Annotated in this window: 54 protein-coding genes, 4 pseudogenes and 2 riboswitches (2 of these 60 running past the window's edge); of the genes and pseudogenes, 12 read left to right on the forward strand and 46 right to left on the reverse strand. The window is 37.3% G+C overall.

Annotation, left to right across the window (positions count from 1 at the left end; translation table 11 throughout):
* From GY23_RS13050 to GY23_RS13070, 5 genes are all read right to left on the reverse strand, one after another.
* Positions 1 to 115, reverse strand: partial view of an ABC transporter ATP-binding protein gene (locus GY23_RS13050; protein ID WP_075619655.1) — the beginning only. Its footprint begins 839 nt before the window's first position; the window shows 115 of its 954 coding nt (coding positions 1-115); its start codon is at positions 113 to 115; its stop codon lies off the left edge, out of view.
* Positions 108 to 1130 (reverse strand): ABC transporter ATP-binding protein, encoded by a 1023-nt coding sequence (locus tag GY23_RS13055; protein WP_075619656.1) that lies wholly within the window; start codon positions 1128 to 1130, stop codon positions 108 to 110. Before GY23_RS13055 ends, GY23_RS13050 begins: the two co-directional genes overlap by 8 nt.
* A 14-nt stretch (positions 1131 to 1144) precedes the next feature.
* On the reverse strand, positions 1145 to 2092 hold the full coding sequence (locus tag GY23_RS13060; RefSeq protein WP_075619657.1) for an ABC transporter permease: 948 nt from the start codon (positions 2090 to 2092) through the stop codon (positions 1145 to 1147).
* A 1-nt stretch (position 2093) separates the two neighbouring features.
* A complete protein-coding gene (locus GY23_RS13065) occupies positions 2094 to 3020 on the reverse strand; it encodes an ABC transporter permease (RefSeq protein ID WP_075619658.1) in 927 nt (308 codons plus the stop codon).
* Between the two features lie 143 nt (positions 3021 to 3163).
* Positions 3164 to 3271, reverse strand: a riboswitch (SAM riboswitch).
* Between the two features lie 96 nt (positions 3272 to 3367).
* Positions 3368 to 3474, reverse strand: a riboswitch (SAM riboswitch).
* A 283-nt stretch (positions 3475 to 3757) separates the two neighbouring features.
* Positions 3758 to 4165: an organic hydroperoxide resistance protein gene (locus GY23_RS13070; RefSeq protein WP_075619659.1), complete on the reverse strand. Its 408-nt coding sequence runs from the start codon at positions 4163 to 4165 to the stop codon at positions 3758 to 3760.
* A 31-nt stretch (positions 4166 to 4196) separates the two neighbouring features.
* Here GY23_RS13070 and GY23_RS18320 point away from each other — a divergent pair, with 31 nt between their 5' ends.
* A complete protein-coding gene (locus tag GY23_RS18320) occupies positions 4197 to 4400 on the forward strand; it encodes a hypothetical protein (protein WP_161487611.1) in 204 nt (67 codons plus the stop codon).
* A gap of 147 nt (positions 4401 to 4547) precedes the next feature.
* Here GY23_RS18320 and GY23_RS13075 read toward each other — a convergent pair whose 3' ends face one another.
* Positions 4548 to 4997: an ion transporter gene (locus GY23_RS13075; protein ID WP_075619660.1), complete on the reverse strand. Its 450-nt coding sequence runs from the start codon at positions 4995 to 4997 to the stop codon at positions 4548 to 4550.
* 537 nt (positions 4998 to 5534) lie between these two features.
* Between GY23_RS13075 and GY23_RS13080 the strand changes: the two genes are divergently transcribed.
* The gene (locus GY23_RS13080) at positions 5535 to 6074 is read left to right on the forward strand and encodes an ECF transporter S component (protein WP_075619661.1); all 540 of its coding nucleotides are present in this window, start codon (positions 5535 to 5537) and stop codon (positions 6072 to 6074) included.
* Between the two features lie 323 nt (positions 6075 to 6397).
* On the opposite strand, the gene GY23_RS13085 is transcribed toward GY23_RS13080, so the two are convergent.
* The gene (locus tag GY23_RS13085) at positions 6398 to 7888 is read right to left on the reverse strand and encodes a malate:quinone oxidoreductase (protein ID WP_075619662.1); all 1491 of its coding nucleotides are present in this window, start codon (positions 7886 to 7888) and stop codon (positions 6398 to 6400) included.
* A 369-nt stretch (positions 7889 to 8257) separates the two neighbouring features.
* Here GY23_RS13085 and GY23_RS13090 point away from each other — a divergent pair, with 369 nt between their 5' ends.
* Positions 8258 to 9160 carry a DUF899 family protein gene (locus GY23_RS13090; RefSeq protein ID WP_075619663.1) on the forward strand — a complete coding sequence of 301 codons (903 nt, stop codon included), beginning with the start codon at positions 8258 to 8260 and terminating at the stop codon, positions 9158 to 9160.
* A 193-nt stretch (positions 9161 to 9353) separates the two neighbouring features.
* Here the strand turns inward: GY23_RS13090 and GY23_RS13095 are convergent, their stop codons facing one another.
* A complete protein-coding gene (locus tag GY23_RS13095) occupies positions 9354 to 11180 on the reverse strand; it encodes a hypothetical protein (RefSeq protein ID WP_075619664.1) in 1827 nt (608 codons plus the stop codon).
* A gap of 337 nt (positions 11181 to 11517) precedes the next feature.
* Here GY23_RS13095 and GY23_RS13100 point away from each other — a divergent pair, with 337 nt between their 5' ends.
* Entirely contained in the window at positions 11518 to 11934 is a 417-nt protein-coding gene (locus GY23_RS13100; RefSeq protein ID WP_075619665.1) for a hypothetical protein, read from the forward strand.
* Positions 11935 to 12246: 312 nt separating this feature from the next.
* Here GY23_RS13100 and GY23_RS13105 read toward each other — a convergent pair whose 3' ends face one another.
* On the reverse strand, positions 12247 to 12984 hold the full coding sequence (locus GY23_RS13105; protein WP_075619666.1) for an SDR family NAD(P)-dependent oxidoreductase: 738 nt from the start codon (positions 12982 to 12984) through the stop codon (positions 12247 to 12249).
* A 199-nt stretch (positions 12985 to 13183) separates the two neighbouring features.
* Between GY23_RS13105 and GY23_RS13110 the strand changes: the two genes are divergently transcribed.
* Complete coding sequence (locus tag GY23_RS13110) at positions 13184 to 13786, forward strand: TetR/AcrR family transcriptional regulator (RefSeq protein WP_075619667.1); 603 nt, start codon at positions 13184 to 13186, stop codon at positions 13784 to 13786.
* A 283-nt stretch (positions 13787 to 14069) separates the two neighbouring features.
* On the opposite strand, the pseudogene GY23_RS17845 reads toward GY23_RS13110, so the two are convergent.
* The 6 genes and pseudogenes from GY23_RS17845 to GY23_RS13140 form a co-directional block, all read right to left on the reverse strand.
* Positions 14070 to 14478, reverse strand: a pseudogene (locus tag GY23_RS17845) (DUF4317 family protein); the annotation flags it as partial.
* Positions 14479 to 14674: 196 nt separating this feature from the next.
* Positions 14675 to 15115, reverse strand: a complete 441-nt coding sequence (locus GY23_RS13120) for a cell wall hydrolase (protein ID WP_075619668.1) — start codon at positions 15113 to 15115, stop codon at positions 14675 to 14677.
* 253 nt (positions 15116 to 15368) lie between these two features.
* On the reverse strand, positions 15369 to 16424 hold the full coding sequence (locus GY23_RS13125; protein WP_075619669.1) for a M42 family metallopeptidase: 1056 nt from the start codon (positions 16422 to 16424) through the stop codon (positions 15369 to 15371).
* Positions 16425 to 17149: 725 nt separating this feature from the next.
* Positions 17150 to 17929 (reverse strand): nitroreductase family protein, encoded by a 780-nt coding sequence (locus tag GY23_RS13130; protein ID WP_075619670.1) that lies wholly within the window; start codon positions 17927 to 17929, stop codon positions 17150 to 17152.
* A 558-nt stretch (positions 17930 to 18487) separates the two neighbouring features.
* On the reverse strand, positions 18488 to 18814 hold the full coding sequence (locus GY23_RS13135; RefSeq protein WP_075619671.1) for a hypothetical protein: 327 nt from the start codon (positions 18812 to 18814) through the stop codon (positions 18488 to 18490).
* A gap of 93 nt (positions 18815 to 18907) precedes the next feature.
* Positions 18908 to 19575, reverse strand: a pseudogene (locus tag GY23_RS13140) (DUF4317 family protein).
* Positions 19576 to 19852: 277 nt separating this feature from the next.
* Between GY23_RS13140 and GY23_RS13145 the strand changes: the two are divergent.
* The 3 genes from GY23_RS13145 to GY23_RS13155 are packed head-to-tail and all read left to right on the forward strand — an operon-like array spanning position 19853 to position 23547.
* The gene (locus tag GY23_RS13145; protein ID WP_139311123.1) at positions 19853 to 21322 is read left to right on the forward strand and encodes a spore germination protein; all 1470 of its coding nucleotides are present in this window, start codon (positions 19853 to 19855) and stop codon (positions 21320 to 21322) included.
* A gap of 4 nt (positions 21323 to 21326) precedes the next feature.
* The gene (locus GY23_RS13150) at positions 21327 to 22457 is read left to right on the forward strand and encodes a GerAB/ArcD/ProY family transporter (protein WP_075619672.1); all 1131 of its coding nucleotides are present in this window, start codon (positions 21327 to 21329) and stop codon (positions 22455 to 22457) included.
* Positions 22444 to 23547 (forward strand): Ger(x)C family spore germination protein, encoded by a 1104-nt coding sequence (locus tag GY23_RS13155; RefSeq protein ID WP_075619673.1) that lies wholly within the window; start codon positions 22444 to 22446, stop codon positions 23545 to 23547. Before GY23_RS13150 ends, GY23_RS13155 begins: the two co-directional genes overlap by 14 nt.
* A 769-nt stretch (positions 23548 to 24316) precedes the next feature.
* Here the strand turns inward: GY23_RS13155 and GY23_RS13160 are convergent.
* The 5 genes and pseudogenes from GY23_RS13160 to GY23_RS13180 all read right to left on the reverse strand — a co-directional run.
* Positions 24317 to 25339, reverse strand: a complete 1023-nt coding sequence (locus GY23_RS13160; protein ID WP_075619674.1) for an LLM class flavin-dependent oxidoreductase — start codon at positions 25337 to 25339, stop codon at positions 24317 to 24319.
* A 125-nt stretch (positions 25340 to 25464) separates the two neighbouring features.
* Positions 25465 to 26478, reverse strand: coding sequence for an LLM class flavin-dependent oxidoreductase (locus GY23_RS13165; RefSeq protein WP_075619675.1), 1014 nt, complete (start codon positions 26476 to 26478; stop codon positions 25465 to 25467).
* A 28-nt stretch (positions 26479 to 26506) separates the two neighbouring features.
* On the reverse strand, positions 26507 to 27469 hold the full coding sequence (locus GY23_RS13170; RefSeq protein WP_075619676.1) for a TIGR03571 family LLM class oxidoreductase: 963 nt from the start codon (positions 27467 to 27469) through the stop codon (positions 26507 to 26509).
* Positions 27470 to 27491: 22 nt separating this feature from the next.
* Positions 27492 to 27812: an ArsR/SmtB family transcription factor gene (locus GY23_RS13175; protein ID WP_075619731.1), complete on the reverse strand. Its 321-nt coding sequence runs from the start codon at positions 27810 to 27812 to the stop codon at positions 27492 to 27494.
* A gap of 276 nt (positions 27813 to 28088) precedes the next feature.
* A pseudogene (locus GY23_RS13180) lies at positions 28089 to 28838 on the reverse strand (carbon starvation CstA family protein); the annotation flags it as partial.
* Between the two features lie 510 nt (positions 28839 to 29348).
* Here GY23_RS13180 and GY23_RS13185 point away from each other — a divergent pair.
* On the forward strand, positions 29349 to 29912 hold the full coding sequence (locus GY23_RS13185) for a nitroreductase family protein (RefSeq protein WP_075619677.1): 564 nt from the start codon (positions 29349 to 29351) through the stop codon (positions 29910 to 29912).
* 77 nt (positions 29913 to 29989) lie between these two features.
* On the opposite strand, the gene rlmH is transcribed toward GY23_RS13185, so the two are convergent.
* The 9 genes from rlmH to GY23_RS13230 form a co-directional block, all read right to left on the reverse strand.
* Positions 29990 to 30469 (reverse strand): 23S rRNA (pseudouridine(1915)-N(3))-methyltransferase RlmH, encoded by a 480-nt coding sequence (gene rlmH, locus GY23_RS13190; protein WP_075619678.1) that lies wholly within the window; start codon positions 30467 to 30469, stop codon positions 29990 to 29992.
* A 90-nt stretch (positions 30470 to 30559) separates the two neighbouring features.
* Positions 30560 to 30724 (reverse strand): CxxH/CxxC protein, encoded by a 165-nt coding sequence (locus tag GY23_RS13195; protein ID WP_075619679.1) that lies wholly within the window; start codon positions 30722 to 30724, stop codon positions 30560 to 30562.
* Positions 30725 to 30922: 198 nt separating this feature from the next.
* Positions 30923 to 32137 carry a S1C family serine protease gene (locus GY23_RS13200; protein ID WP_075619680.1) on the reverse strand — a complete coding sequence of 405 codons (1215 nt, stop codon included), beginning with the start codon at positions 32135 to 32137 and terminating at the stop codon, positions 30923 to 30925.
* A 257-nt stretch (positions 32138 to 32394) separates the two neighbouring features.
* Positions 32395 to 33183, reverse strand: coding sequence for an MBL fold metallo-hydrolase (locus GY23_RS13205; RefSeq protein ID WP_075619681.1), 789 nt, complete (start codon positions 33181 to 33183; stop codon positions 32395 to 32397).
* A gap of 12 nt (positions 33184 to 33195) precedes the next feature.
* The gene (locus tag GY23_RS13210; protein ID WP_075619682.1) at positions 33196 to 34011 is read right to left on the reverse strand and encodes a two-component system regulatory protein YycI; all 816 of its coding nucleotides are present in this window, start codon (positions 34009 to 34011) and stop codon (positions 33196 to 33198) included.
* The gene (locus GY23_RS13215) at positions 33998 to 35329 is read right to left on the reverse strand and encodes a YycH family regulatory protein (RefSeq protein ID WP_075619683.1); all 1332 of its coding nucleotides are present in this window, start codon (positions 35327 to 35329) and stop codon (positions 33998 to 34000) included. Before GY23_RS13215 ends, GY23_RS13210 begins: the two co-directional genes overlap by 14 nt.
* A complete protein-coding gene (walK, locus tag GY23_RS13220) occupies positions 35320 to 37143 on the reverse strand; it encodes a cell wall metabolism sensor histidine kinase WalK (protein WP_075619684.1) in 1824 nt (607 codons plus the stop codon). Before walK ends, GY23_RS13215 begins: the two co-directional genes overlap by 10 nt.
* A 5-nt stretch (positions 37144 to 37148) precedes the next feature.
* On the reverse strand, positions 37149 to 37856 hold the full coding sequence (gene yycF, locus GY23_RS13225; RefSeq protein ID WP_075619685.1) for a response regulator YycF: 708 nt from the start codon (positions 37854 to 37856) through the stop codon (positions 37149 to 37151).
* A 258-nt stretch (positions 37857 to 38114) separates the two neighbouring features.
* Positions 38115 to 39590 carry a M23 family metallopeptidase gene (locus tag GY23_RS13230; RefSeq protein WP_084544140.1) on the reverse strand — a complete coding sequence of 492 codons (1476 nt, stop codon included), beginning with the start codon at positions 39588 to 39590 and terminating at the stop codon, positions 38115 to 38117.
* Between the two features lie 447 nt (positions 39591 to 40037).
* Between GY23_RS13230 and GY23_RS13235 the strand changes: the two genes are divergently transcribed.
* A complete protein-coding gene (locus GY23_RS13235) occupies positions 40038 to 40850 on the forward strand; it encodes a YitT family protein (protein ID WP_211270680.1) in 813 nt (270 codons plus the stop codon).
* 243 nt (positions 40851 to 41093) lie between these two features.
* Here GY23_RS13235 and GY23_RS13240 read toward each other — a convergent pair whose 3' ends face one another.
* The 8 genes from GY23_RS13240 to rpsF all read right to left on the reverse strand — a co-directional run bounded on the left by GY23_RS13240 (position 41094) and on the right by rpsF (position 48852).
* Positions 41094 to 42383, reverse strand: coding sequence for an adenylosuccinate synthase (locus GY23_RS13240; protein WP_075619687.1), 1290 nt, complete (start codon positions 42381 to 42383; stop codon positions 41094 to 41096).
* 292 nt (positions 42384 to 42675) lie between these two features.
* Positions 42676 to 44025 carry a replicative DNA helicase gene (dnaB, locus tag GY23_RS13245; RefSeq protein ID WP_075619688.1) on the reverse strand — a complete coding sequence of 450 codons (1350 nt, stop codon included), beginning with the start codon at positions 44023 to 44025 and terminating at the stop codon, positions 42676 to 42678.
* Positions 44026 to 44037: 12 nt separating this feature from the next.
* A complete protein-coding gene (rplI, locus tag GY23_RS13250) occupies positions 44038 to 44487 on the reverse strand; it encodes a 50S ribosomal protein L9 (protein ID WP_075619689.1) in 450 nt (149 codons plus the stop codon).
* Positions 44484 to 46460, reverse strand: a complete 1977-nt coding sequence (locus GY23_RS13255) for a DHH family phosphoesterase (protein WP_075619690.1) — start codon at positions 46458 to 46460, stop codon at positions 44484 to 44486. The genes rplI and GY23_RS13255 overlap by 4 nt, the downstream gene beginning before the upstream one ends.
* Positions 46461 to 46472: 12 nt before the next feature.
* Positions 46473 to 47414: a YybS family protein gene (locus GY23_RS13260; protein WP_075619691.1), complete on the reverse strand. Its 942-nt coding sequence runs from the start codon at positions 47412 to 47414 to the stop codon at positions 46473 to 46475.
* A 257-nt stretch (positions 47415 to 47671) separates the two neighbouring features.
* The gene (gene rpsR, locus GY23_RS13265; protein ID WP_016428921.1) at positions 47672 to 47908 is read right to left on the reverse strand and encodes a 30S ribosomal protein S18; all 237 of its coding nucleotides are present in this window, start codon (positions 47906 to 47908) and stop codon (positions 47672 to 47674) included.
* Positions 47909 to 47988: 80 nt separating this feature from the next.
* Positions 47989 to 48504 (reverse strand): single-stranded DNA-binding protein, encoded by a 516-nt coding sequence (gene ssb, locus GY23_RS13270; protein ID WP_075619692.1) that lies wholly within the window; start codon positions 48502 to 48504, stop codon positions 47989 to 47991.
* A gap of 57 nt (positions 48505 to 48561) precedes the next feature.
* Positions 48562 to 48852 carry a 30S ribosomal protein S6 gene (gene rpsF / locus GY23_RS13275; RefSeq protein ID WP_075619693.1) on the reverse strand — a complete coding sequence of 97 codons (291 nt, stop codon included), beginning with the start codon at positions 48850 to 48852 and terminating at the stop codon, positions 48562 to 48564.
* 171 nt (positions 48853 to 49023) lie between these two features.
* Between rpsF and GY23_RS13280 the strand changes: the two genes are divergently transcribed.
* Positions 49024 to 49569, forward strand: coding sequence for a DUF3267 domain-containing protein (locus tag GY23_RS13280; RefSeq protein WP_075619694.1), 546 nt, complete (start codon positions 49024 to 49026; stop codon positions 49567 to 49569).
* A gap of 378 nt (positions 49570 to 49947) precedes the next feature.
* Here the strand turns inward: GY23_RS13280 and ychF are convergent, their stop codons facing one another.
* The 3 genes from ychF to GY23_RS13295 form a co-directional block, all read right to left on the reverse strand.
* Entirely contained in the window at positions 49948 to 51048 is a 1101-nt protein-coding gene (ychF, locus tag GY23_RS13285) for a redox-regulated ATPase YchF (protein WP_075619695.1), read from the reverse strand.
* 139 nt (positions 51049 to 51187) lie between these two features.
* Positions 51188 to 51397 carry a DUF951 domain-containing protein gene (locus GY23_RS13290; protein WP_075619696.1) on the reverse strand — a complete coding sequence of 70 codons (210 nt, stop codon included), beginning with the start codon at positions 51395 to 51397 and terminating at the stop codon, positions 51188 to 51190.
* Entirely contained in the window at positions 51394 to 52311 is a 918-nt protein-coding gene (locus GY23_RS13295) for a mechanosensitive ion channel family protein (protein WP_075619697.1), read from the reverse strand. Before GY23_RS13295 ends, GY23_RS13290 begins: the two co-directional genes overlap by 4 nt.
* A gap of 74 nt (positions 52312 to 52385) precedes the next feature.
* On the opposite strand from GY23_RS13295, the gene yyaC reads away from it, so the two are divergent.
* The gene (yyaC, locus tag GY23_RS13300; RefSeq protein ID WP_075619698.1) at positions 52386 to 52991 is read left to right on the forward strand and encodes a spore protease YyaC; all 606 of its coding nucleotides are present in this window, start codon (positions 52386 to 52388) and stop codon (positions 52989 to 52991) included.
* On the opposite strand, the gene GY23_RS13305 is transcribed toward yyaC, so the two are convergent.
* From GY23_RS13305 to mnmG, 6 genes and pseudogenes are all read right to left on the reverse strand, one after another.
* Positions 52917 to 53648 (reverse strand): DUF554 domain-containing protein, encoded by a 732-nt coding sequence (locus GY23_RS13305; protein WP_075619699.1) that lies wholly within the window; start codon positions 53646 to 53648, stop codon positions 52917 to 52919. The genes yyaC and GY23_RS13305 overlap by 75 nt on opposite strands.
* Before the next feature lie 67 nt (positions 53649 to 53715).
* The gene (locus tag GY23_RS13310) at positions 53716 to 54555 is read right to left on the reverse strand and encodes a ParB/RepB/Spo0J family partition protein (RefSeq protein WP_075619700.1); all 840 of its coding nucleotides are present in this window, start codon (positions 54553 to 54555) and stop codon (positions 53716 to 53718) included.
* A complete protein-coding gene (locus GY23_RS13315) occupies positions 54548 to 55309 on the reverse strand; it encodes a ParA family protein (RefSeq protein ID WP_075619701.1) in 762 nt (253 codons plus the stop codon). The genes GY23_RS13310 and GY23_RS13315 overlap by 8 nt, the downstream gene beginning before the upstream one ends.
* 195 nt (positions 55310 to 55504) lie before the next feature.
* Positions 55505 to 56364 (reverse strand): annotated as a pseudogene (noc, locus tag GY23_RS13320) (nucleoid occlusion protein).
* Positions 56365 to 56457: 93 nt separating this feature from the next.
* Positions 56458 to 57171, reverse strand: a complete 714-nt coding sequence (gene rsmG / locus GY23_RS13325; RefSeq protein WP_075619702.1) for a 16S rRNA (guanine(527)-N(7))-methyltransferase RsmG — start codon at positions 57169 to 57171, stop codon at positions 56458 to 56460.
* A gap of 65 nt (positions 57172 to 57236) precedes the next feature.
* Positions 57237 to 57671: the 3' portion of a tRNA uridine-5-carboxymethylaminomethyl(34) synthesis enzyme MnmG gene (gene mnmG / locus GY23_RS13330; RefSeq protein WP_075619703.1), read on the reverse strand. The gene runs 1455 nt beyond the window's last position; 435 of the gene's 1890 nt are visible here — the last part of the coding sequence; its start codon lies beyond the right edge, outside the window; the stop codon is at positions 57237 to 57239.

Here is a 57671-nt window from a genome sequence, read left to right on the forward strand (position 1 = left end):
GGGTTTCTCCCTTTTTTATTGAAAAGGAAATACCGTCGACCGATTTGACGACCTGTTTATTCCCCACGTTGAAGTGTTTTTTCACGTCGTGGATTTCCAATACATTCTCAGACAAGCTGTTCACTCCCTGCTGTAATCATCTCTTCAACTTTTATGGCACGGTTGTCATTCAACCAACACTTAGCATAATGATGATCTGAAAACGTTTCTTTATCTGGCATATGCATTACACATACCTCCATCGCAAAAGGACATCTGGCAGCAAAAGGACATCCTGTTGGTGGTGCGAATAAATCCGGAGGTGATCCGTCGATAGGAATGAGTCTTTCTTTGTCGGGAGAATCCAGGTTTGGGACTGATTTAAGGAGTCCTAATGTATAAGGATGTTTAGGATTTTCGAAAATTTCATCGACTGTGCCACTCTCCACAACCACTCCTGCATACATGACTGCGACACGATCTGCAACTTCTGCCACTACACCCAGGTCATGTGTAATCAATATGATTGATGAATTTCGTTTTTTCTGGATATCTTTCAACAGGTCCAAAATTTGTGCCTGAATGGTTACGTCAAGCGCTGTTGTTGGTTCATCTGCAATAATAAGTTTTGGGTCACAGGCAAGTGCGATCGCGATGACTACACGTTGTCGCATTCCTCCACTGAATTCATGCGGATACTGTGAATACCTCTTTTCCACATCCGAAATCCCGACTAGTCTCAGGAGTTCAAGCGCTTTTTCTTTCGCTTCATTCTTTGATAACTTTTGATGTTTCAATATGCCCTCGCGGATCTGGGTGCCTATTTTCATCGTTGGGTTCAAAGATGTCATCGGATCTTGAAAAATCATCCCGATTTCAGATCCACGTATTTGTTGCAGTTTCTTTTTGGAAAGCTTGGTAATATCCCTGTCCCCAAAAAGGATTTGCCCATTCTTCACTTTTCCATGGGGAACTGGAACCATTCCCATAACAGCCTGCGCCGTCACACTCTTCCCGCATCCGCTTTCCCCGACAATCGCCAAGGTCTCCCCTTCGTCAATGTAAAAAGAAACTCCCCGTACCGCCTGGATTTCTCCTCCATATGTTCGAAAAGACACTTTCAGATCATTCACTTCTAGTAACCGACTCATAAGACCTAACCTCCTTAATTTTTCGATCTCGGATCCAAAGCATCTTGTAAGCCATCCCCGAAAGCATTGAAGGCAAACATGGTCAATGAAATCATGAGAGCCGGAAAGAATAATCTCCACCAGTGCCCACTTAAAATGGTGCCAAGAGCATCATTTGCCATGGTTCCCCAGCTTGCCGTGGGTGCCTGTACTCCAAGTCCGAGAAAACTTAAAAAGGATTCTGCAAAAATGGCTTGGGGAATCGTAAATGTCAATGTCACGATAATGATTCCCATCATATTCGGCAGTAGGTGTTTGATAATGATCTTGCCATGGGAAGTCCCAAGCTTTTCAGCGGCTAAAACAAACTCTTGCTGTTTTAGCTGAAGTATTTGGCCTCTCACAATTCTTGCCATACCCACCCAACCTGTTATGGATAGGGCAATAATCATGGTGACCAAACCTGGTTCCATAATGACCATAAGCAGAATGACTACTAATAGATACGGAATGCCATATAGAACTTCGACAATTCTCATCAAGAAACTGTCAATTCGGTCCCCCGTCTTTCCTCTTCCCGCCATATATCCTGATACACCGCCGACTGTGATGCCAATTACAAGATCAATAAGCGCAGAAGCAATTCCGATGATTAAGGAAATCCTGGCTCCGGCCCATATTCTTGCCCACATATCACGGCCGAGATCGTCTGTCCCGAACCAGTGATCACTGGACAAAGGAAGATTTCCTTCCGTCAATGACTGTTCGCTCTGGCTATATGGCACCAAATAAGGACCGATAATGGACAGCACAATAATGGCAGTCAGTAATACAAAACCGATGACAGCCATTTTGTTTTTCACTATTTTTAATACAGCATCCTGCCAAAAGCTCAAGCTTGGCCGTGAGATTTGCTTATTTTCAAAATGAGCAGGATTTGCAGGCCGAAATAAAGCATCCGTTTCCGGTAAAGAATTTGTCACTTCATTCACCTCTGCTTGTAATTTTAATTCTAGGATCGACGAATCGATAAGCTAGATCGATGATAAATAAGGTAATGATCAAGATGGTGCTGTAAAAAATTGTAGTCCCGAGTATAACCGGATAATCGCGATTGAAAATACTGTCTACAAAGTACTTTCCAATCCCAGGAATCGCAAAGATCTTTTCGATGACAAACGTTCCTGTAATGACGGCTGCAAATAACGGACCGATAAAGGATATGACCGGTATGAGGGCGTTCCTGATTCCGTGATTCACAACAACAGAAAATGTTGAAAGCCCCTTTGCTTCAGCAGTTTTGATATAGTTTTGGTTATAGACTTCAAGCATGCTGGTCCGGACAAATCTCGCAATGATTGCCAATGGGCCCAAAGCCAAAGCAAAGGAAGGCATGATGGTGTGCTGCCATGTTCCCCACGACGCCACCGGAAATATGCCCCACTCAACCCCAAAATATTTGATTAACAACGGAGCCAAGATAAAACTTGGAATCGAAATCCCGATAATTGCGATAAACATCGATAAATAATCGAGCACTCGGTTATGGTTCAAAGCCGCAACGACTCCCAACCCTATGCCCAAAATAATTGCCATTAAAAGAGATTGGATTCCCAGCAAAGCTGATGGACCAAAACCCTCTGCAATCAGCGTATTTACATCCCTTGTTTTTGATTGGATCGACGGTCCGAGATCTAATTGGGCCAAGTCTTTCAAATACAGAAAATATTGTTCCGCCAAAGGCTTATCCAAATTATATTTAGCTCGCATATTTTCCAGGATTTCCTCCGGCAGCATTTTCGCGTCACTCGCAAAAGGATCTCCCGGGATAAAATGCATCATCATAAAAGTTAAAGTAGCAATGATCCACAAGGTAACAATCATCGTAAACAAGCGTTTGACTATGTACATTTTAATGTCTCCATTTCTCAAAAATAACTCATTAATCACATCTGAATACCAGGCTTAGTAGACGTGTTTTTTGCATTTACCTCCCTAAATACCGAAAACCCCTCAACAAAGATAAGTTGAGGGGCAGATTTAACCATAAACTTATCTTATCTGTTCAGAATTAATTCTGATGGAATTGGCACAGTGTTCTGTTTAAGAACCTGCTGCCGAGGTATCAAAGGGCCATGTCCCTCCACCTCTCTGGATAAGATTGTTATTCAGTTTTCAAAATATTTCTATATGTACATAAAAAAAGCCTCTTCCCATAAATAAGAAGAGGCTTTATCATAATTCTATCGATTAAGCTCTTCTTATCTGTCAGATTTACACCTGATGGAAGTAGCACAGTATTCTACGATAGAACCTGTTGCCGAGGTTTCAAAGGGCCATGTCCCTCCACCTCTCTAGATAAGAAAAGTTATTAAGTTATGTTCGGCTACAAATTACTATAGTACTCTAATATTTACCTGTCAACCCAAATTATATAAATTTTTTAAAAAGTTTTGATATTTTAGTTTTATAAGTATAGAAACTAAGACTTATTTTGGTTAATACTATAATCCTTCTTTTTCTTATTTTTTTTCGCAGTGACACAAAAATAGCTAACCGCAGAAAAACAGACCCTGCCCCTGAATTCAAAGCGGGATCTGTTTATATTACAATTATTTGACAAGAATCGGATTAAATAAATTTAAGTACTACGCAATGCGGCCTTCCACATCTACGTTAATGTTTCCTTGTATAGCACGTGAATATGGGCATACTTTATGTGCAGCTTCTACAAGATTCTGGGCAACTTCCTTCTCTACATCACGGACCAAAATATCCAATTTGACGGAAAGCGAATAGCCATCGGTACTTTGGTTCAACGTAACATGGGCTGTGACTTCAGATCCCCCGTGCTTGATTTTTTCCTGGCGAGCGACCAAATTCAGTGCGGAGTCGAAACAAGCCGCATAGCCTGCTGCAAAAAGCTGTTCAGGATTCGTTGTGCCTTCTTTGACACCCGGCATTGCCAAAGCAATGTCCAGTACGCCATCTTCCGATTTGATGCGTCCTTCGCGTCCACCGATTGCCGTAACTGTTGCGGTAAATAGTTCTTTCAAGGGATGTTCCTCCATTTCATCATTGCTGTTTATGAAAATTTTGCCCAATAAGACTATTGTGGCTCCGAATGAGGCATCCTATCCAAATGTCCACGGCAAAATTGAAGAGTTAGGGGAAGATTTCTATATATATTCGAATCCCTATTACATGAAAACGGATTTCTTACAGTACATACAGAAACGAAAATCAGCTCTATTGTTATGGACAAATAACAATAGAGCTGATTTTTTATGACCAAATTATTTGGATGATCTTATTGCTTGAACAATCTAAGAAATTCCTGGTAGCCTTCCTTTACGAGTTCGTCTTTTGTAATGATTCTTACAGCAGCGGCTGATGCAATAATGTGCTCAGTATCTTTAATTATCTTTTGCAGGTTAATCAATCTCCAACTTGATTCTCCTTATTATTTTTCTTAATACTTTTAACTGATTTTTTACCTAATTTTATACTTTTTAATACTTTTATTCCTTTTGCAATTTTGAGAATCCTAACACCTTTTAAAACTTTAGCTGCTTTCATTAAATGAACAGCTACAACTAACCCAAGTTCTGCAAAAACATTTAAAAACAAAATAAAAGGTAGAGATACAACTATTGCGGAAATAGCAATCCAGTTCTCCTTAATAAACCGCTTCTTATTCTTTGAGATAAAGAAAAGAACCGTTAATTCAATAATAAAAAACACTAAAATTCCCACTGTTATTTTTTCATTTAATTCTTTAAAACTCTCTGGAAAAGACATGTAGCTTACAGCTATTGAAAATAAAAGGTACAAGGATAAGAAAAAAGAAGTTAGATAATATCTTGCTTCCCATTTGCTTTGATTCATTTTTTATCAACTCCTTATATGTAAATAATCCACAAAATAAAAATGTCAGTCAAAAAGACTGACATTTAATCACTAAATTTGGTTTTCCATTTCTTTAAATACCCATTTTAGGAATAAACCAAAACATCTAAAATTCCCATTTTGCAACCAACTGCAAAACATTTCCTTATTGTACATTATGATAATAGGTTTACCTACTTTTTGACGCACTAAACTTATTTTAAGTCCGTCTTTATTAAAAATTTCTTTATATAAGGAATCAAATATGTACCTGTTTTATTTATGTATAGATTTATTTCTCATGGCATTATAACTTTTCATTTATACTGTCATGTCGTCTAAAAAAAACAGTAACTACAAGTAAAAGTAAGTGAACCAAAAAAGTAATTTGAATTTTTCACTTCAAGATTCAACATAATTTTTACTGTTTTTTCGTAAACTGACCCCTACATTTTGTACTAAACTGATACTTTTAAATAGTCCAGTCCTTTGTTACTGTTATCAGTGAATTCGAAAAGCAAGGAAGGTTTAAAAATTATGCAAAACACACAAAGTTATTCAAGCTCACGTACGCAAACTTTTAATTTAATTCTGACATCCATGTTAATTGCACTCGTATTTGTTGCTACTCTCTTATTAAATATTAAACTGCCAATTACGGCAAACGGCGGTTTAGTTCATCTTGGAACAGCTATGCTCTTCATCACCTCTCTCTTATTTGGACCTAAGAAAGCTGCAATTGCTGGAGCTGTTGGGATGGGGTTATTCGACTTAATGATGAGTTATACGTTATGGGCACCTTTCACCATTGTGGCTCGCGGTCTACAGGGATACGTAGTAGGGAAAATTGCTTGGTCGAATGGCCGCAATGGCCGCAGTGTTGTTTTCAATCTAATGGCTATGATTCTTTCAGTGCCTGTGATGTTAGCGGTTTATTACTTGTGTGAAGGGATTATATATGGCAACTGGATTGCACCTATGGCCTCTATTCCTGGAAACATCGTTCAAAACGTTGTCGGGATCATTGTAGCCATTCCTGCTTGTGTTGCGCTGAAAAAAGTTCCTTATTTTAAGTAATTAATTAAAAGGTGGGCAACAATACAACTAGTTTCTTATAAACATTTATAAAACTCAAAAAAGGGAGAACGCTTCGTATATCAAGCATTCTCCTTCTTTTATTGATTAATTTTTAGTTTTTAATTACTACATTTTGAAAGGTTACCTTGCCCTTACAAAACGAGGTATCAATTCACGATTTTAAAAAAGAATCTTCAATCTAAAAATAGATTAAAGATTCTAGTTTTTTTTTATAATACTCTATTACTTACTCAATTCTATAAGTAAATATTTTCATTAAAGACCTTTGTTTCTAAACCCTACAACTTAACTACGACTATGCACTAGCTCTTTTCACTTAGACCAAGCGTCTCTTTTGTTGAAGCGTGCATTTCGTGGAGTAGCTCAGGATTTTCCATAAGTGACAAGCCATAAGTAGGAATCATTTCTTTAATTTTTGGTTCCCATTCTTTTATATGTTCTGGGAAACATTTATTCATGATTTGAAGCATTACGTGAACAGCGGTAGAAGCACCTGGTGAAGCGCCTAGTAAAGCAGCGATTGAACCATCAGCCGCAGTAACAACCTCCGTACCAAATTGAAGCGTTCCTTTACCACCGGCCTCAGTATCTTTGATCACTTGCACACGTTGACCTGCTACCACTGTATCCCAATCCTCAAGTTTTGCGTTTGGGATAAACTCTCGTAATTCGTCAATACGTTTTTCTTTTGACAACATCACTTGCTGTATCAAATATTTTGTTAATGACATCTCTTTTGCCCCTGCAGACAACATCGTTATAAGATTATCCGGTTTTACGGAAGTCACTAAATCGAACATGGATCCGGTCTTTAAAAACTTCGGTGAGAAGCCAGCAAACGGTCCGAATAGCAACGATTTTTTATTATCAATAAATCTTGTATCCAAATGTGGAACAGACATTGGTGGCGCACCAACTTTTGCTTTACCATATACTTTTGCATGATGCTTCTCTACAACTTCCGGATTGTTACACACTAAGAATAGTCCACTTACCGGGAATCCACCAATATGTTTTCCTTCAGGAATACCGGACTTTTGCAGTAAATGCAGGCTTCCGCCCCCGCCTCCGACAAAGACGAATTTTGCCGTATGGTGTTCAAGTATACCTTCAGCATTATTCTTCACTTTCACTTCCCACTTGCCATCGCTCGTACGATTAATATTTTCAACACTGTGGTTGTAATTAATATCAACGTTTTGAGTCTTTAAGTGCTCAAGTAACATGCGAGTTAAAGCGCCGAAGTTAACATCCGTTCCAGAGTCAATTTTGGTTGCCGCGATCGCTTCATTTCCTGGACGATTTTCCATAATAAGTGGAATCCATTCCATCAATTTTGCTGGATCCTCGGAAAATTCCATTCCTTGGAAAAGGGGGTTATTTGACATCGCTTCAAAGCGTTTCTTCAAAAACGAAACATTTTCTTCCCCTTGAACCATACTCATATGAGGCAATGGCATGATAAAGTCCTGTGGATTATTGATTAGCTTGTGGTTTACAAGATAAGACCAAAACTGCATTGAAAGTTGGAACTGTTCATTAATATTAATCGCTTTGCTTATATCAATAGAGCCATCTGGTTTTTCGGAAGTGTAGTTAAGCTCGCAAAGTGCAGCATGCCCTGTTCCTGCATTATTCCATTCGTTAGAGCTTTCCTCTCCTGCTTTGCCGAGCTTCTCAAACACTTTAATTTCCCAGTCCGGCTTTAATTCTTTTAGCATTGTTCCTAAAGTAGCACTCATGATTCCGGCACCTATTAAGATCACGTCTGTTTTAGTTTCTCGGTTGCTCATATTATCCTTCCCTTACTCCCTATATTTGCAGAAAGAATGTAAGCGCTGTCGCTTAGTCGTTACGCCAAAGCAATGCGCTAACTAGTCACACACCTTTTCTGTATCTATACTAATTTTATCATATCGTAAATTATTTGTAGACTAAGATCTCTACTATTATTTGATAACTATAAGCTATTTACCCGCTTGTGAATAGTGAGAAGTCTTTCCACAAGCTCCTAATAATGCACAAACCCCTATGTCTTGACTCGGTTTCGTGAAATAGTTATTGCTATAGTTTGTCGTTGTCAGTGGACTGCCAGAAGGAAATGCAACTAATACTGAAGAATATATATAGAATCAAATAAGATTGAATCGGAGTGATTTACTGTGTCTAGCGAGGATATTCATTATGAGATTGAACAGCTCGAGCAAGAAATCCTGGAGAAAAAGAAACAGCTTGTTCAATTAAGAAAATCTGTACCTGAACAGAAAGTTGAAAACTATCAATTTGTCACGTCAGATAGAGAAGAAGTAAGTTTACATGATCTCTTTCAGGAAAAAGATGAACTTATATTAATTCATAATATGGGGCATAGCTGTTCGTATTGCACGATGTGGGCTGACGGCTTTAACGGAATTTACGAACATTTAATCCAGAAAGCAGCCTTTGTCCTTTCTTCTCCTGATACTCCAGAAGTACAAGAAGATTTTGCAGCGTCAAGAGGTTGGAAGTTCCTTATGGTTTCTACTAAAGGTACCACATTTAAACAAGATCTCGGTTTTGAAAAAGATGGATATTATATGCCGGGGGTTTCTACATTTAGAAAAGACGTAGAAGGTAACATTTATCATCATGCAAAAGCTCCCCTAGGACCAAGGGATGATTACAACGTCGTTTGGCACTTATTTGATTTACTCCCCTCTGGATCGGAAGATTTTCATCCTAAGAAAAGATACAATTCTCAATCACTTTTTCATATAACCAATAACATAGCAGTACAAGTAAAAGACTATGATAAAGCAATTAACTTCTACGAAAATATATTAGGGATGAAACTTGAAAGAAGCTTTGAGAAGGAAACGAAGTTTTCAGTGGGAGGAAACCATTTATTTATTGAAGACTCCAAAAGCGAAAATGTCTTCTTTGAATTTGCAGTTAAGGATTTCCAGCATGCAAGAGACAAATTAGTAGAACACGGCTGCATAATAACAAAAGACTATCATGAAAAAAGCGTATTAGTAGCAGATCCTTTTGGCTTGAAGTTTCATTTATTTGAGATTGAAAAATAAGCTTGCTGAAAAAATGTCCCCTATAGAGTAGACGATTCTTTACTTGTCTACTCTATAGGGGATTATTATATTTAAAACCGCATCTATTTATGGTACGGTTCACCGTGATGGAGCTAAGTGAGGTTTATCAATTTATCTTAGAGAAATGATGAATCATCTAAGTATTTTCTAGATAAAGAGATAAAATCTTTACTTATTTCTTTAATAAGAGTTTTGCTAGCTGACGGTCTTCTTTATCTTTTGTCCTAGTTGCGATGTTTTTAATGGTTTCTTGGATGGTAGGTTGTTGGGAAAAAGATGGCGACCATCCTTTTAGTACACTTAGTGCGTGGTACTGTAAATTCCCATTTTCTGATTTAAGAGCAGCTTGAATCAATGCTAGTCCTACTCCTTCTTGTTCATATAAATCTTGAACAATGCATTGCAGACAAACTAGTTCATCATTTGAAAGACTAGATAACGATAAATGAGTTTCTGCAAATGCGCAGAGGTCTTTAATATGCTGACGATTATTTGTATCCATAACGGCTAAATATAATTCACTGTTTGTGGGATATTTCTCTAGCAAATCAAATACATTCTGAGTGACGTCTAAATGATAAAAGCGAGCGATTTCAAGTGCTGTAGAATTATGATCTTGTTGTAGTGCATCCATTGCAAGCTGTTGCCATTTAGGATCATTAATAAATGGTTGAATCGCTAGCTGAATAGAAGTGTACTCATGTTGTTTCCATTGGACATTAAATCGTTCTTCCCAAATTTCTTTATCAGCATTTATAAATTCACTTATTTTCATTAGTAGATAAAAATCTTCAAGTGCTTCACAGTGCATACGTGCATGGTAAATAAAGCGCGAAAGAACTACGCTTGCATACGAATAATCTTCGATGCCCTGGGGAGCACTCTCATTTAATAGAGCTTGGATGATAAGACCTGCTCCATCATATAGCTCTTTTGATATCGTTTCTTCGTATAGAGCTACGTCAAGTTCTCCATATATGGCACACGTATAGGCTAAATATTCATTCATAATTATATTTCTGCAGCCTTCTGTCAGTAACCATTGTTTTATTTCTGGCGTCCGTGCTTCCAGTTGTTCAACAGCCGAAATTTTACCCCAACCATGGACGGACTGAGCGAGTCGCCAAATTTGGTTGTTTGCTTGAATTGTGCCATTTTTCAATGCAAATATTACATATGATGTAAATTCTTCATGCATACCTAATGTGAATAATAACTCTTTATATTTTTCGCAATTTGTAAAACCAAGTACGATGATTGAAAATTTCACAACCTCTCTATGTGCTGCATGCTCAAGAAGCCATAATGCCTCTTGTTGTACAAGGGATTCGTCCAATTGAGATTGCTGGAATCGTTCAATGAATTCATCACCGTAGCTAGCGATATTATCAAAAATAATTTTTTCGTATGTGGCTTTTCTTGTTTTGGTCGTAGGATGATTTAGTTGTTCTTCAAAAAGCTTCAGTAGTTTTTTCACATAAAATGGAGTAGGTGTGTCATCTGCAAAGTTATCGGATAAACCTGCAGCCATTCGTGGATGATTTTCATCAAACAAATATTCTTCATCTGGTAAACGATCATCTACTATTTTGTTGTGTATTTGAACTTGTCGTTGAATAAAGGGAACAATTTTTTCTTTATGTACCCACGGAAGAAAGTCCAACTTCAGTGAATCATCTAAAAACGTTTCATTATCGATTTTTACAATACAATTAAAGCGTACATAACCACCAAGTTTAACGGAGACCTTGTGCTTTGTACCATCTTGTAGTTCAAGTATCCCTGATAATTTCGAATACGGAAGAATATGCGAAAATAAATATTTTCGTTTATTCCTATCAACCGTTATACCATCAATGATAAGTAGCTCTTCTTTTATCTGATTTATAATTTCAATACAATGCCCTTTATAATCAATCTTCCACGTTTTATGTACTTCTTTTTCTACGTCTTTTATTGCGTTACGCATTTCACGTTTAAATTCATCTTTAAAACCCATGAGGTCCTCCTTAAAGGATGGTTGGAATACAGTATTTTTTACATTTATAATAGTTTCTGAGTCCTTCTGTGAATCGATATTAATTTAAATTTATGTTTTCATTATATAATGATACGACATATATCAAGGAAATACCTTCTATTAAAAAAAGTATGGAAAATAAGTAATTTCACATACCTTTTGTTCATTATTATAGATAAATTATTTAGAAATTAGTTTTTTAAAAAACCTCGTTTACTTACGGTACGGTTCACCGCAACATGTATAAGTGCGGTTATTAAAACTTGTTTGAACTCCACTATATATATTGTAAAGTAATATGAGAGGAGTTTTTATATTGAAAGAAATCTATTCAGCAACAATTTTTTCAGGCATTGTTTTAATTATTTTAATTTTGATTATCGTACACTTCCTAACGAAAAGTAGGAAACATAAAGATTTTTATTTAGTTATGATTGTCAGCGTTTTTTTCGGATTATGTGCCATATATCTATTCGCAACAGGAATAATAGATATTATTAGTTTTAAAACAGGTGATTTTCATACTACAGAAGGTATTTGTGAAATTGCTTATTTTGAGGAAAGTAGTAGTGGACGCGGCTCTCACCCAAGCTACTATAATGTGCATATAAACGGTTTAAATCTGACAGCAGATGGCGACGAATTCTCTTTCCTCAAAGAAGAAAACATTTCTTGTAAAACTACTTACTTAAAAGCAACCGAAACTTTAATAGATATAAAACTTAATAAGTAAGCTCATTACCACACTGGATAATACAAAGGAATTAAGAGTATTATCAATTAAAATTATTGTTTTGGATTATTGTCACTGCTACATTAGCGATTTTCGGTGGATTATTTTCAGAATGGTGGCAATATCGTGATTGGAAAAAAGAGCACTTACACATAAAATAAAGAACCAGCTAGATCGTTGTAACATCAACGTTCTAGCTGGTTCTTTTAAAAACCTCATTTAGTTGTGATACGGTTCTCCGTAACGAATGTAAGTGCGGTTTCATTTTGCGTATAATTTTTGTTTATGCAGCTGCTGCAAAACATATAACGCTTATTGAGCTGTATAACCACCGTCAACAGTTAAGCTATTTCCAGTCATGAATGAAGAATCATCACTCGCCATGAATAATACTGCTTTAGCCATTTCTTCTGATCGTCCTAGACGTTTCATCGGAGTCATCGAAGCTAATACTTGTTTACTCTCTTCTGGAATAATTGGTGTGTCGATGAAGCCTGGGCATAGTGAGTTAACGCGAATATTTTGATCTGCATATTCAAGTGCAAGTGAGCGTGTTAAATTAATTACGCCGCCTTTTGCTGCATTATAAGCTGCCGATCCAGGTGAACCAACCCAACCATACATAGAAGCAGTGTTCACGATTGTACCCCCGCCCGCTTTTAACATTTCACGGATTGCTTCACGCGCTACTAAGAATACGCCATCTAAGTCAACATTGACTGTGTTGCGCCATTCAGAGTATTCTAACTCATGAGAAGGGTGAACGCGACCAATACCTGCATTGTTGAACACAACGTCCACTTTGCCGAAAGCTTCAATTGTTTGTTTAAAGATATTCGCTACATCTTCTTCACTTGTAATATTCGCTTTAACGAATAATGCTTCGGCGTTAAGCGCTTTCAGTTCTGCTTCAAAAGCTTTTCCTTTTTCTTCATTTAAATCTACAAGTACTACTTTAGCACCTTCTGAAACAAATAATTTTGCTGTTGCTGCCCCAATACCTGATGCTCCACCAGTAATTATAGCTACTTTATTTTGTAATTTACCCATTTTATATTCCCCCTGTATAATTATTAAGAAGCAATAGAATATTTTAGTTAAGATTCATAGTCCAAATTATAGTATGTGCTACTTTGTTCACAATTAAACTTAAACATTTCGGTCAGATTCAACAACCATTAGATTATTATAAAATGTGCAAGTAATAGACACTTTAGAAGGTTTTGTCTTTTAACATGGAGGGATGTTCATGGGAAATCAGCAAAATATATCATCTAAACGACAAAATCGAACAAAAGAACATTTTAAGCTAGCACTAATTGAACTTATAAAAAGAGATGGTTACCATGCTGTTTCTATAAAGGATATTGTAAATCAAGCCGCTTATAATCGCAGTACATTTTATGTGCATTATCAAGATAAAATTCAATTGGCTGAAGACTTATTCGATTCGATGCTTCAAGGATTAGAAGATTCGGTAGGAAAACCATATGTGCCTGGTCAAAAATTATTTACAACAAAGCTAAATACACCATCTTTTAATATCATTTCTTACATATATGAGAATCGGAATTTTTTTGAACTGATTAAATATGATGATACCTTGCCAGGATTGCATACAAAATTCCCTCAAACTATCTTAAAAATTTACCAAGTACAATTCAATTTCCAAACGATCAATAACATCCCAGTAAACATGGATTATTTTAAACGTTATACTGCCTATGGTTTTTACGGACTTATTCTGAATTGGATTAACAGTGGTTTCGAAGAATCTCAAGAGGAATTTATCGAAGAAGTAATTGCTTTAACGAAAACTCATATTTATTCATTTGAGTATATTGGGAAATGATAAAATGACTCTTATGTTTGTGCATCCGGTGCAATATATTTATCGACACCACTTTCATGTTTCTTAAGTGGTGTCGTGTTTTTTTACTATGAACGTTCATCCACCTGGTACAAGAAATTTATTAGGGTTTCCTACTCCCCCTCCCCATCACTAACATCCAACACAACTGGTCTTGGTGCTCGATTCAAAGTGTTTTCATAATGCTTTGCACTATTTAAATAGCTGGATGTAATATAGAGTCATGGATATAGCTCTGTAAAGTTAGTAATATAACCTGTCTCTCTTACTCCAACAGCTCTTCCGGAAGTAGCTTAAATCCTTCAATCATCGTGTCTTCTTCCACCTCGATTAATAGACAGCGTTTGCCATTGTAATTGACCTGTTTGACATATCTCAAGTCTTGAGGGCTAATCGCAATATTTGCTACTTTCGTGCTGATTTTAATGGACTTGGACGCGTAACTCGGAACGATATGGCGCTTGCTTTCATTTCATAGTTTTTGTCTTCAACCACCTGCTGAACGGCCCTTTCCACTTTTTCAGTACTCACATCTTTTACGCCTTCTGCACATGTGCAACCTCTATAGCCAAAGTAGGAGTACTCCCTTCTTCGTCCTCACTCTCTTCTTCCACCACTAACATATGATCGATTTCATCATATACATCGGCGAGAGTTTTCAAATTTACTTCATCAACAAACGTTTTTGGTGAATTTCATAATAAAAAATGCGCATGGAAGTATTTCTCCAAGCGCATTTTTTAAACTTACTTTTTTACAATAGTTAAATATAATTGACTTCTAGTATCTATTATTAAAAATGTGTATTCTTAGCACCAAAAAGATAAAATTCCCATAAAATCCTAAGGCTATTTACAGCTCTTATAGAACCTAGCCTCTATATACACTTTCGCATGTCTCGGGTGCTGGTTCATAAAAACAGTGATCTTTATATTGGCCAGTAAATGGTTGACCATACCAAGTCGGAGGGCATGGAGCATATGGATTGAAATACCACAGTGCATATTTCGCTGGATGTCCTCTCCAATAATCCAACACTTGTTTTGCTAATCTTCTTTCAGATTCTCTCGCTCCTTGGTAGAACAAATTACCTTTTTGGACAGCTTCGAAAGAGTAATTACCGCCTTGTATCTGAAAGATGACTTGTTCAATTGTTCTTACATCTCTAAAGTCCAAGCAATCCGCTAATGCACGATTGACAATTACATTGGCAACATACAACATTCCTTGTCTTCCTTCACCTTCGGCTTCCGCTCTTATCATCCTAGCTATTAGGTCAACGTCTTTATCCCTGTACTTAACTCTCGCCATTTTTTCACCCCCAGACTACTGTATGAAAAAAAGCCTGCATTAATGCCATCTCTTTAACTTTATTCAACTAACCTGCCGCGTTAGTTAGTTACAACCTTCGCATTCTTGCCCCTCGAAGAAATTAATTAAAGTATCCAATTGCTCTTGGATTGTTAACGGTGGCGGCGGGGGTTGGACATTACCAGAAAATAAAAACTTGCTGATCCCTGTACACGCCTGCATAATCCTCATCGTTTCCTGCCAGACTTGAATATTAGAACCTTCTAATTTCCTCCACTGTCTTTCGATCTAATCGTTTAATAACCTCGGTCATTAAATTGACTGTTTGGACATAATCATCATAATGAATCATGGAAGTAGGGGTATGTGCATAACGGGATGGTACATTGACTAATAATACCGGCATCCCATAATTGGCACTCTGGAATTTTGAAGCGTCTGTTCCACCATGTTTCATAATCGAAACTTGATATGGAATGCCACATTCATCCGCTACTTTAATCACAAATTTCAATAATTTCCGATTGGAGATGGTAGAGGAATCCATCACACATAATTCAGGACCTTTACCTAAGGAAATCCCTTCCTTTGGCATGCCATGAATATCATCGGCCGTTCCTACATCGATGGAAAACCCAATTTCTGCCTGTGACATCTTTCCTAACGTTATAGCACCTCTGCAGCCCACTTCTTCCTGAGTGGATCCGCCGCCAATAAAGATATTTTCATGTCCTTCTCTTTTCAGGTTTTCCATGACTCGTAAGGATACAGCACAGCCAATTCGATTGTCCCAGGCTTTATTGACAAGATATTTATTGTCCTTGCCCAGTGTTTTGAAATTGCCTTCAGGAACAATAAAATCCCCAATCTGAATCCCTAATTCCTTGACTTCTTGATCACTTGTACAACCCACATCCATAACTAAATTTTCAATATCCGGATATTTTTCATTAAACTGCATTGGGCCTAACGAGCAAATAGCAGGTACAGCGGAAGTATCAGTAAGAATGGTAAAATGCTGCGATAAGACACCCGTCACAAAGAAGAAACCGCATCTTGAGAATTTAATAAAACCATCCTTTGTAATGGCTCGAACCATAAAACCGACTTCATCCATATGGCCTGCTGCTAAAATCTTAGGGCCTTCTGTTCCCAACGTTGCCATTAAAGAACCCATCCCATCAGTTTCAATCTTATCTGCAACAGTTGAGAATTTTTCTTTTAAGTAATTTCGTACGGCATCTTCATTTCCAGATGTTCCTTGAATATCTGTAATTTCCTTTAGTAATGCTAATTCTTTTTCATCCATAAATCGTTTCTCCTTAAATTGTTATTATTGAAAAAGGTTTCAGTTATGATTTATTACGATTCTCTTGTTCCTGTAGTTTCAAAAGACCATACCAAACCCCACCTGATTTTGCATCATTCAACACCAAATCCTTTCACAAACGTTTTCGACATAAGTAAATAGGTTCCTGCTCCATTTAGGATCTTTGATGTAAATGATAAACTGGAATCAAGAATTTTCGACAAATACGTCAATTTTGAGATACCAACCTCTTCTCTATCACACAAAAAAACACCCACAAACGATGTTCTAACAACATTTGTGGGTGTTTCAAGTTTTTCACAAAATCAAGCATACCTATTCTCTGTCACGAAATTAGCTCCTCCAGAAAATTTAAGTGCAGTTTTTTCTGCATTTTTCTTTTCACCTTTAATAAAATTTCTTCTGCTTAAATCATTATAATAATATGCCGCTCTTCCTAATTCTTTGAGCCATGCAACTTTTATTAAATTGTAACTATATTTATGTTTATTATGATTTAATAATTCGTCTATCGGAAATATTGAATTATTTGTAGCTCAAAAGAAAGCCTATTCAAGAGGGATCAATCTTGAATAGGCCTATTAATATTTTTGGTAGAAAAACCTCATTTACTTATGGTACGGTTCACCGAGATATATTTATATGAGGTTTTTATTGTACTCATTTAAGTTCATATCTTTCCATTCTTAGGAATCGAGAAAGCATCATTCATTATTCATGAAATTTTGCTTCTCCAAGTAGTTCAGCACTGTTTGGGAAAATTCAAGATGAGATTCCTTCGTATATTTGGCCACTGAATAGATTTGCGCAAGATTTTTTAATCCTAACTGTTCCGTCATTTCCTTTAATCTAGGAACTTCCATATAGCGGTTCCATCCCTTTTCATTTCTATCTTTATAGATTTCCAGAATTTTTTCTTCTGAATAATCACGGTACTGGTCGTAGTGAACAATTCCACGCATCGGCAACCGATCTCGCGGAGCAGGGTTTTCTGCAGGATATCCTAAAGAAAAGCCTACAATTGGCACGACATTTTCCGGTAAGTTCAAGAGTTCGCCAATTTGATCACAATTCGCAAGCGTTGAGCCCATATAACAAATGCCTAGTCCCGCATTCTCTGCTGCCAAAGCACAATTCTGCGCCGCTAAAGTTGCATCAATGGCGCCTATCATCAGGCTCATAAAATTATCGAAATGTACTGGCGCATCATTGAGAGCCAGCCATTTTCTCATTCTGTTAAAGTCAGCGCAAAATGTTACGAGCACTGGAGCATCAACTACCATCGATTGTTCCATGTGTGCAATGTATAATTTTTCTTTAAGTTCTTTGTCTTTTGTAACGACAATCGAATAAGTTTGCATATTACCGCTTGAAGAAGCACGAATGCCCGCGTCTAAAATTTCTTCCAGCAGTTCTGGACTGATTTCCCGATCCTCATATTCTCTTATGGATCTGTGTCCGTAAATAGCATCTTTTAACTCCAAAATTATCACTCCTTTTTTAAATAATAGCATTAAATAGAAATGTTCTGAAATTAAAGATTTTATGTATTAAAACCTATGGAAAGGTTCTGTAGAACCAAATTAACATCCATTTTCATTTTTCATTTATTCTTGTAAACAAAAAGAGCCCAGTCGATTTCACTAAACCCTTTTAGCGAATGTATTTTATTAATATCTATTATTAACTTCTTAACAAAACTAATGTCTCTTTGATTTCCCTTATAAGGTACAAATTTTTAATTGTAACCTCATATTGTATTATCCCGACACATATTCAATTATAGAATTATAAGCGCTATTCCATATTTTTCTTGACCTTTTTTCTCCAACATTTGGGAACTTCATTAAATCAGATTCTGAACCTGATAAAACTTGTTCAATTGTATTTAGAGTTCATTCCATAATCTGTATATAATTTCACAGATAAATTAGGCATTATATTAACTAGTAAATCAGACGGGTTTGATTCTTGAGATGCCATTATACCTATATTTAATAAATATCGATCATACACTGCTTTTGTTCCTTGTGTATGAAGTATCACTGTTCCTGAATATTCCAATAAACACAAAAAGAGGTTTGGCGGCTATCTTCTTTTAATGCCAAATCACTATTTTTCAATATTGTATCTGGTACTACAACATCTTCTATAAAGTCTCTACCCCAATTAACTAAGGGCTTAATATTTTTATATAAATCAGCTATTTTCGTATGCTCAGACCAAATATCATTACGATAGAAGTTTTTAATTGTTTCATTTACTAGATTTGTTTTTAAACCTATTTTAAAATCATTTGTAGCAGAAAACACACTTTTTAATAATAGTCGAAGATTCCCAGATGAAGCATATATTAGATGATTTTTCACTTACTTATGATACGGTTCACCGTAGCAAGGCCAAATGAGGTTTATTCTCTTTTCCATTTTAGATAGCTGGCTGAAGGATCCCCTATCTTTCTCCTACTCCAACAGCTCTTCCGGAAGTAGCTTAAATCCTTCAATCATTGTGTCTTCTTCCACCTCGATCAATAGACAGCGTTTTCCATTGTAATTGACCTGTTTGACATATCTCAAGTCTTTAGGGCTGATCGCAATATTCGCTACTTTCGTGCTGATTTTGATTGACTTGGACGCGTAACTTGGCACGATATGACTTGCTTTCATTTCATAGTTTTTGTCTTCAACCACCTGCTGAAAGGCCCTTTCCACTTTTTCCGTACTCACATCTTTTACGCCGCTCGCCTTCAGCACACGTGCAACCTCTACAGAATCCAAAGTTGAACCATCTTCAAGGCGATACGTTGCATAGCTGCTTTCCATTCACCTATATCGTCTGTATGAAGCCCCTCATGCAAAAGTCGTTGAGTATGGTCCGTTTGCCCCTCTGCTTGACGCTGAAACTTCACCTCAAACAGCTTCACATCCAGTTTCCCACCTAAAACCTTTTTAAAGTTGGCAAGGAACAGCTCTTGCTGCTCCCGGTCTAGCAAAGAAAAGGAGTGGCTCTCCTCATGAAAGATCTCACTGCTTTCCTGCTTGATTTAAACGGTATAAATGTCAGCGATTTTCAGTAAATCGTTATCCAACTTAAATTGTTTTCGAATCTCTGCTATATCTTTATTATTCATTTCTAATTTTAACTCCCTGGCTAGTAAGATTCGTGTTTTGGACAAAAAAGAGCATCCAAAGCTACAGTTTAGCTTTTTTACACTTCTTTATTATAACTATCTTTAAGATGAAGAAAGCCTATCTTTTATGGATTGCCTTTGTTCCTCTTGGGTCGTTATGCACCTCTTCGTGTTTTGTATATTTTAAAAATAACTTGCTAACAATGTGTATGAATATGGAATTTTTAAGTACGACTAGAAATGTTTTTTCTCGATAAGAGGGGTGGATGTACATGTTTTGGAAAAAAAACAAATTGAAAGTAAGCTTGTTACTCAATCAATAGCTGAATCAGAATTATCGATAGAAGCTCTGAAAAAAATCCTCGTTCAAATGGATGATGCAGAATTTGTGGAAATTGACATTTCCGATATTCGAAAAATTCATCTTGTTTACATACGAACTCTCATTGACCAAGAAAAATTAAATGAAAGCATTATAAAACCTTTAACTAGTTGTTCCAAACCGTCTATTCAAGATTGCATTGTGAATTCCTCAATTATTCCCATTCCTACTTTTATAGAGGCAAAAAAACAGTTGTTTTCAGGGTCCATTTTGTTATTTGATTCTTCGCAAAACCTTTGGTTAGCTGTGCCATTAAAAAATCCTATTGGACGTGCCATTGAATCTTCCGAAACAGAAACCATCCTGTTCGGAGCAAAAGACAGCTTTAGTGAACAAGTAGAACAAAATATTACGCTTATTCGAAGACGACTCCCCATACATGAACTGAAAGCAGAGAAGTTTACTGTAGGTTCTTTGAGTGAGACAAGTGTTGTTTTAATGTACATAGAGGGGCTGACTAATCCAGATTTTGTTTCAACAGTCAAAGAGAAGATTTCTGAAATTAATTTTGATCTCTTCTTTGACTCCTCTCAAGTTGCGGCATTCCTGGAGGAACATCAAAACAGTATTTTTCCTCAGTTTCAGCAAACTGACCGGCCTGATGTAGTTACTTATTCTCTGGAATTAGGAAAAATCACCCTTCTGGTAGACAATACACCATTTGCTCTTGTTGCACCCATTACTTTTTTCCATTTGTTCCAATCACCCGAGGACTATATTAATCGATGGGTAGTTGCCAGTTTTTTGCGCATCATCCGATATGTCAGTTTTATTCTGTCAGTCACATTGATTCCTTTCTATGTGGCATTGACAACTCATCACTATCAAATGATTCCTATACAAACACTTCTGGTCTTGGTCGACTCAAGGAGCAAGCTTCCTTTCACTCCTTTTTGGGAAGCATTTATCATGTTAATTTTTATTGAAATCATAAAAGAAGCAAGTTTAAGGATGCCTACAAAAACAGGTCAAACACTTGGGGTTATTGGGGGAATTGTGATTGGTCAAGCGGCTGTTGAGGCTGGATTCGCTAGCAACGTATTAATTGTCATGGTCGGGATCTCGACGATAGCTTCCTTTCTTATTCCCAACTACCTTATGACAAAAGCAAATTCATTAATTCAATTGATGCTTCTTATTTTTTCTTCTTTACTTGGGATAATTGGGATTGCACTAGGAATCATTGCTATTTTAGCCCATCTTAATAGTTTGTCTTCAATCAAGCAACCCTATTTTTCACCAGTTTCCCCTTTCTTTAGAAAGGATTGGATTGACTTATTCATTCGAGGGCCATTAGTCAAAATGATGGAGCGTCCAGAGCATCTTAAACCTCTAAAACTGAAGAGATATAAAACTAGGAGATGACTTGATGGAAACCCACCAATTATTTAAAAAGAATGAAACCTATAATGGGCTCTATGCCATGTTGTTGGTAAATCGCCTCCAAATGCTATACTTTTTTCTGATTATGCCAAGTATCTTGATCAATCCATATATGATTTGGGTGCTTATAGCTGTCGGGATATTATCCCAACTAAACCTTCTTCTTTTATCGAAGTGGCTATTAACCCGTTTATCTAGCAATGGATATAACGGATTTGTCCAATTGTTTGGAGAAAAATTGGTACGATTTCTCTCTTTCATCGGGTTGTTCTTTATTCTACTTAAACTTTCCGTCATAACGTTAGGATTCAGCGAAATTATTCAAACATTTATGTTTCCATCAACAGATACAAATTTTCTTGTCTTTTTTATTTTCTTGTTCTGTTGTTATGTCGCAAGTAAGGGCGTTGAACATACCATTCGTTTTGTGTTGATTTCTTTTTTCTGTACATTTTGGATGATCACATTTTTCGTTTTTTTCTTCTTTCCTCCAATAGCTCAACTCAGTGATTTGTATCCACTTATTCCAATGGATTGGAAAGTAGAAAATTGGAAAGCCTTTTTTTTAATTTTGTCTTCCTATTCTGGTCCGGAATTTCTGGTATTTTTGGGACCATGGCTTAAAACAAACAATAAAACCTTTCGCTATTTGTCTTACGGTAACGCTCTCACCGTTGTAGAGTATGTATTCCTATTTATAGCTTCCCTACTTTATTTCGGTTCCAATTATTTAAGTAAAAGTAAATATCCAATTATTAATATGGCCCGTTATTTTCAAAACCCAGTGTTTGAACGAATTGATATGGTCATGCTTTCCTTTGAATTATTTAACCTAGTTTTTGCAGTTTCTCTATTTCTACTATTGTTTTATGGAGCATCTAAAATAGCTTTTGGTAAAATGAGCAAGCCGTCCAGTGGAAAAGGTTTGTTATTCAGTGTATTCCTTATTTTTATCGGAATGGTTCTTGTGAATGAATTATTTTGGAAGTCTTGGGAGAAGCAGAACTTTTTACTTAATCTTCAAATTATAGCTGGAAGCATAAGCTATTTTCTTGTTCCACTTATTATTGTTTTAGTAATGAAAAAAAAGGGGGTTAAAAAACATGCGTCTACATAAAAAGATATTTAAAAGATTGATACTCCTTTTTATGACTTTTTGGTTATCTGGTTGTGCCCATTTTACCAAAAATAACCTTATTGAAGAAATTTCTCCCATTACCTTTTTGTCAATTAGTAAGGGGGATAAAGGGAAATTAAAAATCAGTACAATTTTGCCTCCTCTAAGTAAAGAAAAAAAGATTGTTATGTCGCAAGAAGTCAGCTTATTAAAGGAGGGAGTACAGAAGTACAACTTAAACTTCTACCAGGAAATTAAATCCGGACAAATGCGGATGCTGGTAATTAGTGAGGAACTTGGAAAAGACGGGATTATGTCCATTATAAATGTATTATTGACTGATCCGGATATTTCTTTGAGAATCTATTTAGTTATCGTAAAAGGAAATTTTGAAGAATACTTGGAAAGTCAATTGGACAAAGATGAAAACTTTGATTACTCGTTTTACCGAATGCTGAAGCATTATGAGGAAAAAAACCAAGGAGAATTAACTGTCGTTAATCTTCATGAATTTAAAAATTTGCTCTATACTCCTTATTCAGATCCTTTCTTGCCTGTATTCAAAATACAAGAGGATGGGGTCAGCTATGAAGGTACAGCCTTGTTTCAAGATGACAAGCTAGTTGAAACTATTTCATCTTTAGATGATCGTATCTTCCAGCTGATAAACAACGATCACTACTTAGAAGTTTTACCTATTCCAAAATTTGAAGTTGTACTGGGTCATGTTAGATCTAAAATAATAGTAGATATCGATAGCAGCTATTCTACAATGACCTATACCGTGAATATAGACACTAGAATTGAGGAATACCGGGGAGAGAAGCAATTATTTGACCCAAAGGAGTTAGAAAATATGAAAAAAAATATCGAAACCCATCTTGAAAAACAAACACATGAACTAGTTAAAAAGATGCAAGAATTGAAAGTGGATCCATTACAGCTTGGCGTACAAACAAAAAGACCATTCTCAAAACCAATGGAAGAAAAAAAATGGATTGAAATGTTTGAGAAGATGGACATTAAAATAAAATACATTATTAATATCGATTCTTTGACGGATGCAAATTCAAAAAGGCAAAACCTTTAATTTTTCCTATCGAATAACTCATAACGTAAACTTGGGAAATGACCATGATTTCATCACATCCGCCTGGCTTTCCTCTAAAAATGTCTGCGTCTTTTCTTTCACCGTTTGTTTGCTCCCAATAATCGATGAGCCTAATTGTTGCTGGAGAGTATCTAAGTAGATCTGACTTTTTAGATGAGTAAGATACTCTCAATTGAATCTGGTTGAAAAATCAAATTATATAAATATGTGTTTTTCATATTATACAGCTTATAAAAACATTTTTTTACTTATGATATGGTTCACCGTACTGTATCTAAATGAGTTTTTCCTAACAACTCTTAGAAATGAATATTATTGAATAAAGGGACCCTCATTTGATTCTCTTTTACATAAGGAAGATTTTCAATCAGACTACGATTTAAACCAATAACTGCATAAACACTTGAATCAATCGAGTTTAATTTTGATAAATCCACTTAATTTTGAGGAACCAATAAATAAAGCTGCAATATATAATTTTATTAACCATTTTGTATATTACAGTTCGGTATAAGAATTATATGGGATTAATATCTTAATATCTTACTGAAATAATTATATAAGAGTTTTCATATCATCTATTTATTGAAAACCTAATTTTATTACGGTATGGTTCACCGTGACTCATATGCGTTTTTAGCTAATCAAAATGTACACAAAATGACCTGGAATCTTAAGATTCCAGGTCATTTTGTCAAATTCTTAAGGAAATCCCCCCAAGGAGGTTCCTTTATTATTATCGTCCTTTTTAACTTTGGTTTTGTGTGATCTCTGCCAGAATTTCATAAGAACGGAGTCGAGCCTTGTGATCAAAAACCTGGGCAATTGCCATGATTTCATCAGCCTGGCTTTCCTCCAGAAATGTCTTCAGCTTTTCTTTTACCGTTTGTTGGCTACCAACGATCGATGAGCCTAATTGTTGCTGGAGAGCATTTAATTCGTAGCTGCTTGCCAATTCTGTAATGTCGTCTACTGGTGGTTGCAATGGCACGTCGTTACCACGCATCAAATTCAAAAACTGCTGTTGCAATGTAGTGGCAAGACGCTGTGCCTCTTGATCCGTTTCTGCTGCAATCACATTTAATCCTACCATCGCATACGGCTTATCCAGAACATTCGAAGGCTTAAACGCATTGCGATATAATTCCAGTGCACCTAGCGTGTTAAGCGGTGAGAAATGGCTGGCAAAAGCGAATGGCAAACCAAGTTCTCCAGCCAACTGGGCACTGTAACCGCTTGAACCCAACAACCATATTGGAATATTCAAACCTTCACCCGGAACTGCTTTAATAGGGTTTCCTTGTGCCAAGGAAGGATCAAAGTAACCACGGAGTTCAGCTAATTGCTCGGGGAAGTCATCTCCTGTACTTCTCAAGTCCCGTCTTAACGCACGAGCAGTCCGCTGATCAGTACCAGGTGCCCGCCCTAGACCAAGGTCAATTCGACCGGGATATAAAGATTCAAGAGTGCCGAACTGTTCAGCGATGACAAGTGGTGCGTGATTCGGCAACATGATTCCACCTGAACCTAACCGGATTTTAGATGTACCAGCAGCGACATGGGCAATAACTACAGAAGTGGCAGAGCTGGCGATAAACGGCATATTGTGATGTTCAGCCAGCCAATAACGGTTGTAACCCAGTTTTTCAGCAAGCTGTGCGAGTTCCAATGTATTGCGAAAAGAATCAGCCGGAGTACTTCCGACTACTATCGGTGAAAGATCAAGAACCGAGAACGGAATTTCCTTCAACTGTTTTGTATGTGCAGACATATATTCATCTTCTTTCTATAATTGTATTAAATAAAGGACTTGTATTATTATTTCAAAAAAATGTTTAAAAATACCCTTTTCAGATTCAATCCATTACAACCACTGACTGCGGACATGCTCTATGATTACTTTTTAGCAGCTTGTGCCAAAATTTCATATGAGCGTAATCGAGCCGCATGGTCAAAAATCTCTGTATGAGCCATGATTTCGTTTGCTCCTGTTTTCAAGATTAGCTCTTGTAATTGCTGTTTTATACCGATTGGGTCCCCAATGATGGAAGTAAAAAGCTGTTCTTCCACAGACTTGCGTTCCTTTGCATTCCATAGCTTGTCCATATTTTCAACAGGAGGCTGGATTGGAGCTGGTTTTCCTTGTGTTAATAAAAGAAACTTCTGATACATCGATGTAGCAAGCCTTTGTGCTTCTCGGTCATCGTCAGCCGCTACTACTTGGACAGCTAAAAGTACATATGGGCTTTGCAAAAACTCGGACGGACGGAAACTCTCTCGATATACGTTTATTGCTTCCATCATGTTGCCTGGGGCAAAGTGGCCTGCGAAAGAAAAAGGAAGTCCCAACAATCCAGCCAATTTCGCACTGTAAAGGCCAGACCCTAACAGCCAGATTGGCACTTCTGTTTTCTCACCAGGAATTGCATGGAAACTAACTGCACCATTGCTTGTTGTTGTTCCTGAACCATAAAGGTATGCAATAATCTCCTGTAGGCGTTCTGCAAATTCGGGTTCTCCGGCTATTCGTTGCCGCAACACACTCGCAGTAAATTGATCTGTACCAGGAGCTCGTCCCAATCCTAAATCAATCCGGCCCGGAAAGAATGTTTCCAATGTCCCAAATTGCTCAGCCACAGAAAGAGGAGAATAATGGGAAAGCAGTAAAGCTCCTGAGCCAACACGAATTTTTTCTGTGACCGAGGCTACTCTTCCAATCACGACTGGCGAAGCAGAACTGGCCATTCCCACCCAATTATGATGTTCTGCAAGCCAAAACCTTTTATAGCCCCACTGTTCTGCTTTCTTTGCTAAATCAAGCGTATTAAGGAGAGAAAGTTCTGCTGACCCTCCCTCAATAATAGGTGAGGGATCAAGTACAGAAAGTGGTGTATTTGCTAAGTTTGTCATAAGTCATCTACCTTTCGTATTCCCTTTATTATTCATCAGCAAGTTCATGAGTTGGGAAGTAAGGTAAAACAAACTCTCCAAGTTCCTGAATTACTTCCTCTGCTGGACGTTTTGAAAAATACAATACAAACGACAAATGATTGACGCCGATGAATTGAAATTGATAAAGCAATTCCACCAATTTGTTGCGGCCGACATGATAGCCTAATGGAATGGGAATAGGTAATGCATCGGGATTTTCCGATAAGTCGATGAATAAAGTTTGAGAGAATGGTTTAAATACCCCGGGAGCGTGAATTTCCGTCAACTCACGGTAATCATTTATTAACTTCATTTGCTGACCGATGCCTCTTGGATATTGAATCCAACCATCTCCATGCTCGGCAATCCATTCGATGGACTGTTTGCTGAATCCCGTCACCATGGTTGGAATCGAAGAAACAGGTTTTGGTATCATTCTCATATCAGTCCCATCCATCACACCAAAATCACTATGGATTGTGGGACGATCCTCTTTTAACAGGCGCTCGAGGAATGCGTAGTTTTCTTTAAATAATGGTCCTCCATCTTGTTTTGCTACTCCGAGAGCGATGAAATCCTTTTCCCGGTCTCCCGATGCAACTCCCATAATCAGGCGTTCTGGAAACAACTGGTCAATCGATGTGGCCTCCTTCGCAACTCGAACAGGGTGGCGTAGTGGAAGGACAACACTTGATGTCCCTAATGCAATATGCTTTGTATGTGCTGCAAGATACGTCAAATAAATCCAAAGATCATACATTTGTCCATTATCATCTATATTCAAATTCTGGATTGTAACATCACGAAGCCATAAAGCCGCAAAACCATGGTCTTCTATTTTACGTGCAAGCTCCAACTGGTTCTCCATTACTGGGTTTTTCGACATTTTCGCTGTGGGAATGGAGAAACCAAGTGTCATTTTGTCCCTTTGGTACATTTTGTTGAAAGCACTGTGATTAAATAAACTCACTGCAATCCTCCTTACTTAAGGGTTATATATTCATGCCAATGTATTTTTCAAACTGTTTGATCGTTTTCTCATTACGGCGATAATACGTCCATTGTCCAATTCGTTTCATTTCAACTAGTCCGCTTTGCAGAAGAATCGATAAATACTGGGATGTCGTGGACTGAGAGATCCCGGTTTTGCTCTGGATATCACTTACACAAACTCCACCTTCAAAACCTTCATCTTTAATGACATGTGCTTGTGCTGAGAAATTACTGTCGGGATCTTTGAGCATTTGAATAATATTTACCCTAGTTTGGTTCGACAAAGCCTTGAAAATTTCAACTGCATGTTCATCATCTATTCGTTCTAATTCCTGTTTCAACTAACATGCCCCTTTCTTTATCGATTAACACTATTCACATTGGAAAAGTGAGTAAAATGAATTATCAGAAGTAAAATATCAAATCGGTAATTCGTGATATCTATATACTAATTGGTTACCCATCTGGAATCAAATGATTTGTTTGAAAGGATTTCAAAGCGCAGAAAACCCATATTGTATTGTTGTTCAAAAAAAGAGAATTACTACAGAATAATCGTTTCATTCTTCAATAATTCTCTTTCCTATAACTTGAAAGAGTGTTACTGCCCCTCCTGTCCGCCCTTCTAGGTCAAGGCCAATTTCTTCACTTAGCTCAGGCAAATGGACCACATTCATCCCGAGTGTCTCGAACACTTCAGGAGTAGAATTTATTGCGAAATAATCCGCAGGTTGCAGAGCTGTTGCTGCGATTAATGCCATGATTGCGACTAAACATTCAACAAACATCCCACCGAAGCCAACCACTTTTATGTCGCTCCAGCGATCCAGCATTTTTGGCGTGGTTCCCGATGCTACGAATGCATGGAAACCGGAAATAGCTCCACAGGCAATCGTGATCGAAATGAAAGGCCAAACCGGTCCCGCCAAGATCGGGCCGCCACCGTTGACGAATTCTGTTAGGGCAGGCATTTCTATGGCAGGATTTATTATAAATACGCCAATTATTAACGCGATAAATACACCGATTTTCACGAAGCTGCTTAAATAATCACGTGGTGCAAGTAAAAGCCAGACCGGCAAAGCTGCTGCAAAAAACGCATAAATAGGAAGAATGATAGCAAGGGTCTGTGATTCAAACGTTAAAAATTTACCAAGAGCTGTTTCCTGTATCGTGGGTCCCAAAAACACACCGATCATCTAAAGAATGAATCCGACTGTCGACGCCAACTTTAGATTGCCGGTTTTTTTATAAAATAATTCAACTCCCATCGCGATTGGAATTGTGATTCCCACTGCAAAAGTTCCCCATGGATTATTCTCAAGTGCATGCAGGACAACCATTGAATTGGATTATATATCCATACTATATATAAATGTGATTTGTTTCTTTTTCCACTTTGCAATCGCCGACAACTCACACGTCACTTCTGTATCCTTTTTGATGTCCCTCTACTATTACTATATTAAAAAAACCTCAGTTACTTATGGTAAGGTTCACCGTTACTGCTGTAAGTGCGGTTATATTTTTTATAGATAAGATTAAGATTTCTATTTTTTTATTCAAAGAGTTAAATAAATTTGATTGCTTTTGGTGTTCTATCATATTTGCATCAAATTTATATAATATCTAAATCGTTTATTATAATTGCTGATGCAGTATAAATGCTGACAAGAAAAGTATTTAGTTTCTATTTATACGGAAGTTATTTATTTTCAACTTGAATTTGAGTAAATTCCTGAACCTACCTTCCGAACAAATCACACGCTTACGTTTCGTAAGTAGAGTTACTTGCAAACTTGTTTAAATAATTTAAAATAAACAATGGAGTTTGATACAATTAGGAGGATTTTATTATGACATTGCAAGCAAAAGATTACCGTACAGCTGAACACGAAATTGCAGACTTATTTTTAAATCGTTGGTCTCCACGTTCTTATGCTGACAAACCAGTAGCTGACGACGTATTAAATAGACTATTCGAAGCAGCTCGTTGGGCGCCTTCTTCAGGTAACAACCAACCTTGGCGCTTCATCGTTGCTAAAACAGAAGCTGACCTTGAAAAATTCCATCCAATCTTAATGGAAGGAAACTTAGTATGGGCTAAAAATGCACCAGTATTAGCAATACTAGTTTCTGATAATACAAAAGGATCAAATGAATTTGACGCGGGCGCAGCTTGGGGATTCCTGTCATTACAAGCAGCTAAAGAAGGCTTAATCACTCACCCAATGAGCGGTATTTACAAAGATGTGGCGAAGGAAGCATTAAATATTCCTGAAAACTTCGATGTACAATTAGCAATCGCGATTGGTTACAAAGGCGAAAAAGAAATGCTTTCTCCCGAATTACAACAACGCGAAACACCATCAGGTCGTCGCCCATTAGAAGAAATTTTATTTGAAGGTTCTTTCAAATAATCCCAATAAATTAAATATCCTAAGTTTAAACAAGCCGTTCAGTTTTTAAACTGAACGGCTTGTTTTAAATATCTCATTTACTTATGGTACGGTTCACCCTTAATAATGCGAAACGCCCGATACACCTGCTCAACCAACACCAGTTTCATCAGTTGGTGAGGCAATGTCATTTTTGAAAAAGACAGTTCTTCGTCCGCACGCTTAATTACTTCATCGTGTAAGCCAAGCGATCCGCCAATGACAAAAGCGATTTTGCTGCGGCCATATGTCATGAGCGATTGGAGATCTGCAGCTAGTTGCTCCGAAGATTTCATTTTTCCGTTAATCGCTAAAGCAATCACATATGTGTCCGGTCCAATTTTGGCTAGTATGCGATCTCCTTCTTTTTTCTTGACGATTTCCATGTCGGCATCGCTCAAGTTTTCCGGTGCTTTTTCGTCAGCTACTTCAACTAAATCTATTTTTGCATAACTTCCCAATCGTTTTGTATATTCTTCAATGCCCAATTTCAAATACTTTTCTTTTAACTTGCCAACCGAGATGATTGAGATATTCACAGGTTATCCACCTTTACAATTTGTTTACAAACACGCTATCCACAGAACTTATACACATATCCACAAGCCAAAACTACATATGGTATGTTCTCATTCATTCGCTACTAAATATATTGCAAGCTCTTCACAGTACTCGCACTTTGTGGATAACTTTTCTCCATCTGAAAGTTCTGTCAATATTGGAAACGTATTTTGCTTTGCAACAAACATGTCAAGTGCATGATCTATATGGGTTTGACAGCATTTCACCTTCATTTTTTCTCCCCCTTTCGATTTTCAAATAATTCACTAAGTTATACACAATTCACACTACTTTATCCACAATCTATTTTAACAAACAAAAAGCGAGTAGGAAAGGTGCGGCTTTGCACTTCCTACTCGCTGTGTAAATCTTTTGTGTAGTAATTTTAGTTATCCACAAGCGTTTTCATACATCTTTTTTATTCACAGATCTTAGAGGGCGGAATCATCGGTTAATTTTAAGTTAACTTCCATCAGTTGACCTTGACGATAAACTTTCAGTTTCAAGTTATCCCCAACCTCTTTTTCGTTGTAAAGGTGTTTTCGTAAGTCGATCATATTTTCAATTTTTTCTCCATCCATCTCAACGACCACATCGTATTGTTTTAATTCCGCAATGCCTGCTGGAGAATCTTTTACTACTTGATCTATTACTACTCCTGTTGTCACTTCTTCAGGTAAGCGAAGTGTATCTCGTTGATGGTAAGCAGAAACATTTGTAACGTCTACTAGTGTCACCCCCATCGCAGGACGTTTTACTTCCCCATACTCCTCTAAATCTTCGATAATTGGAATTGCTGAGTTTACTGGGATGGCAAGTCCAATTCCTTCCACGGTTTCTTGTGAGATTTTCATTGAGTTAATCCCAATTAATTGTCCGGCTAAATTCACCAATGCCCCACCACTATTCCCAGGGTTTATAGCAGCATCTGTTTGCAATACTTCAGCTTGCCAATCGACTTGATTGTCTCCATTTAAATCGACTGGAATTGCACGGTCTTTACCGGAAACAACTCCGGTTGTAACGGAGCCAGAAAAATCTAATCCCAGTGGGTTCCCAATGGCAATGACTGTTTCCCCTTGTTTCAATGAATCCGAATTGCCAAACTCTATTACGGTAGAAACTTTTGAAGCATCCATTTCAAGAACCGCTAAATCAGTCCAAATATCTGTACCTAACAATTTTGCTTCTATTTTTGTGCCGTCTGCCAGTGTCACTTCAATTTGATTAGCGCCTTCAATGACGTGGTTATTTGTGACAACATATGCTTTGTCACCAGATTTTTTATAAATAACACCAGATCCTGTTCCAGCTTCTTGGCCGTCTCTTGATGGACTTAAAAAAGTAGATGAGGATTGAATATTGGTTATACCGACAACTGCATTCGCTGCTTTTTCAACAGCTCCGGTAACATCCGTAGTAATGTCTGCAGTTAATTGTTTGGTGGATGTAGATAATGTGCCACTATCATTGTTGCTTGACTCAATATTTCCTGGCATAATTCCTACTAGTGAAGGTAACATGAGCCAGACGATCAATGCACCAATCATGACACCGATCAATCCGCTAAAAAAGTAACCTCCTTTGCTGCCTTTCTTCACAACTCGCGTTGGTCCTTCTGGTGGTTGTTGATCATAGTATCCCATTCAGATCTCCCTCTCTGTTATTCGTTATCTTTACTTTACCCGGTTAACATTAAAATTAGATGAAAATGGATTTAAAACTTGCTCAAAAAGGGAGAACCATCACAATTCCTGCATGAACTGTGATTTTTCCTACGTCGATGCTTAATTTACATACGACATTGTGGAAAATTCCTACGTCGCCCTCCGTTTTTACAACTGAGCTTTAGCTCAGCTCCAAAATATCTCCCTAAAAGAAAAAACCTCACTGGGTGTGAGGTTTAGACTGTAACTAGTTCAGTTGATTTATTCGCATCGGTATCATATAAATTTAAGAATTCACCTGTTATGATCCCACATGATTCCAGTGTTTGCGTAACACTCATCCGTGCTAGGTCTTTCATGTTATTATCTTTACTTAAATGTGAAAGATAAATACGTGTCGGTTTCTGTTCCACTACCTCGCTCATCGCTATAGCTGCATCTTCATTAGACACATGCCCTACGTCACTTAAAATACGACGCTTGATTGACCAGGGATAGCGCCCCATTTGCAACATTCCCACATCGTGGTTACTTTCAAAGACAAACGAATCTCCACCTTTGATATAACCCTTCATACGATCACTGACGTAGCCTGTATCTGTGATTAATACCAGTTTGCGGCCATTCTCATGGAAAACGTAAAACATTGGATCGGCAGCATCATGGGACACAGCGAATGATTGAATATCCAGTGAACCAAATGTCTTCACTGACTCCATATCAAAATGAAATCGTTGTTCTATTGGAATATTTCCAACTAGATGTTCCATGGCCATCCATGTTTTCGCATTGGCATATATGGGAACTTTATATTTACGGGCAAGTACACCAAGCCCTTTTATGTGATCGCTATGTTCATGCGTAACCAATATCCCGCTTAAGTTTTTCATACTGCGGTCAACAGAGGCGAACAATTCCTCCATTTTACGTCCACTCAGTCCAGCATCTACTAAAAATGAATGGCCTTCAGTTTCAACGTAAATGGCATTTCCGCTACTGCCGCTTGCTAAAACACTAAAACGCATGACGAAAACTCCTTATTCTATCTCAATTTCCTCTGGTTCTTTATTGAACTCGATAATTTTACCTTCTACTGCATTGATAAAATGCTCTGCCTCTGAACCATCTTGTAATTCTACACGAACTCTCCAAGTTGGTGCAAACACTTGTGTTTCTGTTAATTGCACTAGTGTGGAATATCCTAAGCTAATCGATGTAATGGTAGAATTGGGCTTTATTATATTTCGTTGATATAACACTTCCACAGCGCGCTTGTCTGACAGTAAATTTTCGGACTGCTCAAAATCATTCTCAAGTTTTTCAAGTGCTGTTTGTTCATAACGAACGACTTTATTATCTTCATTCCAATAAATAATGAGTTTTGCATTTTGATTAAAGAAAATCGGTCGGTTATTGATTGTCTGGAAGAAGGTGGCCTTATTAGACTCTTCATCAATATCAAATAATTCATACGATGTACCATCCAAGATGTGGGTTCTGACAAATTCAGTGAGACGAACAGAGTCCTCCATACTTCCAAGAGCTATCGGTTCTTTAAAAGTAGAGATTAGTTGAGTCCTGTCAACAACTTCAAGTGTTTGATTATCTAGTGGTTTCATCTCTTCAGGAGAATAAAACCGAATCTTTCCGGAAACGTATGATTCTTTAATCGTATCTTCTGGGGTACTTTTAATATGAATATTATCAGCCTGCAAACGCTCTTCTATTGTTGTTTCACTTAACGCTTCGACTTCCTGATGTTCATTATAACGATTTGAATAAAGAAAATATAAGAAGACGTTTAATATTGAGAATACGATGATGAAAATTGTTTTGGTTTTATTCCAATCCAATCTTTCCACCTCCTAACATCTCAGGCGATAGACGTGACCACTGATTATTGGATAAGTAAAACCAAGATGGTTCTAATATTAATAAATTTTGAGCAGTGTCACGCGTTAAATAATAGCCAATAGTTAGTTCATCCACATTATTAAAGTCAATTTCTTTTACCGTTTTCATGACAAGGGTTGCTTTTTCCCCAGAAGGTAACCTAGACATCACGGAATCAAACGGTACAGAAAGATCAATAGTATAGTACGGACGTAAATAACGATAGATATTAGGATCACCCCAATATACCGTGATTTTTGTTGATGTTTCATCACTGAAGACAGGTTGTCCTAGTAAATATAGTTGGTAATCAATTTGCTGGTTCGATTCATTTAATCCTGAAAAACGAAATTCATCCGTCCATCCACCATGTTCATTCACATAGTCTAAGCTATCAAAAACTAGCTTTGAAGGAATTGCTGGTACAAAAGTTTCAGTGGAAGGATTAACGAATTTTAAAGTACGGTCGGATAGATTAACCGTCATTAACGATTTATCATCCGAGAATTCTTCACTTGTTGAACCTACTAGACTTTGGCGAACAATGCTTGGATCATTAAACAATGCTTCTTTGAATCGGTTTGGTTCAATTTCTTTCAAGTAATACGTATACCGTATACTCTCCACATCTTGTTCAGAAACATATAGTGACAGCTTTTTGTTACGCTTAACTTCTGTGAATTTAGTAAACTTGTTGATCGATGCTACTATTTTTTTCTTGAATAAATCATTGTCAATATCACCAGCTACGGCTGTATATAATGTATTGGTTTTTGAGCTGACAAAAAATAATTTCAACTGTCCGTTTTCAGAACGATTCCAATCAACAATTAAGCGATTGAATCCACCTTCAGGTATATTGGTCATAGAAAACGGTAAAATGATATCGAAAACAGGAAATGGCACATCATCCGGGAAAAAGAGTGTATAGTGATTCTTTTTTCCAATCAATTCATTTATTTCAGTATCACTTACATTATTTTTCACCAAAGCGAAGTCTCGAATTCTCCACCCCTTCATGACATTAATCACTCGATCTAAGTCCTTTGGTGACATCGATCCTGTCATATCATTTTCTGAACTCGCAATCATTTTATACGGTTTAATTACATCATCTACTCGTTTACTATCAGCGATTGATATATTTACTACCTCTGCCGGTTTCATGGTTTCATGGACAGGGGCATATGTCCAAATCGTAAATGTTAAAGTCACACTCAAAATCACAAGAAGTGTAAGAAAAACGGATTTGATATGCTCAATATATTTCAATCCCATTCACCTGCCTCGTCTAACTCAAATGGCAATGTAAAGAATACAGTCGTACCATGACCTTCTTCACTTTCTGCCCATATAGCTCCGCCATGTGCTTCAATCATTTCCCGAGCAATAGCAAGCCCAAGTCCTGAGCCACCCATTGACCTTGCACGTGCTCTGTCCACGCGATAGAAACGATCAAAAATTCGTTCTACATTTTCTTTTGGAATTCCCATCCCATCATCAGAAACCATAACTTTTAAAAATCCACCTTGAACAATAATGCCGAAGCGAATATTTCCACCATCTGGCGAATATTTTAAAGCATTCGAAATAATGTTATCGATGACTTGTGTTAACTTGTCCGTGTCAATTTCAACAAAGAATTGTGCATCCGGTAGCAAACGTTGGAAATGTACTTGTTGAGATTTCGACATTTCAAAACGGTCTATGATGCGATTAAAGAATTTATTGAACTCGACAAACTCTCTATTCAAATCATAGCTACGACTATCCATTTTAGATAACTGTAATAAATCATTTACTAAACGTATCATGCGTTCGGTTTCTGTTTGAGTGACATTTAAAAAAGATGGAGCCAAATCTTGGTCTTGCCACGCACCATCTGCTAAAGCTTCTAAATAACTACGCATCGTAGTTAAAGGGGTACGTAGTTCATGTGAAACATTTGCTACAAACTCCCGTCGTTCCATATCAATTTTCTCTTGCTCCGTATTATCATGTAAAACTGTGATTAGCCCGTTCACGAATCCGGTTTCTTTTTGAATAACAGAGAAATTCGCACGTAAAATGTATGGACGGTCTGGTGTACTAAAGTCCAGATTAATAGAATCTTTCATATGAATTAAGTCTTCAAATGCAAATTGCAAATCAATCCCAAGAACTGAGGAAATCGGCCGGTGTATCACCATTTCACTCGGAACCCTCAAAAGTCTGAGTGCTGGGTCATTTATTAAAATGATTCGCCCTTTACGATCTGTCGCAATAACACCATCCGTCATATTCGAAAGAACGGAAGCTAATTTACGTCGTTCACCTTCTGTTGTTGATTGTGCTTCTTGAAGTCGATTGGTTAAATGATTAAAAGCAATTGCAAGTTGCCCAATCTCATCATTTCCGTAAACACGAACTTTACGAGAGAAGTTCCCTTTAGCCATGGATTGTGCTTGTCTACGCATATCAGAGATTGGACGAGTTATCGTTTGTGCAATTAAAGCTCCTAATATCACAGTAATTACAAGGGACAGTGCTGTCCCCCCGGCTAGAATTCGGTTAATTTCATTCATTTGCTTAAACACTGATTCAATATTGGATTCTAAATAAATCGTGCCCAGTATTTTGCCTTTATCCATAATAGGTGAGGAAAGCACCCAGATTCGATCTCCACTTTGTCGGTCTAGAGAAATGGTATCAAAAGGTGTTTCAGAAGAGATTGATTGCTTGACCAAATCATTTGTTGAACGTTGCCCGACGATCGATTGATTATTTGTTTCAGATGTGGCTAATATACGGAAATTCGTATCTATCACTCGTATCTCATTGATATCTACTGATCTAATGCTATATAGTACTGTTCTTAAACTTTGCTCTACGGTGGGATCTTCTTCACCACGTGGTTTTATGAGTTCTTCACGCACACTATATTCAACTAAATTTACTCGTTCTTTAATAGATGTGGTAAAGCTCTCTTTTAGAGTTTGTTCTAATTCGCGGGCAAAATATAGTCCAATAATTTGCATGGCTAATAAAATGAGCAAAATGTAAATCAAGACGATCTTGACGTGAATTGATTTAAAAAAGCCGACCTTTTGCATTTTTTCTACTCCTGTTCAGGATTACGCAAATAATACCCTACGCCACGACGTGTCACAATCCATGCAGGGTGACTTGGGTTATCCTCAATTTTTTCACGAAGGCGACGGATGGTTACGTCGACAGTACGGACGTCCCCAAAATAATCATAGCCCCATACCGTTTGTAATAAATGTTCTCGTGTCATTACTTGACCTATATGTTTACCTAAGTAATGCAGCAATTCAAACTCTCGGTGTGTTAATTCTATTGTTTCTTCACGTTTCAGAACTAAATAGGCGTCAGGTTGAATAATTAAAGAACCTACCGTTATGTCGTTTGAAACATCCTCTGCGTCTTCAGATTGTACCGTTTGATGACGACGCATATTAGCCTTCACTCGGGCAATCAATTCGCGGGTACTAAATGGTTTTGTTACATAATCATCTGCACCTAGCTCTAAACCAAGAACTTTATCAATTTCAGAGTCCTTTGCTGTTAACATAATGATAGGAAAATCATATTTTTTACGAATCTCTCTGCAAACTTCCATTCCATCTCGGTTTGGTAGCATAATATCTAATAACATTAAGTCTGGCTTGATTTCTTCTACTTTTGCTAAAGCCTCGTCTCCATCATAAGCACAAACAACGTTATATCCTTCTTTCTTTAAGTTGAATTGTAGTATATCTGCAATCGGTTTTTCGTCATCTACTACTAATATTGTCTTACTCATTATTTGTCATCCTTCCTCTTGCCTTCTATCTATTTGAACATGAATTAATCAATTTATATATCTTACTCTATCACGGTTTACCGTGTTTCGCATCTATCGGCCAGAAGAGTAGAATATACTAAATATTTCCCGGGCAATATTCGACAAAATTCTCGGAAATAAAACCATACATCATATTTCAACTTGGCATTTTGCAAAAATTCATGTGGATATAAAAAAATGGCCAATTCCAATGAATTGACCATCGCTGTTTATTCATTATCTTAAAAATTTTAAAGGATTAAGATTTTCACCATTGCGAAGGACTTCAAAATGTAAATGCGTTCCTGTTGACCTTCCGGTTGAGCCCATTACACCTAACTTTGTTCCAACTGGTACAGTTTGTCCTTTACTTACACTAATGGATGACAAATGTCCATATACCGTCTGATAGCCATTATTATGATTTACCACTACTTTATTACCGTATGTGCCATCATGACCCGCAAACGTCACAGTCCCGTTATCTGCCGCTTTAATTGTATAGCCGCTTGGACGAGCAATATCAATTCCGCTGTGGAATCTTCCCCACCGATGACCCATGTTACTCGAAACATATCCACCTTCTGCAGGCCATGAGAGTTTACCAGAACCACGAGAAGAAATTACTTTTGTTCCTTTTATGACAATGTTATTTTTCGTTTCTTTAATCACTTTTTCTTCTTTAACAGTCTTTCCAACGCGATTCCCGTTTTGTTCTTTAATTATGTATGTCATTTCTTTTTCGCCGATGATTCCTTTTTGAATCACCTTTGAATCACCTTTTAACATATCATCTGATTCACGAACTTCTTGATTAAATGGGATTTCTTCAGTAACCTTTTTCTCGCGAACCACTTCAACATTCACTAATGGTTTTAAAGCTGTTACATTCAACTCTTGACCAATTCGTAAAACACTATTTTCATTAACACCTGTATTTAACTTCGATAACTCCGTGGATGATAATTGGTGATTCGCCGCAATTCTTCCAAAGACGTCACCTGCTTGCACGGTATATATTTTCTCTTCTAATGTACCTTTTTGAAGAAAATCTACTGCTTGATCTATCGTCACGATACTTTCTGGTTTCACTTGTTGTGTTACACCAGATATGGATTCTTTAATGGAGATATCTAAAATTCGTGTTTCATTGCTCTTTAATGGTGGTAAAGAATCAGTAGCATCATTGCGAGTTTCCCAATCGATGAACTCATTTTCAGGTACTGATTGAAGTTTAAGTTTGCGCACAACTTCATGGTACGATTCTAAGTCTTTGACGTAGACGGCAATCTCGTCATTGACAGACAATGCAAATGCATCTGCTTCAACTGTTATTAGCTTTTCCAACTTGTCTAATGTTTCTGTATCATTCGTGTTTGAATTAAAAACTTGTTCAGAGATAATTGATAGGTTGGTACCGTCTTTCAGACTAAGAGCATCGTATTGGGAGCTTGTCTCTGTAATTATCTGTTCAACCAATCCATTAATAGCTTTTTCTTCCGATACAGCCCCTACATATTCACCGCTTGCATATATGTGAAAAATTTTCTGCAATTGACCACTCTCATTATCTTTTGCAAATCCAATATTAAATGTGATGCTAGAAGCCAGCATTATTATAACGGCTGCTTTTTTCATTAGATTTGATTTGCGGTTTATCTTCTGGTCTGACGAAATCATCTCCCGATTGCCAGCATTCCATTTCAAATTCATGATAAAGCCCCTTCCATAATTTCATTCCAAAAATCGAATGTTCTATTTAAGTAAAAAATCACGCCCCTTTAATTTACCACACCTCTTTTATTCATTGGTTAACATCCCGTTCAATGTAAAGAAAATGACTCATTCATTCCATGAATTTCAATTAACTGTTTTATTTTGTATTTTTTAAATGACTATTTTCTTATTCCATTGCAGAATTCTGCAAATACTTTATATCTTTATCCCTCTTTTTCGTGGTTTTAACATTTATTTTGTCATAATTGTCATACAACTTGATATTAATCTATCGAAATTCAAAAAAATACGGTAAAATTATAGAATATATTGTGAAAAGAGGTCTAGAGCGTGTTGAATGAACAAGAAAAATTAGAAGAATTAAAGAAACTTCGAGCTGCCCATCGCAAGACTTCCAAAATCGTGGTTGCAAAAAGAACATTAATGATTATCATTGGTGCTATTTTTATGGGCATGGGTATTGAATTGTTTCTTGTTCCAAATCATTTATTAGATGGTGGGATCGTAGGGATTTCCATTATTTTGTCTCATTTAACAAATCTAGAACTAGGGCTTTTCATTTTCATCTTGAACATTCCTTTCTTTTTTATCGGATACAAACAAATCGGCAAAACCTTCGCCTTGTCAACTGCATTAGGAATTACCGTACTTTCTATTACTACATACTTGTTACATCCAGTAGAACGTTTTACCGATGATATTCTTCTTGCTACTGTATTTGGTGGGATTGTTTTAGGCACAGGAGTTGGACTTGTTATCCGTTATGGCGGTTCCTTAGATGGAACAGAAATTTTAGCTATCCTTTTTAGTAGCAAATCAGCCTTCTCAGTAGGCGAAATTATAATGTTCTTTAACTTAATCATTTTTACTGCTGCAGGATTCGTTTTTACTTGGGAGCAGGCGATGTATTCCGTTCTAGCATACTTCATCGCGTATAAAACCATCGATATCGTCATTCAAGGATTGGATGAATCGAAATCGGTATATATTATCAGTGATCATGTAGATGAAATTGGAGAAGCCATTATGGATCGACTTGGCCGAGGTGTTACATTCTTACATGGTGAGGGTGCCTATACAGGTGATAGTAAAAAAATTATTTTCACCATTATCACTCGCTTGGAAGAGGCAAAATTGAAGGCAATCGCCGAAGACATCGATACACAAGCATTCATCGCAATTGGAAATATCGCAGAAGTCCGTGGTGGTCGTTTTAAGAAAAAAAATATTCATTAATTATAAAAAAGGTTCTCTTCCACTACGGAAGAGAACCTTTTTTCATAATTGATAGTAGGAACAAGGCTGCACTCTTCGCTTTGCTGGGATTTTTGTAAAAACAATCATCATGCAACTAGACTGAGCAAATACTTAGTTGCATACTTTCGAAAAGGTTTTGTGAAGCTTTTCAAGTTTCACGTGTAAGATTGGTCATACGCATGAAAAAGAGCAGGAAAAGTTTCCTTTTCCCGCTCTTGTGTATTATTTACGCCACACACTTGTGACGATGTTTGTTTGGTTACGATCTGGTCCTACTGAGAAAATTGATATTGGAACGCCTGTCAATTGTGAAATGCGCTCTAAATAGTGTCTTGCGTTTTCAGGTAATTCATCAAGTGACTTACAAGACGTCACATCTTCACTCCAACCTGGAAGCTCTTCATACACCGGTGCACAGTCTGCTAACATACGTAAATTTGCAGGGTACTCTGTGATTAGTTCGCCTTTGTAAGAATAAGCCGTACAAATTTTGACTGTTTCCAAACCAGTTAATACGTCGATCGAGTTAACTGTCAAATCTGTTAATCCACTTACGCGGCGAGCATGACGAACAACTACACTGTCAAACCAACCGATACGACGTGGACGGCCAGTTGTTGTACCATATTCTTTCCCTACTTCACGAATTTGATTTCCAACTTCATCAAACAGTTCTGTTGGGAAAGGACCATCCCCTACACGTGACGTATACGCTTTACATACACCCACCACATGGCTAATTTTTGTTGGACCTACGCCCGCTCCGATAGTTACGCCACCCGCTACAGGGTTAGAAGAAGTAACAAATGGATACGTACCTTGGTCTATATCAAGCATTACACCTTGTGCACCTTCAAATAACACGCGACGACCTTCATCTAAAGCATCGTTCAATACTTTTGAAGTATCCGTTACATACTTCGCAATTTCTTGGCCATAACCGTAGTATTCTTCAAAGATTTCTTCTACAGTAAAACCTTCTGTTTCATAAAACTTTTCAAAAAGACGGTTTTTTTCATCTAAGTTTTGACGAAGTTTTTCTTCAAATACTTGCTTATCAAGTAAGTCTGCCATACGAATTCCTACGCGTGCCGCTTTATCCATGTATGCGGGGCCGATCCCTTTACCGGTTGTCCCGATTTTGTTTGCTCCACGACGAGTTTCTTCCACTTCGTCTTGCTTCAAGTGGTAAGGTAAAATGACATGTGCACGATTTGAAATACGTAAGTTTTCAGTCGTTACCCCACGGTCATGTAAACCTTTTAACTCTTGCACTAATGCTTTTGGATCGACAACCATCCCATTACCAATCACTGAAATTTTATCTTTATAAAAAATGCCTGAAGGGATTAAGTGAAGCTTGTACGTTTCTCCACCGAAAATAATCGTATGTCCTGCATTGTTTCCACCTTGGTAACGAGCAATTACTTCTGAGTGTTCAGATAGGAAGTCGGTAATTTTCCCTTTACCTTCGTCTCCCCATTGTGTTCCTACTACTACAACTGATGTCATAATCAGCACCTCCGTCAGACGCTCTCACGCGTCCTGAATCAAACAGTATTATTGTATCAACCAACATCCCTCTAGTCAACTGAAAACCACAAAAAACACGAACATAAAATGTATTCAGACATTTATTGTTCGTGTTTTATTTTTCGCCGAGCTATCGCGGGTTTCTCCGCTTTTCTTTGTCCAGTTCCAAGCGCCAGTCCGCACCTAAGCTTTAGGATCTCATTCGAAAGCAATCTTTCGAATCGGTCCTTCCAGCGTCGGAGACGGACTAGAGTGGTGCTTTCCGTTTTTTCTAGTAATCTGGTGTTGGGGGTGTGTGTTGGCTCCAGTCAATATTCACGAACTTATTGAATTCTTTTACGAATGCAAGAGTTACAGTTCCTGTAGGGCCATTACGTTGTTTTGCTATGATAATTTCAATCATGTTTTGATTTTCAGTTTCTTTATCGTAGTAATCTTCACGATATAAGAACGATACGATATCCGCATCTTGCTCAATACTTCCTGATTCACGTAAATCGGACATCATTGGACGCTTGTCCTGACGTTGTTCTACGCCACGTGAAAGCTGAGACAAGGCGATAACGGGTACTTGAAGTTCACGAGCAAGAGACTTTAAAGAACGGGATATTTCAGATACCTCTTGCTGACGGTTTTCTTTCCCGTTCGAGCTTCCTACAATTAACTGTAAGTAATCAATCATGATCATACCCAAACCATACTCTTGTTTTAAGCGACGGCATTTTGATCGAATTTCATTAATTCGAATACCTGGTGTATCGTCGATAAAAATACCTGCGTTAGATAAACTACCCATTGCCATTGTTAGTTTGCGCCAATCTTCGGCCGTTAATGCACCCGTACGTAAAACTTGTGCATCGATATTGCCTTCTGCACATAGCATACGCATGACTAACTGCTCAGCACCCATCTCTAAACTAAAGATGGCTACGTTTTCTTCTGTTTTGGTTGCCACGTTTTGTGCAACGTTTAGTGCAAACGCTGTTTTACCTACAGAAGGACGGGCTGCAACAATAATTAGATCATTGCGTTGAAAACCAGCTGTAATTTTGTCCAAATCTCTGAACCCAGTTGGAACCCCTGTTATATCACCTTTACGCGTATGAAGAAGTTCAATATTATCATACGTTTGCACAAGTACATCTTTAATGTGTCTGAAATCACCGGCATTTTTCCGACTGGAGACTTCCATCATTTTCTTTTCAGCTTCAGCCAATAAGGCCTCTACTTCGTCTTCACGCGTAAAGCCGTCTTCCACAATGTTTGTAGCCACGCGAATTAAACGACGTAATAACGCCTTTTCTTCAACGATTCGGGCATAGTGTGCAATGTTTGCTGCGGTAGGTACTGAATTTGCTATTTCTGTTAAATACGAAAGACCCCCGACGTCTTCAAGTTCTTTCTTTGATGCTAACTCTTCAGTTACGGTTACAACATCAATTGGTTTTCCTTGATCGCTTAGTCGGTTCATTGTCTGGAATATTTTTTGATGGGCAACTCGGTAAAAGTCTTCGTATTGGAGTATTTCAGCAGCCGTAATGAGCGCTTGTGGTTCTAAAAAGATAGCCCCAATAACGGACTGCTCTGCTTCTTGGTTATGAGGGGGAATCCTATCGCTCATTTAGCTCTCTCCTTACTTTTCTTGTGTTACATGTACTTTCAATGTTGCAGTAACTTCATGATGCAATTTAACTGGAATGTCTGTATAGCCAAGTCCACGAATTGCATCTTCCAGTTCCATTTTACGTTTATCGATTTTGATACCTGTTGTTTTTTGTAGTTGTTCTGCTACTTGCTTTGTCGTAATGGAACCGAATAAACGGCCACCTTCTCCTGATTTAGCTTTTAATTCTACTGTAATTTTCTCCAACTTTTCTTTTAACTTTTTCGCATCTTCATGAACTTGTTCAGCGTGTTTATCTTCTTTACGTTTTTGACCATCTAACGCACTAATAGTTGCTTGGTTCGCCTCAGTTGCTAAGTTATTTTTCAATAAAAAGTTATGTGCATATCCATCTGCCACATTTTTAATTTCACCTTTTTTTCCTTTGCCTTTAACATCTTTTAAGAAGATTACTTTCATGTTGGTTGGCCTCCTTCGACAATTTCAATGATTGCTAATTTTAGTTGTTCTATTGCTATATCAATCATGCCATTTTGAATCTGACAAGCAGCGTTCGTTAAGTGACCGCCACCTCCAAGTCTTTCCATGATTAATTGGACGTTGATTTCACCAAGAGATCGAGCACTAATACCCACATCTCCATTATTTTTTTTGGCCACAACAAACGATGCCGAAACGCCTTTCATTGTCAGTAAAATATCTGCAGTTTGTGCAATGAGTACTTGGTCATAAGGATTCATTTCTTCCCCGTGCGCTATGGCAATACCTTCTCGGAGAAATTCAACCGTTTGAATAATTTTAGAACGTTCTACATAGGTTGCAATGTCTTCTTTTAGTAAACGTTGAACTAACACGGTGTCTGCTCCGTTTGTTCGTAAATACGAGGCGGCTTCAAACGTTCGTGCTCCTGTTCGAAGAGTAAAGCTTTTTGTATCTACAATAATTCCTGCAAGCATCGCAGTCGCTTCAAGCATCGTTATTTTATCATGTTTCGGTTGGTATTCAAGTAGTTCTGTCACAAGTTCCGCTGTCGATGAAGCATATGGCTCCATGTAAACTAACATCGTATTAGAAATGAATTCTTCACCACGACGATGATGATCAATGACGACTATTTTTTCAGCCCGATTTAACAGCTTTTCGTCAATTACCATGCTTGGTTTATGTGTATCCACAACCACGAGTAAGGTACGGTCTGTTAGTTTTGATAAGGCTTCTTCAGGAGAAATAAAACGTTCAAATAATAATGGCTTACTTTTTATCTCATCCATTAAGCGTGTCACACTTTGATCAAGTTCATCGAAATTAACGACAACATAGCCATTTATTTGATTCATTTCTGCCATTTTTCGGACACCTACTGCTGCTCCAATTGCGTCCATATCCGGTAGTTGGTGTCCCATTACAAATACTTGATCACTATCTTGAATTAAGTCACGCAAGGCATGTGAAATGACACGAGCCCTAACTCTTGTACGTTTTTCAACTGGGTTCGTTTTACCACCATAAAATTTCACTTTGCCGCTTGGCTGTTTTATCGCTACTTGGTCGCCACCGCGTCCTAATGCTAAATCCAGACTAGACTGTGCAAGTTGGCCAAGTTCAACTAATGATGACGAACCTGCCCCTACGCCAATACTTAATGTTAAGGCTAAGTTTAGTTTAGATGTAGTTTCTCGAATATCATCCAAAATGGCAAACTTCGTTTTTTCAAGTTCAAGTAAAATCGATTCATTTAGTACTGCCAAAAAACGATCTGATGAAATTCGTTTCACATAAATTCCATATCCTGCTCCCCAATTATTTACGAGAGATGTGACTATACTATTTAATTGGCTACGTGTTTGATCGTCCATCCCTTGTGCAAGTTCATCATAGTTATCAATAAACATGACACCAATAACACTTCGATCTGCATAATACAGGGTTTCAATCTCAGTTTGCTCCGTAATATCAAAGAAATAAAGCAGCTTTTCTTCTTGTTTATAAAATACTTTATATTTCTTATCAGACAAGCTGATTGTTTGCTCTTTACTATCTTGCTGTCTTACAAGTGTATGGAATTCATCTGACAATGAAAATAAATCTTCTCCAATTAGCGAATCAAATTCGAGTTCTTTTGTCATGTAAGGGTTTGCCCACTCAATCGTCCAATGTTCATTCACTAATAGAATTCCAATTGGCATTTCGAGCAATGCTTCTTCCCCTACCCGCTTCATACGATAAGACAATGTTTCAATATGTTTTTCTGTCTCGTCATATAAACGTTTCTCCATTTGCCAGCCAATAACCAAGGTTATAATAAAAAGAAGGGCTACGATTACCCCCACCCATATATGCCAGGAAAAGAGTAAAAGAGCACTTATTAGGCCGAGTAATGATAGAAAAAATAAAGGAGCACGAATCGGTCTTTTTCTAAAGAATGCTGACATCTCCCCAACTCCCTATTTTTTGGTTTTGTCTTTGAGAAACGCGCGAATATTGAAACCTAAATCAATGATTCCTAATAATACCGTATATGGTTGTAGTACAAAAGCTAAGATACTTGCTAGTATCGTAGCCCACTTCGGCCATCCTTTTTTATGTATAAAAAAATGAATGAGTGAAATCCCCTGTAAAAACAGTAAGAAACGAAGTATGAAAGCAGCGTTAACAAAAACCATAAAAGCAAAAGTCCCTTGATCCAAATCAATAAATAATGTCACGACCTGAACAATGAGGTAATACCATAAAACTGATTTCGGTAATCTCATATTACGATATGCTGGATACTTCGGTACTACTAGCCCAAGTTTTTTCAAGACCGGTAAAAGAATGTTAATGAACATCCAACTAATGATGAATATAGCTACAATTACCAGAGATGGGATGACGATTTCAAGCAGAAATATCGCATCGGATACTTGCTTGTAGTAATCTTTCGGCAAACTATTGAAAGTTTCCATTGCCGCGCCCATTTGATTATAAAATTCTGTTGCCATTGTTATTAATTCTTTCACGGGGTTAAATTCGAACGTAATAACAGCAATAACATATTGAATCATCATCGATATGAGCAATGTCAGCCCCGTTGACATTAACAAGAAAAGCTTGCTTTTCTTCGTACGAATCGCATCACCAATAACAAAACCTAGTGGTGCATGAATCATCCCTAAAGGAACGGCAAGCAATCCGCCAATAAAAAACGACATCCCAATACTGATGATCGTTACAAAAATTGATGCTTTTCGTTCAAACTTTGCACTATACCAAGCTATAGGTAAGGCGATAAAAAATGAGGTTATGAGGTTAAGAACGGGCACATAAAAAGAAACAGCCAACAAGATTGAAAAAAGCGCAATCATCATTGCACCGAACGTTAGCTGTTTCGTTTGTTCATTCGGCATTCAAAATCATTCCTATCTAAAACATTAATTCCGCAACCTATTGTTATAGCCCATGCATTGGGAGATAAACAACAACATACTGCAAATTCCGTTGCGAATCATTCTATCGGCCACACTCACCATCAATCAAACTAGTCGCCACTTTACTTTACTATTGTAACATGTTGAACAAGATGCAACAAAAGATGAAAAGGTTAAAGATTTAGACAGCAAAAAAAGACCGGTTTCCCGGTCTTTTAAGCATTCATGTACATTTCTTATCTCTCTTCAGTAGAGAATGGAAGTAATGCCATGATACGTGATAATTTGATTGCTGAAGTTAATTTACGTTGATATTTCGCGCTTGTTCCTGTAACTCGACGTGGAAGAATTTTTCCGCGCTCAGATACGAACTTTTTAAGCAAATCAACATCTTTATAGTCGATATGCGTAATATTGTTAGACGTAAAATAGCAAACCTTTTTGCGTCTTTTGCCTCCGCGACGTGGTGCCATGTCGTTTCGCCTCCTTGGAATTGTTTTATTTGGGTGTGTAAATCAAGCATTCGCTAACTAGCAAGTGTTTCCTATTCTTATCAGAAAGGAAGATCGTCGTCTGAAACTTCGATTGGACCACTACCACTAGAGAATGGATCTTCATCTACACGTGTATAGTTTTGCTGATTTGGTGATTGATTCTGTTGATAAGATGGATATTGATTGTTTTGGTTCGGGTTCGAACCGCCACCATAAGGTTGTCCTTGTTGTGGACGATCTCCACCACCAGAACTATTACGTGGTTCAAGGAACTGAACGCTATCAGCTACTACGTCTGTCGTGTAAACACGCTTTCCGTCTTGACCTTCATAGCTCCCTGTTTGAATACGACCTTCCACACCTGCCAAACTTCCTTTTTTCAAGAAATTTGCTGTGTTTTCAGCTTGTTTACGCCAAACAGTACAGTTAATAAAATCCGCTTCTTTTTCACCTTGTTGGTTTGAAAATGTACGGTTTACAGCAAGTGTAAAACGTGCCATCGCAACCCCGCTCGGTGTATAACGAAGCTCCGGATCTTTTGTAAGTCTTCCGACTAATACGACTCGGTTAATCATCAGAATACAACCTCCCATCGTTTGCAAATTTTTTCAAGTATATTTGATGATAAATTCTTATTTACCTTCGATATTTACAGCTACATAACGAATGATATCTTCGTTGATGTTAGCAAGACGGATGTACTCATCGATTGCTCTAGAATCAGCTGTTGCTTTCACGATTTGGTAGAAACCTTCGCGGAAGTCATTGATCTCATAAGCTAAGCGGCGTTTGCCCCACTCTTTAGACTCGATAATTTCAGCACCATTTGAAGTTAAAATTTCGTCGAAACGAGCTACTAATGCTTTTTTCGCATCATCTTCAATTGTTGGTCGAATAATGTACAATAATTCATACTTTTTCATCTTTTTGCACCTCCTTATGGACTTAGGCCTATCTGTTTACAGAAGGCAAGGAGTAAGTAACGTTCATTACTCACATCAACTGATTGTAGCATGAATGGAATAAAGGTGCAACCTATAATCGCATGTACACACTTCAGTTATTCGCTATACTATATCCAAGAGGTGAAAAAATTGAATGATCTGCAAACACCCACCAAGATTATTGAACTAGATTTACAACAAGTCGGAAAGACCAGTTTGATTTGGACGATCGGTTTTAGTGTGTTGCTCTTATTACTGAATAGTCTTGTTCATCAAGATTTCTCATTTGATTTGTCATGGATTGGTCTACTTCTGTTTATTGCTGGCTACATCGTCTTAATTGTTTTGCATGAAGCCGCACATCTAATTGGCTTTGTTACGTTTGCAAGAGTTCCATGGAGCTCACTTGAGTACGGCTTCAATTTGAAATTAGGAATTGCTTACGCGACAACAAGTGAGGCAGTACAAAACAAGGCAATGAGAAAAGTTTTGATTTTGCCCTTTTGGGTTACCGGTGTTTTGCCCGCTGTCATAGCAATTGCAATCAATAGTCCCCTTCTTGCTTTGTTAGGTGCTTGGTTAATAGCCGGTGCTGCAGGAGATTTCGCCATGATCAAAGAACTTCGTAAAGTGAATGATTCCGCCTGGATTAAGGATGATCCAGAACTACCCAAGTTATATATTTTCGAACAATAAATTTTACATTTTATTATCACATAGTTATGATAACCTACCCTATTGTTTTTCGTACATTTACTCTAGCCGCATGTGCTCGTTTTTTACTCTTTAAAATAGCTTATTAACAAATAAAGCTGATTCCATTAATCTGGAATCAGCTTTATTTCATGGGTTCAGACTGGGTTGCCAGTATAGCCTTCCAACACATCAAGTACTTGCCACGTATGTTCATCTATTTCATAAACTTCACCGAATCCAATCCCATCAAGCTAGTTCAATTGGGGGACCAGCAGCAGTGTCATACATTTTTGCATAATGGTGCAACGTTCATATAATTGAGTTGCACGATTATGCAAAAAACGGATTAGTCGAGACAAATCGACTAATCCGAAAATCTTATACGTTAAAACGGAATAACATTACGTCGCCATCTTGCACGATGTATTCTTTACCTTCCAAACGAACTTTACCAGCTTCTTTTGCTGCAGACATTGAACCGTTTGCAACTAAGTCATCGTATGACACAGTTTCTGCACGGATAAAGCCGCGTTCAAAATCAGTATGGATGACGCCAGCACATTGTGGTGCTTTCATTCCTTTACGGAAAGTCCAAGCACGAACTTCTTGCACACCTGCTGTAAAGTAAGTAGCAAGTCCGAGTAATTGATAAGAAGCTTTTACTAATTGATCTAAACCAGATTCTTGAATGCCTAATTCTTCAATGAACATTGCTTTCTCTTCATCATCAAGTTCAGCCATTTCTTCTTCAATTTTTGCACAGACTATGATGACTTGTGCGTTGTCTGCTTGAGCGAATTCACGCACTTTTTGCACGTATTCATTTTCTTCAGCATTGGCAATTTCGTCTTCTGCAACATTCGCTACGTATAGCATTGGTTTAATTGTTAGTAAATGAAGACCTTTAGCTACTCTTAATTCTTCTTCTGTAAACTCTACTGAACGAGCTGGTTTTTCTTCCTCAAAAGCATCACGAAGTTTCACTAACACAGGTTCTTCAACCATTGCATCTTTGTCTTTTTGTTTCGCCATTTTACCAACACGTTGCAAACGTTTTTCAACGCTTTCTAGGTCGGCTAAAATAAGCTCTAAGTTGATTACTTCAATATCTGAGATTGGGTCAACTTTCCCTGATACATGCGTAACATTTTCATCAGCAAAACAACGTACCACTTGGCAGATTGCATCTACTTCTCGAATATGAGCTAAGAACTTATTTCCAAGTCCTTCACCTTTACTGGCACCTTTTACGATTCCAGCAATATCCGTAAACTCAAAAGCTGTAGGAACCGTTTTCTTTGGAACAACAAGTTCTGTTAATTTTATCAGTCGTTCATCTGGAACTTCTACAATTCCAACGTTTGGATCAATCGTACAGAATGGGTAGTTTGCAGCTTCCGCACCTGCTTTTGTAATTGCATTGAATAATGTGGATTTCCCAACGTTTGGTAATCCGACGATTCCGGCTGTTAATGCCATGTGGTGTCCCAACCTTTCATAACTCTTTTTTCTATATCTAAACACGGGCTTTTACTTATCTACTATCCAGTTCTGGCTCAAATGGCAATTTATGCACTACTTGCAACCTATCTATTATAGATTTTTGTAAGAACATTGTCTATTCTTCTGAGGCCGGTTGTGCTTTCACTAACACTTTTTTCATTTTCTTTTCAAACTCTCTGCGAGGGATCATTACACTATGCTGGCAGCCTACACATTTAATTCGGACATCCGCACCTATTCGAATGATTTTCCACTCATTTGTCCCACAAGGGTGTTGTTTTTTCATTTCAACAACGTCACCAAGATCGAAAGTTTTTACATTCATATGTTTTTCTCCTTATCACCATTCTTCGCGGGATCTCCGATGCCAGCATCGACAGAACCTGTCTTTTTCTGGTACATCACCATTTTCGGATATGGTATTTCGATGCCATGCTCATCCATATATATTTTCAAGTCTCGACGAATGATACGTGCAATAGAAAAATGTTGCATTGGTTTCGTTTCAGCGGTTATTCTCATCACAACTTCAGAGGCGGCTAAGTTTTGAACACCGAGTAATTCGGGCTCTTTCACTAACTGTTCATATTGATCTGGAAGACGTGTTAAAAACTCTTTAATTAGTTCTTCTGTTTTCGGAATATCAGTTTCATATGCGACGCTCACATCGACAATGGCAATTGAATTATTTATTGAAAAGTTTACCACTTCAATAATGGTTCCATTTGGAAAAACGTGAATTTCACCATTCATCCCTTTTAACTTCGTAGTACGAAGCCCGATTTCTTGAACTGTCCCTTCTGAGGCTCCAATTCGCACATAATCGCCAACAGAAAATTGGTCCTCAAAAATGATAAAGAATCCCGTAATAACATCTCGGACTAGGTTTTGTGCACCAAATCCAATCGCTAATCCCAATACTCCGGCTCCCGCAATCAAACCTGCGACATTAATAGAGAATGCTGATAGTACTGCTAAAATTGCTGCAAAGTAAACAACATAGGAGATGATATTCTCTAATAGTTTAAACAATGTATTCTGTCTTCGTTCAGAATAACGAAGTGGTGTCTTCATCCGCACTTGAAATACTTTTCGAATGACTATTTTACCGATTTTCACAGCAATCATAGCCAATAATATAATGAAAATTATTTCAATTAAGACGAGTCCGTACTCTATCCATCTTTCTTCGTCCAAGAAGAAGTCTTCAATCTTCTTTAACACTTTTTTATAATCCAATCGAACTGTCTCCTTTGTGAATAAAGCTCATTTTTGTAACATATACTACGAAAAAAAAGAGAGTGATTTTCCATATGATTGCATATTCTTCTTATCTACATACAGAGGATTTTTCTTATCAAGATTCAGGTGTAGCTTGGCGTTTAAGCTCGTTATTTCTTCAAGCAATACCGTTTGATCACAAAAACCTTGTTTTTTGTTGCATCGGAACTGATCGCTCTACCGGTGATGCATTAGGACCTCTAGTCGGTACCTGGCTGAAAGAACATCCCACATTCCCTTATGAAGTAATTGGCACTTTGCAGCAACCCTTACATGCATTAAATTTACAACAAACTGTCGAGTCACTCCATGGTAGGACCTTAAAGCCCTATATTATTGCCATCGATGCATGTTTAGGGAAAATCAACAAGATTGGCCATATTGTCATTGAAAAAGGTCCACTTTTCCCGGGGAAAGCAGTAAAGAAAGAATTGCCACCTGTTGGTGATTTATCAATCAAAGGAATTGTAAATGTAGGTGGCTATCAAGAATATAGCACTTTACAAAACACTCGACTTCAACTTCCTTACGATATGGGGAAGGTATTATCACGGGCACTATTCCTAGCTTGGCAAAGACACCAATTCAAATTGATACGCAATAGCAACGACGATCGCTACCACGAGAATTCCTGGTAATAAATTGGCTACTCTTATTTTAGTCAAACCAATCATATTTAAACCAATAGCAACAATCATAATTCCACCAGTTGCTGTCATCTCTTGGATAAAGAGTGCCAGTGCCTCCTCTGGAATTACACGACTAATTTGAGTAGCAAAAAGTGCTATCGTCCCTTGATACAATACGACCGGAACAGCAGATAATAAAACACCGATTCCCAATGTGGTTGCTAATATAATAGATGTGAATCCATCTATTAACCCTTTTACAATGAGCAAATCGTGGTCATTGCGTAATCCACTATCAAGGGAACCAATGACCGCCATTGAACCAATTACAAATATTAATGTCGCCGATACAAAACCTTGCGAGATACTGATGTTTTCACCTTTTTTATTCTTACCAACTTTTGATTCTAACCATTGTCCAAATCGATTTAATTGATGATCTAAATCAATCCACTCTCCTATAACAGCACCTAACACTAAACTAATAATGACAATTAAAAACTGACCACTTTCAAATCCCATTTGAAGACCGATTACTGTTACGGCCAGTCCTATTGCATACATGACTGTTTGCTTCATATTTTCAGGGATATTTTTCAACAATCTTCCGATGATTGTTCCCACAATAATGAGAAGTGCGTTAATTAAAGTGCCAAATAACACCATATAAAACTCCTCATTTCATTTAAAAACAGAACCTATCCCCTTAATTTTGTTAAGGGAATAGGCAGTTTCAATTTTCTAATAATTCTAATATTCTTTCTAAATCATCTTCAGAGAAAAACTCAATTTCAATTTTCCCTTTATTCTTTGTTTTCTTTATGGATACCGTTGTACCAAAATAATCACGAAGTTGAGATTCTTTTTCTTTAATAAAAATATCTTTTTTAGGAGTTGTCGATGTTTCACGTGAAACATCTTCATTCATTCTTTGTACAAGCGACTCCAGCTGACGAACATTTAAATTTTCTTTCATTACTTTTTCAGCAATAGTAGGAATGAGCTTCTTTTGTTTTAAACCGAGTAAAGCACGACCATGTCCCATTGATATTTTGTCTGATGATACGTGTTCTCTAACCACTTCTGGTAAAGATAATAGACGAATATGATTGGCAATATGCGGTCTGCTTTTCCCTAAACGAAATGCTAATTGTTCTTGTGTTAGACTGAGATTTTCCATTAGATTTTGGTAAGCATCAGCTTCTTCAATTGGTGTTAAATCTTCCCGTTGTAAGTTTTCAAGAATGGCAATTTCCATCATTTGTTGATCTGATAGCTCACGGATAACAGCCGGAATCTCTTTTAATCCCGCGGCTTTTGTCGCACGAAAACGACGTTCCCCTACTACAATTTCAAATAATTTCCCTTTTCTTCTTAAAATCACTGGTTGTAGAACTCCATGTTCTTTTATGGACTCGGTAAGTTCTGAAAGGGCTACTTCATCAAAAATTTTACGTGGTTGAAATGGATTTACTTTAATATCTTTCACAGAAATTTTTTCTACTGATTCCATTTGGTTAATTGATTCACCTGGAAATAAAGCATTGATTCCTTTACCTAATCCTTTAGACATTACGAATCACTTCCCTTGCTAAATCTAGATATACTTCAGCCCCTCGAGACTTGGGATCATAAATAATGATTGGTTCCCCATGACTTGGTGCCTCACTAAGTCGTACATTCCGTGGAATGATAGTTTTATAAACTTTATCTTGGAAGTATTTTTTCACTTCTTCGATTACTTGAATGCCTAAGTTCGTACGCGCATCAAACATTGTTAACAGTACTCCATCAATCACTAATTGGTTATTTAAATGCTTTTGGACTAAACGGATAGTGCTTAACAATTGACTAAGACCTTCCAAAGCGTAGTATTCGCATTGTACAGGAATTAATATTGCATCCGAAGCTGTCAATGCATTAATCGTTAGTAATCCCAATGAAGGTGGACAATCTATTATTATGTAATCATATTCTTCTTTTACGTCTTGAAGTGCACGTTTTAGCCGTACTTCACGGGAAATTGTTGAAACAAGTTCAATTTCTGCTCCCGCTAATGAGATAGTTGCAGGAATTACGTCTAAATTCTCTACTTTAGTTTCTACTATTACTTTCTTAACATCTACGTCATCTATTAATACGTCATAAATACACTGTTGAACTTCACCCTTATTGACCCCAACACCACTCGTTGCATTCCCTTGTGGATCTATATCCATCAGTAATACTTTTTTACCGAGATATGCAAGACAGGCACTTAAACTTACCGATGTTGTTGTCTTACCTACGCCGCCTTTTTGATTGGCGATCGCAATAATTCTACCCATGCTTGCACCAGCTTTCCTAAAATCAGTTCTGATAACCTTCCACTTCTTTCTTTCTCCTTTAGATAGAGATAGAGTGGTATTTTCGCCATTTCATTCATTCTAACAAAAAATTGATTGAAATAGGGTAATATTCTGGTTACAAAACAAAAAACTCTTGTCAATTTCTGAGCAAGAGTTCATGGTTTTTTAATATTATTATTTCTTTTTTGGAATTTTTACAGTTATTTGATAGAAATCCTCGAGATCTTCTTCTTCTGTTTCCATCTTAATCCCCGTCTTTGCTACCATTGCAAAGGACTGCCTAAGAGTGTTCAGTGCGATTCTAACATCACGACTAACTGCTTTTCTTTTTGGTTTTTCTTTTTTCCCCTCAACAACAGGTGGATTTAATATTTCATCGACTTTCTTCTCAAGTTGTTTTACATTATATTGTTGCGTCACAACTTCGTGAAATAAAGCGATTTGTTTTTTTCATCTTTTATTGGCATCAAAGCACGAGCATGGCGCTCGGATATTTCACGCTTTAAAATACTATCTTGTATTATTTGTGGCAGTTTGAGAAGCCTCAATTTATTTGCAACAGTTGATTGTCCTTTTCCTAATCGCTGCGCAAGTGCTTCTTGCGTTAATTCGTGAAGTTCTAATAACTTTTGATAAGCTAATGCTTCTTCAATTGCAGTTAATTCTTCACGCTGAAGGTTTTCAATCAATGCAATGGAGGCAGTTTCTTTGTCGCTTAAATCACGAACAATTGCAGGAACATCTTTCCATTCGAGTTTTGTCATCGCACGGAAACGTCGTTCTCCAGCAATTATTTCGTATTTGCCATCATCCATTTTTCTAACAACGATCGGTTGAATAACGCCATGCGTGTGAATTGTACGAGCCAATTCTTCTATTTTAGACTCATCAAATACAGTCCGAGGTTGAAAGCGATTCGGAACAATTGATTGTAACGGGATTTTTAATACTTCTTCATATTGTTCGGCTGTTTGCTTTGTAGCCGCTATTTCTTTTTCGCCACTCCCAAAAAAACGTGAAAAAGGACTTTTCATCCCTTAGGCACCACCTTTAAGAAACTCACTACTTATACTTATTCGCGACAAATCTCGTCAATCCTTTATTAATGTTTCACGTGGAACAAACATTTACAATGGGGTCTTGTTTGGGACTCCAGGTTTTCTTGGATATTTTTTTGGTGTTGTTTTCACTTTATTAAAAACAAACAAAGATCTTTCACTATTTTCAATTGGAAGCGTAAAAGTAAATTCTTTTGTTTTTTCTGCGCCCAAGGTTGTTAAAGCCCTTTTTGCATCACTTAGCTCATCTTGTGCCGCCGCAGCTTTCATTGCTACAAACTGTCCACCTTTTTTTACTAATGGAACGCAAAGCTCAGAAAGTACAGATAGTCTTGCCACTGCTCTTGCTGTCACAATGTCATACTGTTCTCTATATTTTGCACTTTGTCCAAATTCTTCTGCTCTGGCATGTACGAATTGAACATTGGAAAGTCCCAGTTGTTCACTTAAATGTGTTAAAAATTGAATGCGTTTATTTAATGAATCCACAATCGTTACTTGTAATTGAGGAAAACAGATTTTTAATGGAATGCTTGGGAATCCTGCTCCAGCGCCGACATCACAAATTGATTGACCTTTTGAAAAATTAACGTAAAATGCCATGCTTATGGAATCATAGAAGTGTTTTAAGTAGACGGATGGCTGATCCGTTATTGCAGTTAAATTCATTTTTTCATTCCATTCGACAAGCAATTCAAAATATTTATTGAATTGTTGAAGCTGGTCTAATGTTAAAAGAATCCCTTTTTCTTTAAGAGCTTCAATAAATTGATCTTGATTCATATTGGACCCCTTCCATATATGAAGAGTGGCTACTTGCTCAAATTAGCGTGTAGCCACTTTTATACTTATCCGGATATTTTTGCTATTCTACCTTGTTCAATATACACCAGTAAGATCGAAATGTCAGCTGGGTTAACACCTGAAATTCTAGATGCTTGTGCGATTGATAAAGGTCTAACTTGCTTCATTTTTTGTTTCGCTTCAGTTGCAATGCCTGAGATTGCATCATAGTCAATTAGATCAGGAATTTTTTTATCTTCCATTTTCTTTAATTTTTCTACTTGTTGAAGTGATTTTTCAATATAACCTTCATATTTAACTTGGATTTCAATTTGCTCTTTCATTTCATCCGTTAATTCAAATGGTGAAGGTGATAATTTTTCAATATCTTCATAGCTCATTTCCGGACGTTTTAATAAATCTTGTCCTTTAATTCCATCTTTCAATGCAGTTCCGCCTTTTGAATGAACCACATTTTGCGTTTCCTCATTAGGTTTAAT

This window comes from Paenisporosarcina indica (genome assembly GCF_001939075.1).
GTDB lineage: Bacteria > Bacillota > Bacilli > Bacillales_A > Planococcaceae > Paenisporosarcina > Paenisporosarcina indica.

Excerpts from the sequence above, each read along its gene's own strand:
- GY23_RS13055 (WP_075619656.1), bottom strand. The coding sequence starts at position 1,130 with ATGAGTCGGTTACTAGAAGTGAATGATCTGAAAGTGTCTTTTCGAACA.
- GY23_RS13065 (WP_075619658.1), bottom strand. The coding sequence starts at position 3,020 with ATGTACATAGTCAAACGCTTGTTTACGATGATTGTTACCTTGTGGATC.
- GY23_RS18320 (WP_161487611.1), top strand. The coding sequence starts at position 4,197 with ATGAAAATTTTGCCCAATAAGACTATTGTGGCTCCGAATGAGGCATCC.
- GY23_RS13075 (WP_075619660.1), bottom strand. The coding sequence starts at position 4,997 with ATGAATCAAAGCAAATGGGAAGCAAGATATTATCTAACTTCTTTTTTC.
- GY23_RS13080 (WP_075619661.1), top strand. The coding sequence starts at position 5,535 with ATGCAAAACACACAAAGTTATTCAAGCTCACGTACGCAAACTTTTAAT.
- GY23_RS13085 (WP_075619662.1), bottom strand. The coding sequence starts at position 7,888 with ATGAGCAACCGAGAAACTAAAACAGACGTGATCTTAATAGGTGCCGGA.
- GY23_RS13095 (WP_075619664.1), bottom strand. The coding sequence starts at position 11,180 with ATGGGTTTTAAAGATGAATTTAAACGTGAAATGCGTAACGCAATAAAA.
- GY23_RS13105 (WP_075619666.1), bottom strand. The coding sequence starts at position 12,984 with ATGGGTAAATTACAAAATAAAGTAGCTATAATTACTGGTGGAGCATCA.
- GY23_RS13110 (WP_075619667.1), top strand. The coding sequence starts at position 13,184 with ATGGGAAATCAGCAAAATATATCATCTAAACGACAAAATCGAACAAAA.
- GY23_RS13120 (WP_075619668.1), bottom strand. The coding sequence starts at position 15,115 with ATGGCGAGAGTTAAGTACAGGGATAAAGACGTTGACCTAATAGCTAGG.
- GY23_RS13125 (WP_075619669.1), bottom strand. The coding sequence starts at position 16,424 with ATGGATGAAAAAGAATTAGCATTACTAAAGGAAATTACAGATATTCAA.
- GY23_RS13150 (WP_075619672.1), top strand. The coding sequence starts at position 21,327 with ATGGAAACCCACCAATTATTTAAAAAGAATGAAACCTATAATGGGCTC.
- GY23_RS13155 (WP_075619673.1), top strand. The coding sequence starts at position 22,444 with ATGCGTCTACATAAAAAGATATTTAAAAGATTGATACTCCTTTTTATG.
- GY23_RS13160 (WP_075619674.1), bottom strand. The coding sequence starts at position 25,339 with ATGTCTGCACATACAAAACAGTTGAAGGAAATTCCGTTCTCGGTTCTT.
- GY23_RS13165 (WP_075619675.1), bottom strand. The coding sequence starts at position 26,478 with ATGACAAACTTAGCAAATACACCACTTTCTGTACTTGATCCCTCACCT.
- GY23_RS13185 (WP_075619677.1), top strand. The coding sequence starts at position 29,349 with ATGACATTGCAAGCAAAAGATTACCGTACAGCTGAACACGAAATTGCA.
- GY23_RS13195 (WP_075619679.1), bottom strand. The coding sequence starts at position 30,724 with ATGAAGGTGAAATGCTGTCAAACCCATATAGATCATGCACTTGACATG.
- GY23_RS13200 (WP_075619680.1), bottom strand. The coding sequence starts at position 32,137 with ATGGGATACTATGATCAACAACCACCAGAAGGACCAACGCGAGTTGTG.
- GY23_RS13205 (WP_075619681.1), bottom strand. The coding sequence starts at position 33,183 with ATGCGTTTTAGTGTTTTAGCAAGCGGCAGTAGCGGAAATGCCATTTAC.
- GY23_RS13215 (WP_075619683.1), bottom strand. The coding sequence starts at position 35,329 with ATGGGATTGAAATATATTGAGCATATCAAATCCGTTTTTCTTACACTT.
- walK (WP_075619684.1), bottom strand. The coding sequence starts at position 37,143 with ATGCAAAAGGTCGGCTTTTTTAAATCAATTCACGTCAAGATCGTCTTG.
- yycF (WP_075619685.1), bottom strand. The coding sequence starts at position 37,856 with ATGAGTAAGACAATATTAGTAGTAGATGACGAAAAACCGATTGCAGAT.
- GY23_RS13230 (WP_084544140.1), bottom strand. The coding sequence starts at position 39,590 with ATGAATTTGAAATGGAATGCTGGCAATCGGGAGATGATTTCGTCAGAC.
- GY23_RS13235 (WP_211270680.1), top strand. The coding sequence starts at position 40,038 with ATGATTATCATTGGTGCTATTTTTATGGGCATGGGTATTGAATTGTTT.
- GY23_RS13240 (WP_075619687.1), bottom strand. The coding sequence starts at position 42,383 with ATGACATCAGTTGTAGTAGTAGGAACACAATGGGGAGACGAAGGTAAA.
- dnaB (WP_075619688.1), bottom strand. The coding sequence starts at position 44,025 with ATGAGCGATAGGATTCCCCCTCATAACCAAGAAGCAGAGCAGTCCGTT.
- rplI (WP_075619689.1), bottom strand. The coding sequence starts at position 44,487 with ATGAAAGTAATCTTCTTAAAAGATGTTAAAGGCAAAGGAAAAAAAGGT.
- GY23_RS13255 (WP_075619690.1), bottom strand. The coding sequence starts at position 46,460 with ATGTCAGCATTCTTTAGAAAAAGACCGATTCGTGCTCCTTTATTTTTT.
- GY23_RS13260 (WP_075619691.1), bottom strand. The coding sequence starts at position 47,414 with ATGCCGAATGAACAAACGAAACAGCTAACGTTCGGTGCAATGATGATT.
- rpsR (WP_016428921.1), bottom strand. The coding sequence starts at position 47,908 with ATGGCACCACGTCGCGGAGGCAAAAGACGCAAAAAGGTTTGCTATTTT.
- ssb (WP_075619692.1), bottom strand. The coding sequence starts at position 48,504 with ATGATTAACCGAGTCGTATTAGTCGGAAGACTTACAAAAGATCCGGAG.
- rpsF (WP_075619693.1), bottom strand. The coding sequence starts at position 48,852 with ATGAAAAAGTATGAATTATTGTACATTATTCGACCAACAATTGAAGAT.
- ychF (WP_075619695.1), bottom strand. The coding sequence starts at position 51,048 with ATGGCATTAACAGCCGGAATCGTCGGATTACCAAACGTTGGGAAATCC.
- GY23_RS13290 (WP_075619696.1), bottom strand. The coding sequence starts at position 51,397 with ATGAATGTAAAAACTTTCGATCTTGGTGACGTTGTTGAAATGAAAAAA.
- yyaC (WP_075619698.1), top strand. The coding sequence starts at position 52,386 with ATGATTGCATATTCTTCTTATCTACATACAGAGGATTTTTCTTATCAA.
- GY23_RS13305 (WP_075619699.1), bottom strand. The coding sequence starts at position 53,648 with ATGGTGTTATTTGGCACTTTAATTAACGCACTTCTCATTATTGTGGGA.
- GY23_RS13310 (WP_075619700.1), bottom strand. The coding sequence starts at position 54,555 with ATGTCTAAAGGATTAGGTAAAGGAATCAATGCTTTATTTCCAGGTGAA.
- GY23_RS13315 (WP_075619701.1), bottom strand. The coding sequence starts at position 55,309 with ATGGGTAGAATTATTGCGATCGCCAATCAAAAAGGCGGCGTAGGTAAG.
- rsmG (WP_075619702.1), bottom strand. The coding sequence starts at position 57,171 with ATGAATCAAGATCAATTTATTGAAGCTCTTAAAGAAAAAGGGATTCTT.